Origin of the sequence: Mycolicibacterium agri (genome assembly GCF_002553505.1) — a bacterium.
In the GTDB taxonomy this organism is placed as follows: Bacteria; Actinomycetota; Actinomycetes; order Mycobacteriales; family Mycobacteriaceae; genus Mycobacterium; species Mycobacterium agri.
Map to the genome: position 1 here is coordinate 1 of NZ_PDCP01000013.1, position 57456 is coordinate 57456.

Genomic DNA, 57456 nt, shown 5'->3' on the forward strand with positions numbered 1-57456 from the left:
ATAATCCAGGGATAAGCCTTCAGATACACAACAACCTCCAACAAGGTGGCTGTTGCAATCACCCCCAGAAATCGCCCCAGGCGATGGCGGACCTTTGTGTCTGCTCGCGCCACTAGGCGCGGCCTCATTCCCCTAAGGTGGTCCGGGATGACTCCTTTGGATCAGATCGCGCCCGCGTTCATCAAGATGGCGCATTCGATCGTGTGGGCGTCGGCGGCCACCGTCGACGCCGACGGGCGCCCGCGCAGCCGCATCCTGCACCCGATCTGGGAGTGGGACGGCACCGACCTGCTCGGCTGGATCGCGACCGTGCCCAGCCCGGTCAAGCGCGCGCACCTCTCGGTCCATCCGGAGATGTCGTTGAGCTATTGGGCGCCCAGCCACGACACCTGCAGCGCCGAGTGCCTCGTCGAGTGGTACAGCGACGACGAGACCCGAAAAGCGGTGTGGGACAAGTTCGCCAACGGCCCCGAGCCCGTCGGCTACGACCCGTCCATCATCCCGCAGTGGGCCGACGGCCCGACGTCGGACCAGTTCGCCGTGCTTCGGCTGAGCCCGTACCGGCTGCGCGTGATGCCCGGCACCGTGATGACCAAAGGCGAAGGCGAGGTGCTGCTCTGGCACTCATGACCGACGTCACCGCGTTGCCGCTGGCCCCGAAGAACCCGCTGTCGCTTGGCCAGTTGGTCAAGGCGGTGCGCAACCTCGACGCAGGCCAGGAAGTGCTGCGCGACGCGGGCGGACACGTCACCCGCATCCAGTTCGGACCGAAGTGGGCGGTGCCGCCCATCGTTGCGGTGTTCTCGCCGAACGGGATTCGCGACGTGCTGGGCCGTAACGACCCCGCCGCCGAACGCTGCACCGTGCACGAGGAAGTGCGCCACCTCGCCGGCGACAGTCTGTTCGTGCTGCCGAACGAACCGTGGCTGCCGCGCAAGCGTGCACTGCAACCGGTCTTCACCAAGCCGAACGTCCGCACTTTCGGCGGTCAGATGTCGCGTGCCGCGCAGGCGCTGTGCGAAAGTTGGCCGGAGCGCGGCGAAGTCGACCTCGACCGCGACAGCCGCCGGGTCACCATGCGATCGCTGGGCCGTTCGGTGCTCGGGCTGGATCTCAACGAGCACGACGACGTGATCGCCGAACACATGCACGTCGCGTCCTCCTACACCGCCGACCGTGCGTTGCGTCCGGTGCGCGCGCCGCGGTGGTTGCCGACGCCGGCCCGGGCCAGGGCGCGCGCCGCGGTGGCGGCCATGCGCAAGGTGACCAACGAGATGCTGCAGGCGTGCCGCGCGGACCCCAGCCTGGACGCACCGCTGGTGCACGCGTTGCTCGGGGCCACCGATCCCGCGACGGGCCAACCCATTTCCGACGACGACATCGTCAATGACCTGTTGATCTTCATGCTCGCCGGGCACGACACGACGGCGACGGCGTTGACGTACGCGCTGTGGGTGCTCGGTCACCATCCCGACGCGCAGCACCGCGTCGCCGAGGAGGCAGGCCGCATCAACCGGGAACTGACGCCGGAGGACGTGCCGCAACTGGGCTACACGGTGCAGGTGCTGCACGAGGCGCTGCGGCTGTGCCCGCCCGCCGCGGGTGTGGGCCGGACGGCGGTCCGCGACATCGCTGTGGACGGCTATCGCGTGGAGGCGGGCAGCCTCGTCCTGGTGGGAATCTATGCGGTGCACCGGGATCCGGAGTACTGGCCGCAACCGCTGACGTTCAACCCCGATCGGTTCAGCCCGGAGGCCGCCAAGACCCGCGACCGCTGGCAGTTCATTCCGTTCGCGGGCGGTGCGCGGTCGTGCATCGGCGAACACTTCGCGCGCCTTGAGACGACGCTGGCGCTGGCCACCATCGTCCGGTCGCATGAGATCCGTTCCATTGACGCCGAATTCGCAACCGACGTGCCGTTCACCACCGTCGCCAAGGGCCCGATCCGCGCACACGTCACGGCGCGACGATGACGGACCCGGTGATTCACGTCGCGGCGGCGGTGATCCTCGACGCCGACGGCCGCATGCTCGTCGTGCGCAAGCGGGGGACGTCGGCGTTCATGCAGCCGGGCGGCAAGATCATGCCCGGCGAGTCGGCCGTCGACGCCGTCCGCCGCGAGGTCGCCGAAGAACTCGGCGTCCGCGCCGACCCGTTGAGCGTCCGCGCGCTCGGCCGCCACGTCGCCGAGGCCGCCAACGAACCCGGGCACACGGTGGCGGCCGACGTGTTCGAAGTGGAGTTGACCGGCGAGCCCCGCGCGACGGCGGAGATCGACGAGCTCGCGTGGGTCGACCCCGACAAGCCCGGCGACATCGAACTCGCGCCGCTGACCCGGCACGCGGTGCTGGCCCTGCTGCGCTGATGCTTAGCGGCGAGTCAGCAGCACCGCCGACTCGAACGGCAGCCGCCGGAAGATCGCCCGCGAGATGCCCGTCACGCGCGCTGCCGCGTCGGCCTTGGGCACCACCCGCGGGTCGGTCAGCTCGATGTACCTGCCCCCGCGTTTCATCCGGGCCTGGCCCGCCTTGGTGATGTTCTTCAGCCAGTCCCGGTCCGGCCCGTAGGTCAGCAGAATCGCCACGCCGTCGTCGGTGGGAAACACGTTCAGCGGCGTCCGGTACGCCTTGCCGGATTTGCGGCCGACGTGCTCGAGGATGCCCATCCACGGTGCGAACCCCGCCCACAGCCGCTGGATCGGGTTGGTGACATGCCGGTTGAATCGGGCCAGCGATTGCGGCAGCTTCATACCGCCATCAAACTCAACACCATGGCCTACCTCAAGCCGCCGTGGTTCGTGCGCAAGATCATCAACAAGGTGGCGATGACCACCGGCGTCGGCAACAGCCAGACGCTGACCGTGATCAGGCGCGTCAGCAAACAACCGCAGCAGATCCCGGTCGTGGTGCCCGAGGTCGACGGCGTCAAGTACCTGGTGTCCACCCGCGGCGAGGCGGAATGGGTGAAGAACGTCCGCGCCGACCCGCACGTCAAGCTCAACGGCACCGCCTACGTGGCCAGCGAGGTCCCCGTCGAACAGCGAGCGCCGATCATCGCCGCCTACCGGCCGCTGGCAGGCAAGGTCGTCGAGGACTACTTCAAGAAACTGCCCGACGACGCCGATCACCCGACGTTTGCGCTGTCGCCGGGCTGAAAGCGCCTGGTTTCTGCGGCCAGGGCCGCGAGCGGACCGCCAGCACGACCCTCAGCGCAAAAACGAGGCGAGACCCATACCACTACACCCTGTAGTTGACGCCGCGAGGCCTGCTGGAACACTGGTAGCCATGTCCACCGACGTCTCCGCCAAGCTCTTCGCCGACGCGTGCGCCGTCATCCCCGGCGGGGTGAACTCGCCGGTGCGGGCGTTCACCGCCGTGGGCGGCACCCCGCGGTTCATCACCTCGGCCACGGGCTACTGGCTGACCGACGCCGACGACAACCGCTACATCGACCTGGTGTCCTCGTGGGGCCCGATGATCCTGGGCCACGCCCACCCGGCTGTCGTCGAGGCCGTCCAGAAGGCCGCCGCGGGCGGGCTGTCGTTCGGCGCGCCCACCCCGGCCGAGAGCGAACTGGCCGGCGAGATCATCGCGCGGGTCGGGCCCGTCGAGAAGCTGAGGATGGTCAACTCCGGCACCGAGTCGACCATGAGTGCCATCCGGCTGGCCCGCGGCTACACCGGCCGCACCAAGATCATCAAGTTCGCCGGCTGCTATCACGGCCACAGTGACGCACTGCTGGCCGACGCGGGCTCCGGTGTCGCGACGCTCGGGCTGCCGTCGTCGCCCGGTGTCACCGGCGCCGCGACCGCCGACACGATTGTGCTGCCCTACAACGACATTGCCGCCGTCGAGGAGGCATTCACCCAGTTCGGCAACGAGATCGCCGCGATCATCACCGAGGCCGCAGCGGGCAATATGGGCACCGTCGCGCCGCAGCCCGGCTTCAACGCCGAGCTACGCCGCATCACCGCCGAACACGGCGCGCTGCTCATCGTCGACGAGGTGATGACGGGTTTCCGCGTCAGCCGATCCGGTTGGTACGGCCTTGATCCCGTCGACGCCGACCTGTTCACCTTCGGCAAGGTGATGAGCGGGGGGCTGCCCGCGGCGGCGTTCGGCGGCCGCACCGAGGTGATGGACAAGCTGGCCCCGCTCGGACCCGTCTATCAGGCGGGCACGCTGTCGGGTAATCCGGTCGCGATGGCTGCGGGATTGGCGACGCTGCGGGCGGCCGACGACGCCGTCTACGCCACGCTGGACGCCAACGCCGGCCGGCTCACCGAGCTGATCGCCGGCGCGTTGTCGGCGGAAGGCGTCAAGCATCGAATCTCGCGGGCGGGCAACATGTTCAGCGTGTTCTTCACCGACGCGCCGGTGACCGACTTCGCCTCGGCGAAGGCAAGCGAGACCTGGCGGTATCCCGCATTCTTCCACGCGCTGCTCGATGCGGGCGTCTACCCGCCGTGCAGCGCGTTCGAGACGTGGTTCGTCTCAGCTGCGCTCGACGACGAGGCGTTCGACCGCATCGCCGCCGCGCTGCCCGCCGCCGCCCGCGCCGCCGCGGAAGCCAAACAGACATGAGCGACAAGACGATCGTGCACGTGATGCGGCACGGCGAGGTGCACAACCCGGACAAGATCCTCTACGGCCGCTTACCCAACTACCACCTGTCGGAGCGGGGCCGCGCGCAGGCGGAGGCCGTCGCCGACTGGTTGGCGGCCCGCGACATCGTCTACGTGGTCGCGTCGCCGCTGGAACGCGCGCAGGAGACCGCGACACCGATCGCCGAGCGGCACAACCTGTCCATCGACGTCGACGAAGACCTGATCGAGTCGACGAACATCTTCCAGGGCCAGCGGGTCTCGCCCGGCGACGGCGCGCTGCGCGACCCGCGCAACTGGTGGCATCTGCGCAATCCGCGCACACCGTCGTGGGGTGAGCCCTACCGTGACATCGCCGCGCGGATGACGGCTGCGCTGCACCGGGCGCGGACCAAGGCCGCAGGCCATGAGGCCCTCTGCGTCAGCCACCAACTGCCGGTGGAGACACTGCGCCGGGCCGTCACGGGAAAGCCGTTGCATCACTTCCCGACTCGGCGCCTCTGCAACCTGGCGTCGCTGACGTCGTTCTACTTCCACGGGGACACCTTCGTCGGCTGGGGCTATTCGGAGCTGGCCGGGCAGTGAAGCGGTGGATCGTCATCGCGGGCGCGGCGCTGGTCGCGCTCGTCGGATGCTCCACCGGTGACGACGCCGTCGCCCAGGGCGGCACCTTCGAGTTCGTCGCCCCCGGCGGCAAGACCGACATCTTCTACGACCCGCCCGAAACCCGCGGCACCCCAGGCCGATTGACGGGCCCCAGCCTGATGGACCCCGCCAAGACCGTGTCGGTGGACGACTTCAAGGGCAAGGTCGTGGTGATCAACGTGTGGGGGCAGTGGTGCGGGCCCTGCCGGTCGGAGATCACCCAGCTGCAGAAGGTGTACGACGCCACCAAGGCCGACGGCGTCGCGTTCCTCGGCATCGACGTGCGCGACAACAACCGTGACGCCGCACGCGATTTCGTTGTCGACCGCAAGATCACCTACCCGTCGATCTACGACCCGTCGATGCGCACGATGATCGCGTTCGGCGGCAAGTACCCGACGACGGTGATTCCGTCGACGATCGTGCTCGACCGCGAACACCGGGTGGCGGCGGTATTCCTGCGGGAACTGCTCGCCGAGGACCTGCAGCCGGTCGTGCAACGCCTGACCGCCGAACCGGATTCGCAGACATGACCGGGTTCGGCGAAATCGCCGCCGCGGGGCCGGTTCTTGCGGCCCTGGGCGTCAGCGTGCTCGCCGGGCTGGTGTCGTTCGCGTCGCCGTGCGTGGTGCCGCTGGTGCCGGGCTATCTGTCGTACCTGGCCGCCATCGTCGGCGCCGACCCCGAAACCCCCTTACGCCCAAACCGACATTTGGGCGAGAAAGTGCGAGAAGAACCCGCCAAAACGTCCGTTTCGACGAAGGCTCAGCGGCTCCGCGTCGCCGGCGCGGCCCTGCTGTTCGTGGCCGGCTTCACCGCGGTGTTCGTGCTCGGCACCGTCGCGGTGCTCGGCATGACCGGCGCGTTGATCACCAATCAGGTGCTGCTGCAGCGCATCGGCGGGGTGATCACGATCCTGATGGGCCTGGTGTTCGTCGGCTTCATCCCGGCCCTGCAGCGCGACACCCGCTTCGCGCCGCGGCAACTGTCGACAATCGGCGGCGCCCCGCTGCTGGGCGCGGTGTTCGCGCTGGGCTGGACGCCATGCTTGGGCCCGACGCTGACCGGCGTGATCGCGGTCGCCTCGGCCACCGACGGCGCCAACGTGGCCCGCGGTGTGCTGTTGGTCATCGCCTACTGCCTGGGCTTGGGAATTCCGTTCGTGCTGTTGGCCTTTGGCTCAGCGTGGGCCGTGCGCGGGCTGGGCTGGCTGCGGCGCCACACTCGTCAGATCCAGATCTTCGGCGGCGTGCTGCTCATCCTCGTCGGCGCCGCGCTGGTGACCGGTGTATGGAACGAGTTCGTGTCGTGGGTGCGCGACGCGTTCGTCAGCGACGTGAGGCTGCCGATATGACCTCCGCCTCCCCGCGAGCAGACGCAAAGGTCCGCAAAGTGCCAGGTGCGGCGGGACCTAAGCGTCTGCTCGCGCTGATGCGCAACACGTGGCGCACGCTGACGTCGATGGGCACGGCGCTCGTGCTGCTGTTCCTGCTCGCGCTCGCCGCGATCCCGGGCGCCCTGCTGCCGCAACGCAGCCTCAACGAAGCCAAGGTCGAGGAGTACATCGCCGAGCACCCGACGATCGGCCCGTGGCTGGACCGGTTGGAGGCCTTCGATGTGTTCTCCAGCTTCTGGTTCACCGCGATCTATGTGCTGCTGTTCATCTCGCTGGTCGGCTGCCTGGCTCCGCGACTCGTCGAACACATCAAAAGCCTGCGCGCCACACCCGTTGCGGCGCCGCGCAATCTGAGCAGGCTGCCCAAGCACCACACCGCCGAGATCCACGCCGACAAAGACGCCGTCGCCACCGCTGCGGAGCAGCGGCTCAACGGCTGGCGTCGCGTCACCCGCGCAGACGGCGACGGCGTCGAAATCTCCGCGGAGAAAGGCTATCTGCGCGAGTTCGGCAACATCGTCTTTCACTTCTCGCTGCTCGGCTTGCTCGTCGCGGTGGCCGTGGGCAAGCTGTTCGGCTACGAGGGCAACGTCATCGTGATCGCCGACGGCGGACCCGGGTTCTGCTCGGCGTCGCCTGCCGCATTCGACTCGTTCCGCGCAGGCAACACCGTCGACGGCACCTCGCTGACCCCGATCTGCCTGCGCGTCAACGACTTCGACGCGCAGTACCTGCCGTCGGGCCAGGCGCTGTCGTTCGCCGCCAACATCGACTACCAGGCCGGCGCCGACCTCGACACCGACACCTGGCGGCCGTACCACCTCAAGGTCAACGAGCCGCTGCGGGTCGGCGGCGACCGGATTTACCTGCAGGGGCACGGCTACGCGCCGACCTTCACCGTCACCTTCCCCGACGGGCAGACCCGCACGCAGACCGTGCAGTGGCGCCCCGACGACCCGGTCACCCTGCTGTCGTCGGGCGTGATGCGGTTCGACCCGCCCGGCGGCACCTACCCCGACCCCGAGGAGCGCCGCAAACACCAGCTGGCCATCCAGGGCCTGTTCGCGCCGACGGAGCAGTTGCACGGCACGCTGCTGTCGTCGAGCTTCCCGGCGCTGAACAACCCCGCGGTCGCCATCGACATCTATCGCGGCGACGCCGGACTCGACACCGGACGCCCGCAGTCGCTGTTCTCCCTCGACCCGCGACTCATCGAGCAGAACCGGCTGACGAAGGCGGCGCGGGTCAACCTGCGGGCCGGGCAGGAGACCACCCTCGACGACGGCACCCGGGTCCGCTTCGACGGCGCGCTGCCGTTCATCAACGTGCAGGTCTCCCACGACCCCGCGCAGGTCTGGGTGCTGGTCTTCGCGATGACGATGATGGCCGGGCTGCTGGTGTCGCTGATCGTGCGACGACGCCGGGTCTGGGTTCGGATCACCCCTGGTGGTGCGGGTACGGTAAGCGTCGAGCTGGGCGGGCTTGCTCGCACCGACAACTCCGGTTGGGGTGAGGAGTTCGAGCGGTCGACGCAGCGGCTACTCGACGGGCTCGACAGCGAGCCGGCCCAGCTGTCAAAGGAGAAGGTCTAGGAAGTATGAATACCGAGCGAGAAGCGAAGGCGGATCGCGCATGAATACCGAGCGAGAAGCGAAGGCGGATCGCGCATGAATACCGAGCACATCGACATCGGGCTGGCCCGTTATTCGGACTGGGCCTTCACGTCGTCGGTCGTCGTGCTCGTGGTCGCCCTGCTGTTCCTGGCCGTCGAACTCGCCTACACCCGCAGCCGTAAGGTCGCCGACCGCGAACTCATCGCGGCGGGCGCGCCCTCGGGCTCGGACGCCGCCGCGGTGAGTGCCGACAGCGACAGGCCCGGTGTCGTCGTCGACGCACCCAACCGCCCGTTCGACGAGCGCATCGGCCGGTCGGGGCTGCTGCTGGTGTACGCCGGAATCGCGCTGCTGTTCGCGTGCATCGTGCTGCGCGGCCTGGCCACCTCGCGGGTGCCGTGGGGCAACATGTACGAGTTCATCAACCTGACCTGCTTCTCGGGTCTGGTCGCGGCGGCCGTCGTGCTGCGCCGCCCGCAGTACCGCACGCTGTGGGTGTTCGTGCTGGTGCCGGTGCTGATCCTGCTGACGGTGTCGGGCCGGTGGCTCTACACCAACGCCGCGCCGGTGATGCCTGCGCTGCAGTCTTACTGGCTGCCCATCCACGTGTCGGTGGTCAGCCTCGGCTCCGGCGTCTTCCTGGTCGCCGGTGTGGCCAGCATCCTGTTCCTGGTCAAGATGTCCAAGCTCGGCGCGCCGGACGCCGAAGGCGGGCTCGCCCGCGTCGTCGCACGCCTGCCCGACGCCCAGACTTTGGACCGCATCGCCTACCGCACAACGATTTTCGCGTTTCCTGTGTTCGGCTTCGGCGTCATCTTCGGCGCCATCTGGGCCGAGGAGGCCTGGGGCCGCTACTGGGGGTGGGACCCCAAGGAGACGGTGTCGTTCATCGCCTGGGTGGTCTACGCGGCCTATCTGCACGCCCGCTCGACGGCGGGATGGCGGGACAAGAAAGCCGCGTGGATCAACGTCGCCGGCTTCGTCGCGATGGTGTTCAACCTGTTCTTCATCAACCTTGTCACCGTGGGCCTGCACTCGTACGCCGGCGTCGGCTGAGCCGGCATGTCAATGAGAGGGGACTAGCCGTTGTCTGACCATCCGTCGCCTGACTTCCGGTCGCAACAGCGGTTCACCAATCCGGCGACCCAGGAGGTGTCGCCACCGCCGGAGTGGACCGACCCCACGCCGCCGACCGGGTTTCCCGTCAGCACGCCTGATCCGCAGCCGGCCCCGGCGCCGCAGGCACCGTTGGACCAGCCGGTGAACCAGGCGCCGCTGCACCAAACCCCCCAAACATCCGAAGCGCCGCACCAGGGCCACAATCAAGTCCCGGCCTACCCCGAGCTGTCAACGGCGTCGCTGCTGCGCAACATCAAGCGGCCGCCGTCGTCGGGCTGGCGGCGCTGGGTGTATCTGCTGTCGGGCAAGCAGATCAACCTGGGCGAGAGCCCGAAGGTGGTGCACTACAACAACTTGCTCGCGCAGGTGAACCGGCCGCTGCAGGGCTGCTACCGGATCGCGCTGCTGTCGCTGAAGGGCGGCGTCGGCAAGACGACGATCACCGCCACGCTGGGCGCAACGTTCGCCTCGATCCGCGGCGACCGCGTGGTGGCCGTCGACGCCAACCCCGACCGCGGCACGTTGAGCCAGAAGGTGCCGCTGGAAACGCCGGCGACCGTGCGGCATCTGCTGCGCGACGCCGAGGGAATCGAGCGCTACAGCGACGTCCGCAGCTACACCTCGCAAGGCCCGAGCAGGCTGGAGGTGCTGGCCTCCGAAAGCGACCCCGCGGTGTCCGAGGCGTTCAGCGCCGAGGACTACACCAGGACGCTCGACGTGCTGGAACGGTTCTATAGCCTGGTCCTCACCGACTGCGGCACCGGGCTGATGCACTCGGCAATGTCGGCGGTGTTGGCCAAGGCCGACGTGCTGATCGTGATCAGCTCCGGGTCGGTGGACGGGGCGCGCAGCGCGTCGGCGACACTGGACTGGCTCGACGCGCACGGCCACGAGGATATGGTGAAGAACTCGATCGCGGTGATCAACGCGGTGCGGCCGAGGTCAGGCAAGGTCGACATGCAGAAGGTCGTCGACCACTTCTCCCGCCGCTGCCGCGCGGTGCGACTGGTGCCGTTCGACCCGCATTTGGAAGAAGGCGCGGAGATCAGCTTGGAACGGCTGCGGCGCGAAACCCGCGACGCGCTGATCGAACTCGCGGCGGTGGTTGCCGACGGTTTTCCGGGCACACGGGTACCCGACGACCTGTTCTAGGCCGCGCGGCTAGTTCGAACGAGGATTGTCCTTGTTCCCGAGCGAGCGCAAGAACTCTGGGTCGTCGTCGGGGCCGATCGTGCGCGTCGTCGGGCGGCTGGCCGTGGCATTAGTCAGCCGCCAGCCGAGGTAGATCAGCCCGGCCAGGACGAGTACGAGGAGCAAATAAGCCACGCAAAAAACCTCCTGCAAGTCAATATACGCGCCGTCGGTAGGCTCGGGCCGTGTCTGAAGCACGATCTGGATCACGCCTCGTCATCGACGTACTGGCGTATATGGGGGCCCGTCTGCTGCTCGTCGTCGCACTCACGGCAGTGATCTTCGGCGGAGGACGACTGCTCGGCATCCGCGACTTTCCGCTCGTGGTCGCGCTGCTGTTCGCCATCGTGATCGCGCTGCCGCTGGGCATCTGGCTGTTCGCCCCGCTGCGCCGGCGCGCCACCGCGAGCATCGCCGCGTTCGACGAGCGCAGGCGCCGCGAGCGCGAACAGCTGCGCTCCCGGCTGCGCGGCGAAGAGCCGCCTGCGGAGTAGCGGCGGTGGGAACGCGCGAGGCGTTCGGCGCCGAATTCGTTGGCGCCGAAGGGTTCCTCAATACGCCGACGTACGGTTTGCCGCCGAGCTTCGAGTTCGACGCGCTGCAGGAATGCCTGAGCGCCTGGCGGGCCGGCGCTGGTGGGTGCGCCGGTCGAGTCGGTGGCGATGGCGGCGAGCGCCTCGGCGGCGCTGAGCCTGGTGGCCGCCGCGGTGCCCGACGGCGCCCGGGTCGCGACGTTGACGGGTGAATTCACCAGCACCAGTTTTCCGTTCGCCGCACAAGAGGTGCGTGGCGTCAGCATCACCGAGCTCGGTCCCGACGAATTGGTCGCGACCGCCGCCGACTACGACGTGATCACCGCCAGCCTGGTGCAGTCGGCCACCGGCGCGGTGTTGGACGTCGACGCGCTGCGGGCCAACGTTGCGGGCACCGACACGCTGATCGTCCTCGACATCACACAGGCGCTCGGCTGGAAGAACATCGCGCTGCCGTGGGCCGACATCACCGTCGCCGCCGCGTACAAGTGGCTGCTGGCGCCGCGCGGCACCGCGTGGATGTCGTTGAGCGACCGCGTCGCCAGCCGAATGATCCCGCACGCCGCCAACTGGTATGCCGGCGAGGAGCCGTGGGAGTCGATCTACGGGCTGCCGCTGCGACTGGCCGCCGACGCGCGCCGGTTCGACGTGTCGCCGACGTGGTTCAGCGCGCTCGGGTGCGGGCTGACGCTGCCGTGGCTGGCGTCGCTGGACCGCGCGGCCGTCGAGGCGCACACGCTGGGACTCGCGAACCGGTTGCGCACTGAACTCGATCTGCCGCAAGGGAATTCGGCGATCGTGTCGATCCCGACGGCGGCCGCCGACCAACTTGCCGAGGCGGGGATCCGCGCCTCGATCCGCGCAGGCGCCGTCCGCGTGGGCTTCCACCTGTACAACACCGACGACGACCTGGACCGCCTGCTTGACGTGCTGCGCTAGCTCTCACCCCGCGGCGTCCTGCGCTCAAGGGTGAAGTGTGATTGTGCGGGCGCCGATATTGCCTGCGCTGTCGCGGATCTTGAGCCTCCAGGTGATCGGCGCAACCGGCGGCGGCGCAGGTCCGCCTGGGGGGACAGGCGGCGGCGGTGCGATGGTCACCGTCGCGGTGGTTCCGGCGATCGTGACTGTTGCGCGCGAGGTGCTCGGCGGTTGGTCGACGACGGTGAACGGTCCTGTTCCGCCGGTGACGGTCAGTGCCAGTGGGGCGGCTTGTGTCACATCGAAGGTGGCCGCATCGAGGGTGAAGTTCGGATTGACGGTGATGTCGAAGGCGCGTTCCACACCGGGCGCGAAGCGCACGACGACATGGACGACTTGCGACGCCTCGACGAACCGGTCCCCGGTAGCGGTGAATTTCCACCGCTCCCCGCGGGGCGGGCGGTCGCTGTCACGACTGGCGCGCAGCACAGTGCCGGCGACGACGATGCTCGGCGGGCCCGCGACCTTGATCGGCAGATCCAGATCAAATGAGCCGTTGGCGGTCATTGTGGCGGGTCCGCCGCCGACCGGCAGTGCGGGCAGGTCGGTGACGGTGACGAGAAAGTCGCGCACCGGGATCCAGAACTCTTTGTCGAGATAGCTGCGCCTGCCGGCCAGGGTCGAGACGTCGGGATGGTCGAGGTCGAACAGCGTGGGGTCGGTCGGCCGGACCGGAGCCCAGATCCGAACCCGTACATCGGTGGGCAGCGTCACCCCGGCAGACGGCTTGTCGACGGTGAGCTGCCATCCGCCGCCCGCGGGCCGGGGCGTCACCGTGACACCCTTGTCGCCGACGGCTTGCCATCCGATGGTGCTGTGCCCTGCGACGGTCAGGTCGTGCTTTTCGGTGATGAATCGGGCGATCTTCGGGCCCGTGGGAGCGACGCCCGTTGCGGGGGGCATCTGCCAGGGCACGTCGTCCGGCCCCAGCATGACCTTGCTTTCGACGGTGATGGTCGCCTCCGCGGTGTGCGCGTCCGAGTCGGCAGGGTGCGCGAGTGCGTCGGGAGCGGTCGCCGACCACACCGCTGGACTTGCAGGCACCAGGTAGCAGCCCAGGGCCTGCCATACTCGCGGGGGGATCGGGACAATCGCACGCAGCCGTGGCCGCATCAATGTGTTTTTGGGGACCTGAAGGAGCTGTGTGAGCGTGGCGGCGCCGCCCACGGGTGGGCCGTCGACCGTCAGCGGGGTCGGTGCCGGCGCCGTGGCGCTCACCGGCTCGTAGAGGTCTTCGGGCAGCAACGCGTCGGCGGCGGGTGCGAATTGCACAATGTCGGCCTTTGCACCGAAATCGAAGTAATCGTTGAAGGTCAGTAGGTGGGAGCCGGGCTCGTCGCATGCTGCCAGTGCGGTGTTACGGCTCTGGTAGCCGTCGGCGTAGGACATCAGCCGCACCGCGCCGCCGAGTTGTTCTGTGACGTTGGCGTTCGACATGTTCGCCGCGACCGACAGTTGGGCGTTGAACTTGTCGTCGACCGACAGCAGAGTGGAATAGAGGTTGCCGCTCTTGCGACTTGCCTGTTGTTCAAGGAAGTTTCGCGGCCCGTCGGGCAGTAACAGCTTGATGAAACCCATGAACGGCGTCCAGGCTTTCATGTCCAGCGCCCGAGTCAGCGCCCGTCCGAGCACGACTTTCCAGTCTTTCGACTGGGGCACATCGTCTTGCACTTTGGGGATGGCGTCGATGATGGCCTGGTTCACCGGGTTGAAGACGCTCGACCAGTCGTCGAAGTTCGTCGACAGAATCGCACGGCGGGCGTCGGCATCGGGCAGCGCGGGCCCGAGGATCACGAAGCTCCAGATGATTTGCATCAATCCACCGATGCTTGCGATCTCGAACCAGTTGCTGTCTTCGAATCCGGCCGCGCCCAGGTCCGCGAGCGGGTGGTAGTCCATCCATTTGACATCGTTGCGATCTCTACCGTTGGCTACCAGCACATCTCGAACGGTCCGAAACGCGCCTTGCAACGGTAATGCGCCCAGAATTGGTCCCCACCAAGTGTTTTGGAGCGTATGGGTGAGTTCGTGATCGGCCAGTGAATCCGCAAGGGTCAACCTGGTACGGGGCCCTTCGGGTACCTGCGCTTCGGCAGGGTATGCGAAGACCGGCCCCCCTCCTGGCTCGGGGCGAGTCACTCCGGTCTTGACGAATCCGCGTACGTCCAGCTTGAAGGCGCCGCTTGCGTCGGGCGCGATCTCCTGTCGGTACCGCCGTGGATGGTCGTCGGCATCCGGCTCCCAGAAGTGAGAGGTGCCGTTCTTGGTGATCTTCAGTTCGGTCGCCAGCAGCCAGTAATCGGCGCCGGCGACCGTGACCGGCTCCCAGTAGTCGCCGAAATCCGGATGCATGTCAGCGGGCCGCGGGTTCGCCTGCAGGAAGAATCGCCAACCACTCGGTTGTCGGTCGGCCGTGAAGCCCGGCCCGCTCGTCGGGATTGCCGGCACCAGCCCCATGATCGCGTTCGGCCACGTCCCATAGGTACTCGGCTTGTCGCCCCCGGTGTGTTTGACAAATCGAGCCGACGACAGCCTGGTGTTGATCGTGGGGCCCGCGGCGGTGCATTTGGTCAATGTGAACGGCCCGGCTCCGATGAGCTCGTCGACCGTGTCGACGCCGACCGTTCCGACCGCCGCGATTTCGCGTACCAGCCGCGGTGAGTCGTCTATCAGCACCGCCTGTTTGGCCGCGAACAGCGCCGTCGAAGCAACGGTTGCGGTGAGCACGTCACCGGTCTGAGTTATGTTGGTGCCCTTGTCGGTTCCCCGGTTGGTCTCCTTGAGCCGTGCGACTTTGACGCGTCCGGCTGCCAACCCGCTCGGCGCTTCGTCGAGCGTGATCGATGCGTCTACCGCGGGTGTCCCTGGGGTCCCTCCGGGTCCGGGCGGTCCGGCCCCTACGGCCTCGGCGACGGCGGTGACACGGCCGTACCGACTGTCCGTCCCCGATGTCACCTGCACCAGGTCGTCCACGGCGAAAGGTTGATTGCCGGAGAAGGTGATCCGCGTAGGGCTACCCGTCGGGTCGGTGTAGGCGCCGTTGGCAGCGGTGCCGTCGGGGGCCAGCCGGTAGAGCGTGGATCCCGCGACCGCGGTTCCACCCAAAGTGGGTGTTACGGTCACGGCCAGCGACACCGAGTCCACAGCGGTGTAGGCGTGCGGGCGTTCGGCCGGCGCACCACCACCGGTTGGCGCACAACGGTATACGTCTCCCACTGACACCGGGTGAGCGGGCGCGGCGAGCTCGATCTGGTTCGGTTTGGCGGCAGCCGCTCGTAACGTCCAGCCGCTGCTGGTAAGTGTCGAGACGGTGAGCTTCTGCACGGTGACAGAGCCGCGCAGGTCGGGTCGGCTCTTGAACCGGGCAGGCAGCTCGTGGTCGAGGATCGCGACCGGCTCCGCCGCTGCCACGACGGTGAGTGCCGTCCCGTATGCCGCCGCGAGCGGTCCGGCCGAGATGCCCAGCACCGTGCCTTTGGCGATGCCCGAATCAGTTGGCACATCCACGGCGAACCACGCTTCGGGGACAAGATCAGCGGTGCTGATCTGCCCGCTGGTGACGCCGTATTCGTCCACGGTCAGCGTGGCGCGATCGCCGCCGGAGGTCGGTGCGGGCATCGACTCGGGCAGCGGATGGGCGAGAAACACGGTGCCGCGCGCGTGCTTCTCGCCGGCTTTGGCATGGTCCTCGAAGGTCTGCCCGGTGGGGCGAACGCCGACCGCGTTGCCGGGTCCGCGTGTCCACCAGCAGGCGTACACCCTCTTACGCCCGTCGCTTGTGCCGGTGATGACAAGGATTGAGGAACGGGCAACGAATGCGAACCGGCGGGTGTCGAGGCTGGGCGTCCCGTCGGCCTTGGGTGTCCCCCCGATGTCATCGAGTTCGAGCACCCGGGGTCGGTCCAGCTGGCGGAAGTAATGTCTGCTCTCCCACGCCACGTGGCCGATGGTGATGCATCGATCACCCCCGATCCCCGCAAAACCCCTTGGTACGAAGCCGTTCAGCGCCAGCCCCATGGTGCCGAGCCGAGCGCTTCCCGTCGCCCCGCGCAGACCGAAGATCGAGTGCTGCGGCCAGGCGTGCCGACCGCCGAAGTAGCCGAAGAGCCCGATGACTTCGCCGTAGAAGTTGAGTGGGGCGAACAGGAACAGTGACAGGGAGGTCAGGGTCGCACCCCATGTCGGGCCCAGCAGCAGTGTCAGGAAGAAGTTCCACCCGGCGAAGTGCCCGTCATGGTCGGGACGGGTCAGGGGGTCGTAATGACTCAGCGCGTATGCGTGAATCATGTTGGACGGGGCCTCCTGCGGCAGACCAGCGGCGGGCTGGCCGGACAGGCGACGGGGATCGTCAGCTTCGCCGTGCCACGGGTCCGGGGTGAGGAAGCCGCCGGTTTCCGGGTCGAGTTCGCGGGCGCCGAAGCAGATCAGCGGTGTGTTGCCGTCGGCGATGTGTCCGAACAACGTTGGGCGCCAACCGACGCCGACTTCGACGTGGCCGAACGGTGGTTGCAGCGCGTCGCGGAATCGCCACCCCGTTTCGGCGTTGGCCACGCCGAGCAGGCTGCCCAACGGGTCGGTGAGGTAGATCTCGTCGATGGCGTCATCGGCGTCGCATCGGGCAATCGCCCGTCCGTTCCACCACAGGAAACGGCAGACGGGGTCGCCCGCTGTCGTGGTGACCGACCACAGCCGGCCGGTCGTGTCGCGATGTTCGTGATAGCCGATGCCGTTCACCGTCAATGAAATCCGTCGACCGATTCCGTCCCAACCGTATTCGACGGTGCTGTCGGGTGTGGTCACCGAGGTGAGTTGACCCAGGGGGTCGTATCGGTAACTTGTGACGTGTTCGCGACAGGTCCGGGTCACGCGTCTGCCGTTTCTGTCGTACTCATAGCGCACGGTATGCATCGGCCCGATCAGTTTGCGGATCCGGGCACCGGCATCGGTGCGCACGACAGTGCGTATGCCGTCGGTAACCATTGCGCTCAATTCGTTGCCCGTGTATTGGCGAGCGTGTTGGGTCGACTGCGAAGTACTCGCGTCGTGCTCGGTCCAACCGGTAAGCCGTCCGCGCTTGTCGCGGGTGTACTCGACGACCCGTCCACCGTGCCACGTCCGACGACTGACTCTGCCTGCCACATCCAAATCGGTGTCGACGACCGGTGTTTCATCTTGGTCGATCCACCGCTGACGACAGTCGAGGGCGATTTCGCTCCAGCAGCGTGATGGAACGGCGGCGCGGTCGACGGCGAACTGGGTTTGATCTGGCGATTCGGTGACGGTGAGCAGCGTGGGGCCGTTCAGCCGGCTCAGCTGCCAGCGTCCGTCTGCCCAGGCACAGACCAAGTCGTCGAAGCCGGGAGCGCTCACTCGTCGTGGTCGGCCGTCGTCGTCGGCATCGATCCGAAGAACCGCGCTCTCGCGCTCGATGCGAATGCTGCGCTCGCACAGCTCGGTTCGGGTGGCGATGCCGGTCGCATCGGTCACCTCCAACCGATGAGTCCTGTCGACCTGCGCGGCTTGTGAGGGTGAGAGGCCGAAGGCGCGCAGGGCCGCCGGAATGGTGACTGGAGTCGTCAGCTCGATGAGCGGCGTTCCTTCGCCGGTGACCACACCGAGGTAGCCTGCATCCTCGTCACGGTGCACGATGAGCTCGGTGCCGTCGGCCATTTCGATACCGACGGTGTGTCCGGCCGCGTCGCGCCATAGTCGTCGCCGCCCGCGGGCCGGGTCATCGAGTGTGACTTGGGTCGCTCGCTGCGTAGCCCGTTGATCCGTGGTCGTCATCTCTGTCTCATCCCACGTTGATGTTCACCGAAGCACCCGCCGAAATTCGGGACAGCTCGTCTAGCAGGGCGTTCCACTCTCGTTCGACGCCGTCGCGCACGGCCGCGAAGGCTTGCTTGAGCTCCTCGACGGCGGTGATCGCGAAGTTCAGGTCGATGTTGGCGATGGTGTCCAGTGCGACGCTGAAATTCGCCGTCTTGGTGGCCAACGGCGCGAGGACAACGCTCGGCTTCATCGTCTCGAGCTGTGCCTTGATCGGTGTGAAGGGGTCGGCGTCTGCGAAGAGGGCGGCCGGCGACTGCGCTCGGATCCGGTCAATGCAGCTGTCGAAGACAGCAGCGAGTTCTGCGGCGAGCGCCGCAGGCGAGTGAACCGCAAGCAATGAGACTGCGGCGTTGATGAGGGCGCGCACCTCCTCTTCCAGTGGACCGGGGTCGAACGCGGTGAAATGTTCCAGCACGCGGTCGATCCCGTCCTGCAACCGGGCGATGATGCTGTCCGGCATGAGCGGCTGGATGCTGGTGAAGACCGCATCGACCAACAGGAACAAACCGTTGGCGAACTCCTCTGCGAGGGCGACGAACCGCGTTTCGATTCTGGCGCCGATGGCGTCCAACTCATTCGCCAGGTCACTGGGATCGATCCGGGCGAAGACGGCGTCGAGGAAGGCGTCGGTGGCGGTGGTGGGGTCGAGCCCGGTCGTGAGCAGCTCGGCAGGCAGTGCTGCATCGAGCGCGCGTGTGAGCATCCTCAGGCTGCGTCCGAGTGCGTTCGAATCCGCCGTGCTGCGCAGTATCTCCGCCGGCCCCGCAACATCGGCGTCCACTTGGGCATGGATCCTGGCGTCGAATTGCACGTTGGCCGCCGCGGTGTTCAGCTGCGCCCGTGCGCCCGCGTCGACATCGATTGTCTGCACGGCCATTTGAAACGACTCGAGATCCGTCCGCAGCTGCGCGAGTGGCCCGCGGCCGGCGTTCGGGTCGAGCCAGCCCAGCCTCTTCTCCAGGGCGTCGCCCAGCCGGACCGCAAAACCGTGGTCGGGATCGGTCAGTGCGCGCAATCCGCGGCTTGCTGCGGCCAGCTCGGCCAGCGCAGGGCCGGTGACCGTTGCGCCGAAGTCCGACAGCCGACCACGGACCTCGTCGAGGAACAACGCGAGGGGCCGTAGAACGTCGCCGAGCAGGAAGCCGTCGGCAGGCGCCGGGGCGGGCGTCGTACCCGAGAGACCTGTCTGCAGTCGGTCGGCCAGCCGCGTGGTCATCTGGTGGGGCATGTCGGCGAGACCCGTCAGGATGCTGTGGAGCGTTTGGGTGACGTCGATTTCGTCGAGCAGGGAATGAAGGCTTTGATAAGCCGCGCGCAGTGGCGCAAAGAGCGGCGCGGGATCAAGCGCTTCGGTCAACTCGGAGATGAGTTTTTGGAACCGGATTTCGAGAGGTGCGAGGAGCGCGCGGGGATCGAGCTGTCTGAGTTCGGCCACCAGATCGTCGAACATCCGCTGTGCCGCGTCGAGGATCTGTTGCAGGCCCACCCGGTCAAGCGCCTCGAGCAGCTCCTCGAATGGCGGGTCCAGTTCGGCGATGAGGGCGGCGGGCGTCGTCTTGGCCAACGCGTCACCGGCGACGCGCCAGGTGCCTTCGATCGGCTCCAGCAAGGCCGAGACATCGATCAGGGCGATCGAATTATCAAATGGGACTGTTATTTTCGCTGCGAGGTCCATTTGCCGTAGTACCGCCGCGGCTGCCGCGACGGCGGCTTTGACCGGCTCGGGTACGTCGCTACCACCGACCGCCTCGGCGACTTGGGCGCGGATCCCGCTGAGCAAGTCGAGGGTGGCCGCTCCTGCGGCGTCGAAGTCGATGCTGGTCAACTCGTCGATGAGCTGGCCGAGCTCGGCAGCCACCCCTTGAACGAAGGGCACCAAGCGGTCGACGATTTCGCCGAGCGGCTCGACGACCGCATCGACGGCCTCACGCACAGGACTCACGTCGACCGCCGCGAGCAGCCCCTCGAGTTGCTGTTTCACGGCGTCGACCGCACCGGTCACGGCGGTCGTATCGAGATCGCGAATCGTGTTGTCCAAGAGCCGGATAGGGGTGACCGCATCGTCGAGGAAGTTGAGTCCGTCGAAAGACAGCACCTTCTGCTGGGCGGTGACCAGCGCCGCGACGGCGTCGTCGCGCAACTGCCGCACCGGTAATTGATCGAGTAGTTCGTCGGCCTCGTCGAATACTCGATCCAAGATGGAGAGCAGGTCGGCCAGTTGATCCAGCCCGGCCGTCGCAAGCAGTTCGTCTTTCATGGCGGCGATGGTCGTGGTCACTGCGTTGCCTGTGACCTGCTCAAGAAAGTCGGCCATTCCTTCCAATGACTCGACCAGTTGGCGCGGGATGTCCTCACCGGGTAGGGGCAGCTCACCGAGCATCTCGTCAAGCGATGCGGCCAGGTCGAGATCGGCCAGTGTCGTTGCAGCAGTGCGTAGGTCGGCCTTGAGGCCGGAGACGAATCGTGGCAGCTCTGAGCCGACAAGGTCGACGGCTTCGCCGATGTCGTCGATCGCCTTCTGAAGCGCGGTCACATCCACGTTCGGCGCGTCCATCAACTGATATCCGGCAGCCAGGCGGAGCGCTACGGCGTCGACAGCGGTCTGAAGGGGGTCGGCGTCCCCGGCGCCGCTCACCATGCCGAGCACTGCCTCCGCAGCGCTGACCAGTTCGCCGGCTGCGGCGATGTCGAGACCGGTGAATACCGAGCCGAGAATTTCGAGCAGTTGGCCGGGTTGCGGATTGGTGGCAAGCGCGGTCAGCGACCGCAGTAATCCTGAGTATTCGTCACCGATGGTGATCTCGAAGGCTCTCGCGGCGCGGTCGGTGATCTCGGAGAGCAGACTGTCCAAGTCGAGCGATCCGCTCAGCGCGGCGAATACCCGGTCGAGGACCTGTTTGCCGTCACCGCCGCCGCTGAACACGGTCGCCAGCACGGAAAGCCGTTCGGTGAGTCTGTCCAACCCACCGACGATCTGTTCGATCTCGGCAAGGGCCGGCGGCTCGATCAACGTGCCGAGTGCCTCGACCGCTCGGCCGCCCAACTGGTTGACCGTCGCCGCGTCCAGTTTGACGTCGCCGACGGCGCTCATCGCGGCGCCCAGATCACCGAGCAGTGCCGCCGGGTTCAGACCCGTCAATGACAGCTCTTGAGCCTGCCTGATCGCGGCGCGGGCGCGGGACAGTGCGGCGTCTATCTCGGCGAAGTCCAAGGCGTTGATCTCTGCTTCGAAGCTGACCACTATGCCCCCCGCGGGTAACGCAGTTGGCCGTCGGAGATTTCGACGGTGCAGAACAGTGCGCTCGCCAGCAGCGGCGTGGTGTCGGCGAAGGGTGCCGTGGGAAGCGAGGCGCGTGCGACGCTGATGGCCGGCTCGTCGACGGTCAGCAGCGTGACGGCGCCGAGGACGATCGGCCTGCGGCCGGGATCGGGATCCAACACCACGACGCGGATCAAGGGATCCGGATCGGCGACCCAGAACAGAGTGCCGGTGCCTGCACTCACCTCGATCGCGACCGGCTGATCGACGTGTATCGGTTCGGGTAAGTCCACCCAGATCACTCCCGTGGCGGCCGCGGCGTCGACCATGGCTGTGCCCGGTGTGCCGATCGGTGCCAGGTCGGCCGCGGACTTCGCCGTTGCAGCCGCTGGCACCACGCGCACCAAGAGAGCCGTCGGCTGCGGGCAGTAGCCGACGAGTCCGATCCGGCTGACATGCTCGCCGCGCAGAGCCTGCGGCGGCAATGCCCGCAGAACCCGATCCGAACGCACGACCACTCCGCGGTGCGGGCCAGGTGGGGGGAGTGGATCGGATATGTCCGCCAACCGTTTTCCGCGATAGGTCACCTTGACATCAGCGATCGCCGCGCCGGGTCTCCCTGGCGGCAGGGGCCTGACAAGCGGCAGTGCAACCGGCTCACCCGCCAGTTCGACCGTTGTGGTGCCTGCGAGTTCGCGGATCAGATCACCTTGAACGGACGTGACCGCGAACCGAACCTTGCACGGGAACTTGCTGTGCAGCGCCAGGCTGCCGGTGATGGGTTTGCCCGCGGTGCGGAGCGCCTCCACGGCGGCGGACACCGCGACCGTGACGTCAGGTGCCTGCCTGGTCCCGTCGGGAAGCGCGCCAGGGAAGTTCCACAACGTGGCGCCGTCGGGACCGGTCAGCGTGAGATCCACGGGAGTTGGTGCGGCCCAGCCGATCACCGTGCCCACAGTGAGGGCTTTCGGACTGAATTCTTCAGGGGTGTCACCTCCGACGATCGCGATGCGAATCGGTCCGGTCAGATCCGGCAGCCGCAGCACTCCGTCGGCGAGGCTTGCCCCGGTGAGCGTCGGCGGTATCGCGCCTCGTCGCGCCACGGCGGGAACCGACATTGTCGGCGCGGCCCAACCTCCGCGCGGATCGCGCACGCTGACGGTCAGCCGACGGCCCGCGGCCTCCAACTGCTGCTTGTTGCGGAAGACGATATTTTCCGACGTCAGGTCGGTGAGGGTCAGTGCGCGGACGTGGCGTCCGCCCGGAATGCTGACGCTCAAGCCGCCGTCGGTGGGTTGCGCGGCAAGCTCACCCATCAGATAGCCGCCGAAGTTCGACGCCGAGTCCGCCTGCATGTCAATGACCACCGGCGCCAACTCGACTCGATCGGTTCCCGGTGTGTCCGCCCCCCAGTCGAAGGGGAACTCCACGCCATCGGCGGGCACATCGACCAGTGGGGGAGCAATGCGGATGGCAACGGCCTGCAGTCCGGCAACGAAGGCGGGCGCGGCCACCGTCGCGGTGTCGAGCCGCACCGACTGGTTCGTCGCGGCGAGCAACGTGAGGACGTCTGGCGCCGCCCCGGGTGCGGACTTCATGCGGTCACCGCCAACGGAAATCGGGCGAGCTCGAGGCCAACCGCCGGACCGGCGCCGGTGTCGGCGCGGGCGACGTACACCACCAGTTGATCGGCTGCGGGCGCGGCGGGGGGTTGGTACGTGACGGCGGCGGAATCGTCGCTGACGGTGACCAATCGGGCACCGTCCGGTCCCGCCGAGCCCCCCGACAGCGTGCCCGCTCCCGGCCGGCCGCCCGCGTCGACGATGCGCAGGGCGAGTTCGCCGAACGGGCTCACGGTCGGTGTGTCACCGGTCAGCCTGCCGGTGCCCGCAGCGCCGACCAAGACGGTCAGCGGAAGGGCCGGGTCGCCGGCACGGATCAACAGTGGCCACGGTTGCAGTCCGATCGGTAGCGTCGCAGTGCGCACCAGCGCGGCCACGATCGGCACGCCAGTGATGCCGGGCGTGTTGCGCGGCCAGAACCAGCCTTCCGCGCGGAGCTCGACGGCGGGAAGACCGTTGTCGCCATTGATTTCTGGTTCGATAAACGCCGCATCGAGAAGCGCTGTGTCCAGCAGGAAACCGGGATCGCCCGGTGCGCTGAGAGCACTCGCGGTTCGCAGCTCCGGCGCGTCGAGCTCGTAGAGCAGCGTGTCCACCGCCGCCATGATCTGTGCCCGCGTGTCGTCGTCGCCGGGGCGGACCTCGATGCGGACGACGCATCGCAGCCGGACCACCCTGCGGGGATCGGAAGCACCGGGCACCTGCTCCGGTCTGCGCGCAGCGCCGAAGGTCTGCTCGATCGCCTCGACTTTGTGCACGCCGACCAGCAGCGCGGTCCGGTCGGTGGCTGTCGGCCCTGGAGTCACGAACACGCGGCCGGCCAGCGCGCCCGTCAACCGGCTGCCGAGCACGTCGGCGAGGCGGGATTCGAAATCAGCGAGCATGGACGTGGCGCTGTCAGGACGGTCCGCCAGGGTTCACCCGCCGCAGCACGAAGCGTTGGCCGGGCTCAAGATGTAACACCGGACCTTCCTCTCTCGGGACGACCAACTCGAGGTGGCCGGCCAAGCTCTCCTCCAGCTGCGTTCGAACACTCGAGGTGACCCTGGTCTGGATTTCTGACCGAAGTGTGTCGTTGTTGCGCGCCAGCTCGGTGAGAAGCTCTTCGCGGGTGATGCCCTGGCGTGGCGGCGGGATCTCTCGGCGCACGTCGGCCAAGGCGTTGTTCACGCGGTCGCGCTCGGTGGCGATTTCCGTGCGTAACGTGGTGATCCCCGTTTCGATTGCGTTTGCGGTGCTCTGCCGTATGGCCGCAAGATCCGTTGTCGCAGAGGCGAGTCCGGTGCGCATCTCATTGATGCCGTTGCTCAGCGCGGTGAATCGATCGTCGATCCCGCGCAATCGGTCCTCGAGAGCCGTGTTCAATTCGGCGAGGATGTCGGGCCCGGCGTTTCTGATCGCGGCCCTCACCCTGTTGTCGACGGAGCCCTCGAAGCGGGTGATGCGCTCGTCGACTGCTGTCTGCAGTACGGTCTTGGCCTCGTCGATGTTGGCCTTCAGCCGGTCTTCGGTCGCTCGCTGGCCCTGCTCGATCACCTGCGTCAACTGTTCGGTTATCGCGGTTTTGAGTTCGTCACGGAAGTCCGCGGTGGCTTCCCTGGCGGCTTGCACCGCGGACTGCGCGACCTCGTTGATCCGCGCCGTCAACTGATTGCGCAGCGTCTCGTTGAGGGCCGCCGCGCTGGCTTCCGCCTGCCGTTGCGCGGCGACTTTCGTCTCGTCGAGCAGCGCCGCCTTCGCGGCGTTGGTCAGTCGTGCGGGCCTGCTCCTGATGGCCTCTGTCAGTTCATCTTCGGTGACCAGCGTGGTGCGAAGCTCGGTCAACCGGCGTTCGAACTCGGCGGCATCGAGCAGGGCGCCGGTGGGAGTGGTGAGCCGTTCCTGCAGCTGATCGATCTTCCTCAAACCGTCAAGCATCGCGGCCGGGGTCACATCACCTAGGCCCGCGGCGAACGCGCTCACCGCGGACACGTTGGCGCCGACCGCGTCCAGGGATGCGCGCAGATCGGCGATCTCGTTGCGGGGATCCTTGAGGCCAGACACCGTGCGCGACAGCAGGGTCATCGCCGAGGAGCGGTCAAGGTCGTTGGTCTCGTGTCGGTTGGTCGCGACGCGAAGATCGCGAACGCGATTCGACACCTCGTCCAATTGCCGGCCCAACAATGCGGTTTGGCGTTCGATCGTGGTCACCCGCGCCGTCGACGCGGGATCGGCAAGCGGCCCTCGTTCGATCAGTTGGCGCAGCCGTGGGTCCAGCCAGCCGAGCGCAACCTGGTCGGGGTGATCGTGTGCGGGCACCGCGGTGCCGGCGCCGCTGTCGGTCACGACGGCGCGGGCCACCTCCAGCAGCGCACCGACGACCGTGTTCCAGTCGTCGGCGGCGATCACCTCGCCACGCGCACGCGACGACAGCGGCACCAGGCGGTCGACCAGTGCCTTCAGCCTGTCGATGTTGGCGACGGTGGCCATGACTCAGATCCCCCCGAATTTGGAGGTGCGCTGCACCAGGCTGGTCCGCCGGTATGTGTCGAGCTCCTGATCGGCGCTCAGCGTGCCGGCGCTCGCGGCGAACGCCTGGGTGATGCCCACCATGGTCTTGACGTCCGGATTGTCCAGGAACACGGGGGCGTTCGCTCCTTGGGCCTGCGCGATGTTCTGCACCTCGGCGGCCAGCACGGTGCCTGCGTCGGCGAGCTTCGTGGAGTACTCGACAGTGCTGACCTGTCGCGCGACTTCGAGGTCGTCGACCCGCTGGAGAATGCGGTCGCGGTCGGCACCGACGACTCCACCGGCGTCGAGCACTTTGACGGCCAATCGACGCAGGTTCTGGCTTTCGATGTCGCGGCGCAGTTCCAAAACGCTGTTGCCGAAGGACTCGATGAACCGCCGTAGGTTTCCCTGCACCTCGTCGATCTTGGTGGCGATCTCGGGGTGGTCGTGGCCGCGCGGGCTCACCAATGACGTCAGTTCCAGCACCGCGGTCGCGACGTCGGACACCGCGCTGACCAATTGGTTCCAGTCGGTGGCCCTGATCGCCTCGCCGGGCGCCTTTCCACCGACCGCGGAAGCTGTTGTGCGTGCGGCCGATACGGTCTGTTGCACCGGGCCGAGATCGGCGTCGGGCACATCCTGGATCGGTGTGTCGAGGAAATCTTCCGGTCGGATGGGCACGGGGACGTAAGTGGGCAGCGGTACCGGCAGCGTGGTGACCACCCCGGTGTACAGGGGGCCGACGACGTTCGGGTGTTTGACCGCGATCTGCCACTGGCCGGGATCGAGGTCACGAACCAGAAGGGTTCCGTCGAGAAATGGTTTGCGCTCCAGGGTTTGTCCTGTCAGCGGGTTGGTCAGCGTGACGACCGCGTCGCGGTTGGCGGGTGGAAAGTTCTGCAGTTTGATGCTCAAGCTGCTCTTGGCGAATGGCATCAGCTTCTCCTAACGGGGGTTCGCGCCGGTTCTCAGCGCGCCAGCCATTGCAGGTCACCGAACGGGAACTCGATCTCCCAGAACAGCGTCAGATCGTGGTCGTTGCCTTTGGTGATCGGCGGGAACACGACGCGGTTGTAGAGCACGTCATTACCGTTCTGCCGCGACATCAGCGCGGCCTCGCGCAGCGTGCCGACTCCGGCTGCATCGGCGAGCGTGGCGCGCACCTTGACCAGCACGCGGTTGTGCGGTTCGTCGACATCGACTTCGAATGCCTCCGAGGGGATCTCGGTGGCCGTGTCGCCGGTGATCCCCGGCTGGCCGGTGCCGTCATCGTTGCCGAGCGCTGTCACCGCCACCGATGTCGGGTCGGCGTCGCTGGTGCCGACGGCCATATGGGTGATCGGTGCGCCGCCGCCGCTGAAGAGGTCGGCGATGAGTCGGCCTCCGGTGCGCAGCACCGTGTTGTGTGCTGCTCGTGTCGCAAGCAGTGCGCCGTCGCGGTCGCGCAGCTCCACCTTCAACTGGGCGCGCATGGTCATCCTCCTCGGTCGCTCACTGGTAGGTGCTGTCGTCATAGGCGGTGACGCCGAACCTGCCGCCGGAATTCGTCAGCTGGTCGATCCCGACGCTGCCGACCTCGCGGTGGGCCATGCCACTCATGAATGTCAGGTGGTCGAGCTGGCGCTGACTGTCGTGTAAGGGCCGCATCCGCACTTCGGCTCGCACGCCGGCGGCGGTGAGCCGGCGGATTCCGTCCTGGACGGAACCGGCGAACTGCTCGCGGGCCTGCATCGCGTCGTCTCGCCGGCCGCTGGAGTTCGTCAGCGCGCTGGCATCCAAGTCGACAAGCACCGTGGCCGGCGGCGTCTCCCGCCAGCTGAGATCGAGATAGGCCGCGGGGTCGGCATAGAAGAGCGCGTGATCGAAAAATGTTTCGTCCCAACGACCCTCGGTCATATCGAGACCGGCGAGGGCAAGCAGCGCGCGGTCCAATCCCGGCGCGTCGAAGTGCGCGACCGGCACGAACCACAGATCGTTGGCTCCTGGCAGAAGCGACAGAGCGCGCGGCGGTGAACTGACGTCGGCCTGACGCCACGGTGTACCAGGGGTCACCTGCTCGATGCCGCGCAGTCTTTCGGTCGCATCGGCGCGGTTGAGTTGCGCCGTGATGGACCCGTCTGCGGCGGCTTGCAACCACAGTCGATCACCCGGTCGAAGCTCGTCCAAATAGGCCAGCGCCGCACCGGTGGTGCGATTCACCAGCACGGGCACGTACTCGCTGTGCCCGCCGCCGGTGAACAGGACGGAAAGCAGCGCGGTGTCCAGTCCCTGGTTGCAGACTTGCCGGTGCAGCGGCTCGATGCCGTCGGGTCCGCCGAGCCGCAGGGTGGCGTGCTGTGGCGGATTCTCGACCAGGGCATGCCCGGCCTCGGTGAGCTGAGTGGACCAGGTGTCGAAATCGGCAAGTGCCCGAATGTTATTCGTTTTTTGAAACTCGTCGGCGTAGCTCTGGGTGAAGACCGTCAACGCTTCTGTGCAGACGGCTCCGTATCGCAGCCGGGCGGTGCGCAGGGCGTGGAACCAGGCGCGGTACTCGTCGAGCTCCTGCCACGTCTCGGGCGCGATGTCGAGTAGGGCTCCAAGGGCTGCGGCCTCAACCAACTCGACGGTGGTGTCGAACCAATGCGCGCGCTGAACGATTCGCGCCTCCTCGTCGAGGATCTCCAGTTGCAGCCCGAAGACGGCGGCGAGCCCGCGGACCAGGTCGCCGTCGGAATAAAGCGTTGGCAGCCGCTCGACCATGGCTTCGGCATGTGTGGTCATGGCGAGTCTCCGGCGTTCATGACACGACCTCGTGCACGTCGAGGGTGCGACGTCGCAGCCGCTCGCCCGCGGCGGGGGTGAAACTGCCCTGTTCGTCCAGCAATTGGACGAACTGACCACCGGACTCGACCACGATGCTGGCCTGCTCGCGGACCAATCCGAACAGCGGATTGGTTTGCAAGGCAGACGCCAGGCCGGCCAATGTCAATGGGTTCGTCGGTCCCCTCGCCGCAAGATGGGTGTCGACCGCGAGCTGGATGGCCGTTATCGCGTCGGCTAACAGGACACCGGTTTGCAGCGCAACCGGCAGCACCATGTCGATATCGGCGACAGTGGCCACGGCTCCGGATTCGGTACGCTCCGCCTGCGGTGGAGGGAACATGAACGGCCGCTGCACATCTAATACCTCGCCCGGCTGCAAGATGATCGGCGCGCCCGGCGGCGCAGCGGGGTCGAGCAGGGAGATCTCGGCGTCGACGATAAGGGGGTCGGCGAGCGCAGCCGCGGTCAGCGCGGCCATCCGAATCGGTGCGCCCGGCGCGAGGTCGACCAGCTTCTCGGTCACCCGAGCCTCGACGCCGCTCGTCAACCGATTCAATTCCGCGCCGCTGACACCGGTGCCTGCCAGCACCAACTTCACCTCAGCGCGCACAGTGCGGCGTGTCGCCGGACCGGTTTCGACGCGGATCCCGGCCGGTCGCAATTCGTCGATGCGTTTGCGCACAACCTCTTCCAAGGCGGGATCGGCTCGCTCGTAGGCCACGTCGGCGCGCACCACACCCGGTTGGCCGTTCGGCCACTCCGTGAGTTCGACCGCCTTGACGCCGGGTATCGACATGAGTCCGAACCGCAGCGCGTCGAGAGTGCCTCGGACAGTGCCGTGCAGTGCGCCGCGGGCCCGCAGGCGCAGTGATTCGTCGGACTCGACCGCCGCTTCGCGAAAAGCCGCGTCCGGGTTGCTCACATCCGACACCCCGCCGATGCTCGTCTCCAGCCGGTCCAGCGCGCCCGCGTCGACGACGGGGGTGTCCGTCGACACGCCTGCAGTCAGCACGCTTCGGGACTGTTCGCCTGCCTCCAGCGTGAGGTCCATGACGGTGCTGTACCGAGCCGGCGGGGTCGACGCGTCGGTGACGACGGTGCCCGCGGGGATTGTGATTCTGCCTCCGGTCGCGGCGCTGCGACTGAATCGAACACCTGCCAGCGGGTGGCGCGCCGGCAGGCGCCTGACACCGATCAGCGCGACGACCTTGTCCAAGGCCGTGCCCTCGGCCGTTTCCAGGAACGCCGACCGGTAGACCGTGTCGAGGTACTGCTCGCTCTGGGCCAGCTCGCGGCCGACGGTTTCCAGAATGGTACGGACCACCGAGCCGACATTGAGATCGGTCAGCGGAACAGGGCGGCTGATGTGCGCCGGATAGTAGTTCACCGTGAGCGGGCTGCCAGGAATGGGTTTGCGGCCGTTCTTGCGGAACACGATGGAGTCCGGTTGACCGTCGTTGTCCGTGTCTTCGAGATCGAAATCGGCGCTGGTGAATTGAACCGGCACCGCGGTTCCACCCACATCGGTGACGCCTTCGAGGTAGGACACCCGACGGATCGGGCGTGATGCCAGCGTGCCCAGTGTCAGCGGGCCGTTCGCCGGGGCCGTGGTCGATTCGCGTACCGTACCGCCTGTCAACGTGGTCATCAGGTCGCGCACGACGTCGGCGTACGTCCTTGACGTGTACTCCAGCTCGCTCACAACCCGACCTCCAGTCCAAGCGCGACCGGGTCACCGCCGGACACGGGTTGGACGGTGATCTCGACGACGAAGTCCCACGGTTGTTCGCGCGCCGGATCGAAATTGATTGCCAGTGGCTTGTTTTCGACGCGGGGTTCCTCGCGGACAGCTTCAAGGATGTAGGCGCGGCAGAGCCCGCGAAGTGCCGGTGTCTTGTTCTGTCCGATCAGCTCGCCGAGCCGCGACCCGTAGCTGGCGTGCCCGAGCGCCGCCAGGCTGCCCTTGGGCGTCAACAGCCGCAAGATCAGTGCTTGAACCACATTCTCCCGGCCGGAAATGGTGTCGAGATCCGACAATTCGGCCGCGTGTGGTGGTTCGGGTTGCCACCCCTGACCGCTTGCGGTCACCGAGTCTCGCGGGGTGGACGGGCGGCCGAAGCCTACGCGCGGTGGTGTGCGCTGCACCGGTGTCGGACGACTGTGCAAATCCAGTGCGGCGCCGTCGTAGCCGGCCATTCCGGGCGGGCCGAGCACGACACGGAGATCGGTACCGAGAAGCGAAGATTCGGTCATGGCTGCCTCATCGGTTCACACCCCTCAGCCGATCGTCACGGTGGGGGCGGCGGCGACGATCTGGCTGACCGGCGCTTCGGCGGGGTCGTTGCACGTGCGCACGGGATCGGCGTTGCGCGCCGCCGGTTGCCCCGCGATCAGCACGCTGGTGCTTCCCATGTGGACCGTGCCCGAGTTCGCCGGCGGCGCTTGGAAGGAGGCGCCTGGCGGGGTGGGCAAGTGGGCGGGCTGGTTTGTCGCCACCGACCCGGCCACCGCGGCCGGTTGGCCGGCGATCTGGACGTTGTTCACGAGTCCACCGGTGAGTGGGCCGGTGAACGGGTGCGGCAGCGGGGTCGGGATGGGCCCGCCCGGCGAGGGCACCATCACGATGTGGGTGTCGATCCCCACAACGGTGGCGGCGGCGTTCGCGGCTGGTTGACCCATCAGTTGACCTTCACTTGTGCACCGGAGATGGTGACCGAGCTCTGTCCGGAGATTTCGATCTGGTCGGCGCGCAAGCTGAGTTTTCCGCTTGTCTTCAGCGCGATCTCGCCACTGCCCGTGATCGCGATGTTGGCGTCGCCGACCGCGAGCTCGATGCGACCGTTGCCCGCGGCTTCAACGCTGGCTTCGGCTCGCCCAGTCGAAACGTGTATGCGTTTGTCGTCGGCGACCAGTTCGACGTCGCCCATCGTCACCGTCAGCGTCGGCTCACTGCCGCGTACGACGGCGCGAAATCGCGGTTGCCGCGCGTCGGCAGGCAGTGCGAATACGACGTCGTCGTCGCCGTGCGTCGGAGGAGCGAGATCCGCGTGATAGAGCGCGCCGATCACGACGGGCGCGTTGACGTCGCCGTCGGCGAACAACACGACGACGAGATCACCTGCCCGCGGCGTTGCCGCCTGCCCTAGAACGGAGACCGCGATCGGAACTCTGGGCAACAGCGTCCCCGTCTCCCGCAGTTGGACGGACACGGCGTGGTCGGGTGGCGCGCTATTGGTGTCGAACACGTCGACGACCACGCCGATGGCCGCGATGGCGCGTGCCGCTGCCTCGTGGCGGGCGATCCGGCTCATCGAGTCGAATAACGTTGTCACAGTAGGCCTCCCACCGCGCCGACGACCCGGCCCAGCAGGCTGGAGCCACCCGTGGTCGCCATGTTGATCGCTTCGAACGTGGTGCGGGCGGCCGGTCCGGGGCCGACCGTGTGCACCACACGGGTCAACAGCCATGGTCCGGCGGATTCCGGCGCAGGCGCCTCGGCGATTTCGACCGTCGTTCCCGCCCGCAGCCGCGGCACCAACCAGCACGCGGCCGAGAGCCGCGCTGCGCCGTTGCGGTCGGCGTAGGCCTGGTTGGCCGATGCCACGGCCGATGGTGTGCGCAGCGCCGGAGCCGCCACGCGGATGGTGTGCGCGGCTGGGCCCGGGGCGGCGTCGGGCAAGGTGCCGGTGCTCTGCTGTGGGGCGCGCGGATCCGACGCATTTCCGGCCGGACCATTGCCGGTCAGCAGCACGTCGGCCGCGGGAGCGACTGCGGTGACGGTCAGTTCGGCGATTTCGCGCCCGTAGCGAAGAGCGGTGTCGGCGGGTGGTGACGGAAACCTGCGGACTTCGACGGTGCCGTCTGCGGCGCAGGTCGTGAATGCGCCGCCCCAGCCGGCCAGGATGGTCAAGTGCTCCCACGCGGTGCGTCCTTGATCGGCGACATAGCACGGCAGATCGAGATCGACGTCTATCACGCCGACATCGACGCGTGCTTCCCGAGCAAGGGCCTTGGCGATGGCGCTCGCACCCTGCCGTTCGAAGGTGCTGCCGGTTCGGATCGCGGCGAGGGTGCTGGAGCCGTCCCCGCACAAAACGGTCGTCGTGTCCACGCCGCGGTGCACGACCGACACAGATCCGGTGAATGCGAGGACCTCATCAGGCGACTCGCCGGTCAACGAAATCACGACGGTGTCACCAGGTTTGGCTTCTACCCGAAGGTCACGCGGGAAAGTTATCCGGGCCGACCCGACCCCGGGACCGATTGACAGGCTCACCTGGATCGCGGCGATCCCGCCGGTGTAACGCAGTGAGCCGACCGTGGCGATCGCGCCGAAGCTGAGCACAGTCATCAGTCACCGCCCAGCAATTCGGACATCGCGGCGGAGATCCTCTTGAACGAGTCGGCGGCGCCGCCGACGCTGCCGACGGCATCGGAAAGCGGTTGCAGCGGCCCACCGACGTCGATGTCGCTCAACGCGGCGAGTGCGGACAGTTGGTCGGCCACCTCCATCACAGCGTCGACTGCGCCGGCGACGTCGTTTGCGATCGCCGCGATGTCGCCCATGATGTCTGCGTCGAATCCGAGGTCGCCGAGACCGAAGTCGTCGAGCCCGCCGAAGCCGCTGACTTCGGCCGGGGGAGGCAGAGGCGGGCTCTCGACCAGGCAGATGTCGTAACCGACGAGTTTGGCGGTGCCTGCGACGGCATGCGCCTGTAAATCGGTTACGACGACCTGTTCCAGCTCCAGGGCTACGGTGATGTCTGTCGAAAAGGACACTTCAGTACCCGCCGCGGCGAGCTTCTGCAGCTTTGCGAGATCGTCCATTGCCGTGTCACCGCTGAGCACTCCGCGGATCCAGATGCCATGTGAGCCGCGACCGGCTCGTTGTAGAACGTCACCGTCGAGGCCGGGCACGGCGATGCGCTGGAATCCAGCGCTCATCACGTGATCGATCTGCTGAACCGAACTCAATGCGATGTCGCCGACGAGCGGCATCGGTGGCGAGGGCGAGGCGGGTGACGTCATCGGCGCAGTCCCCGTAAGTCGGCTTCGTCATCCAGCATCGCGGCGAGTTGGTCGGCCAGCTCGCGCGCATCGGTGCCCGCCGGGCTGGGCTGGGCGGCCTGGGCCGTGCGTGGCGCCACGGGGTCGTCGTGCACGACGGTCGACCCGGCGGCGGCGTGGCCCGCGCGGTATATGTGTCGATGAATCGGCACGGCGGCGGGTTCTACGGTGCGCGAGACGACGGGCCCGAGAACGTGTGACGCGATCGTCGGCCCGAAATCCGGCGCGGCGGGTGGCGGCGCGTCCGCTTGGTCTTGTGCGATCCAAGCCTTGGTTGATTGGTGTTCTGCCATGCCTGCGCGGACGCGCCGCTGGTCGCCTCGGTCCGCGGTCGCCGGCGTTGGACGTTCTGTGGCGGTGTGAATTTCGGCCAACGGTGTGGTCTCGTAGGCGTGACCACGAGTACGTGCGCTTGTCGGCCCCGTTACGTTGGTGTTCGCAGCGGCGGGGGCATGCGGGCCGCCGTGAGCAATGTCCGGTGACGAAGCGACCGCATCTGCGCCGACACGTTGCGATTCTTCGGCGGTAGTCCGGCTCGGTGGAGCGGGTGGGGGTGCGGTAAGCCCTCGGTCTCCCCATGCCGCAACAGGGGGATGATCCGTGAGCGAGCGTGATCCATCGCCATCGGCGGACGCCATGCGGTCGAGCAGATTTTGTTCCAGAGCGCGCAACACCGCGGCAGGCGCAGCGGTGGTTAATTGCTCCGAGACGATCTCGATCGTCGTCCAGTCGTCGCCGTCGGGGGTGTCGGGCGCATCCGCGGTGAGCCGGTCGACAAGATCGGCTTCGGCATCCAAGACATCGCAGGGTTTCCATCCCGCCGCCATCAACCGACTCAACTGTGCGGCGAAGCCCTGTGCCGCCCGCTCCGGTCGGGCCCCGGCCAGATACAGCGCAAGAACTTGGGCGATCTCGTCCTCTGCCGACGACGCTGACGCGGCCGTTGATCCCGGGTCGCGGGCATGCGCCAGAACCGTGGCGCCAACGGAGCTTTGGCCGGCGGCGATCCGGTCGAGCAACCGCCATCGCTCGCCGAAAAGCAGCGGCCGGATCACGCAGCCACCAAGGCTGACGGCACCTCCCTGGCGGGCCTGTACCGCTACCGTGGCACTGCCGATCTGCGCTACACCAGCCGCCAGATCAAGCGTGACGAGCGTTTTCGCCATAATCGCGCTACCGCACCCTGGTGGCGCTGAAGGTGTATACCGCTGCGCCCTGGCCGTTCACCGACAGGTCGAACGACTTCTCGGTCAGACAGCAGTCATCGAAGGTGACGGTCGCCTCGGTGTCTCCGTGGCGGAGTTTGGCGATGATCTGAAACGGCTTGTCTCCCACCAGCCCGTCGAGCTTCGGGCTCGCCGATGTCACCCGGAGGCGACCCTCGACCTCTGATGCGCCGGAGATGATGCCGACCCGCTCGGTGCTACCCAGCGCGTAGATGTTGGTGCGATCACGTCGCGTCCGGTAGTCGATGCCTTGCACTCCGTCGACAGCTTCGCCGTCGACCAGGACGGTGCTCTCGGAGGCGGCAAAAATCGTGGGCATGGTGAGTCCTCCTCGGGCACCTAGTTCTTGACGCGGATGGTGGCGTAGACGTAGTCGATCGCGCGGACGGGACGCACGGCGATGTCGACACGGACGATGCCTTGCGCGAAGTCCTGTTGCGTCGAATAGACGTCGACGATGAACGCAGGGTCGCTGCCGTCGGTGCTGGGCACCAGCGCACCGGATCGCTCGAGCCGGGTGAACGTCGCGATCAGTTGCTGCTTGAGCGCTTCGCGGGCATCGGCGGAATTCAGTTGGCCGATGAAGTTCTCGCTGATCGCTTTCGTCTCGCGGATGCACCGGTCGGCGACTCGGGTCACCGAGATCTGGTCGCCGATGGTGTTGATGCCCTTCAAGACGATGACGCCTCGGCCGGGGCGTTGTTGCACGACAAGCAGATTGACCGCAGGCCCGAGCAGAACGTTCAGCTCGCTTTCTCGATAGTGCGACGGTTGGATGTCGAGCAACTGGGCGGTCTGGAAAGTCGGTGAAATCTCCGGGTTGATCCGGCTGATGAGACCGACGACCGCGCCGGTGGCTCCCGGAGGAGCCACGAGGACGAACCGCCTGTTGCGAACGGCGGCGGCATGATCGCGCATCGCATCGAGGCTGTCCGCGTCGGCAGCGCGGACCGAACCGAACGCGATCCGCGGCGCGGCCGCGTCGCTGGCGACCAGAGCATGTGCGAGCAGCGCTTGGTGGATTTGGATGACACTCGCCGAGGCGAGCGCCGGGTCGAAACTGGCCATCACCAAGTCGATGCGCGGTTCGTCAGCCAGCAAATCGATCGCGGCACGGTAGGCGGCGACATTCGGTGACGTGCCGCCGGCCAAAGCCACCGGGGTAGGCGTCGCCCGTGGCAACCGCGACGCGGCCGGTAGTGAGCTGCGTGGCACCGCGCGCACGAAGCGGCTCTGCGCCGCGAGCACCGCAGGCAGGTGTCGCGCCGAATCGGGGTCCATCGACAGGCGCTCGAACATTTCCTGCCTGGCGCCGTTGCGGAGCACCTCGACGGTGATGGCATCATCTTCGCCTGCTATGCGCACTATCACGCCTGCGTCGGTCACGCCCGGCTTCAGTTTGATGTCCATCAACACCGTGCCTGCCGCGTCCTTCTGCTCGACCGCAGCAGATCCTTGTTCACCGAGCGGATATTCGCCTTCCTTCGGATTCTCGCCATCGAAGTTCGGCTCCACCGCGACGACGAATTTCGATTGCTCGTTGACCGTCGAGAACAAGTCCATCGGCTGACCCGGCTGGACCACGAGGTCATCGAAACGCTCGACTTCCTGGTCGTTCTGCAAGATCCGCAGGGACACCCGGACGGCCTTTCCTGCGGCGTTGGTGACGGTTCCGACGTCGACCTTGAGCTGGTTCGCCCATGCGCCGCGGGACCTTGCGCGGAGCCTGACGGCAGGCGCCTCATCGGCGTTCATCAGTGTCGCGGTGGCGGCGTTACCACCGTCGACGGCCGAGATGACGAGCTCACGCGCACCGGTCGAGAGCGCAGCGACCGCTTCCGGCATCGAGGCGAGGGTTCCTGGGCCGCATATGTCCTGCAGTTCCGCGACACGGGTGACGCTGACCAGCCTGGTGGACGGTGGCCGGTCGACGATGCCGACAATGCCGACGATGCCTGCGGCTGCGGGAAGCGGTGGCAGAACATCGAATGTCGTCTCGACAGATACTCCTGGCACGACTAGGACAGGCATGAAATCCTCCATAAGGGTTGGGGATTCGCATGAACGGTCTGATTCACGCGATCCACTGCATCGGGCGCGCAGCGCGTCGCCACGCCGCTCGACGCGTATGCGGTTTGATCACTCTTCATCTCGGCGTACCTTCTTGACCGCGTCGTCCATCCAGCTCTGGACTCCCTCGACGAGGTCGCGGGCGCCGGTGAAGCGGTGCCGTCGTTCCGAGACCGGGTCTACTAATTCACCCGTCACCTTTCCCCCACCCTCGACAACAAGGCGTAGCACGAGTACGAATTCGCTCTTGGCAGAGAGCTTGTCCGCCGAATCGCCCTCCCTCATGTGAACCTCATCAGCTTGGCCAGAGCCCAGTTGTACCGGTGCGGTCTGAGTCGGATGTGAGCCTGCGCGGCCCGGCTACTGAGTTGTCGCTCAGGTTTCGATGAGGTTTGGTTGAGGCGGTGATCGCCGCGGCACGGAGTCAGATCTGACCAGGATTGGTCCGCACCAGCTGGAAGAGCTGTTCTGTGGCCGGTTCCGGGGTGGCGTCGAACTCCTCGACGAGGATGAGCCTGCAGGTGTTGTACTGCCGCAGCGCTTGGGCACGCGCTCCCAGTCGCACGTATGCCCGCATCGTCATGCGGTGCGCGTCTTCACGGCATGGATCAATGCTCAATAGGCGTAGAGCACACGCCAGCGCCTGCTCGTAGTTGGCGAGTTCGAAGTAGGCATCGGCCAACCGCGCCAGAGTGTTCAGGCAGATGGCGCGCAGCCGCTCGCGCTCCAGCAGATCCGAGATGTCCAGGTGCGACGCGAGGTCACCGCGATAGAGGAAAAGGGCTCGTTCGTAGGCGTCGATGGCCGCTGCGACCGAACCCGCCGAACGCAAGCGGTCCCCGATACCGACGGCTGACTCGAACTCGAGCACGTCAACTCTCAGCCCGCCGTCGAGATTCAACAAATAATGGGTCTGCATGTGCACGATCGGCGGCTGCCCGCCGATGGCATCCGCCAGCTGTGTCTTGAGCCCGTGCACAAGGGTGTTCAGGCACTGCTTCGACAAGGCGGGCTCGGTGCCCGGCCAGATCTTCTCGAACAACGTCTCGCGGTGCACTCCGGAGCGGGCGCGCACTGCAAGCAGGCTGAGCAGTTGTTCGGCTTTACCGCCAGGCCGCAGCGATGCCGGCTGGCCCAACTTGAGTAATTGAAAGGGACCCAGCAATCGAATGAAGACGCCGGCGCGTTCCGCGGCGTTGTCCCGGCATGGACTCGGTTGCTGTTCAACGGATGTTCGCGACGGAGTTGCCGGAGCCGCTGTCATTTCAACCGCCTCGCTGGGTGAACAGATGTGTCAATTATTTCGCCGCGTTGATGAGCGGCGTAGCGTAATCGACTACTCTCTTCGTTTCGTTGATGAGCGACCGAGCAAATAGTCGCATCCGAACAACTCCGGCTAATGCCGCGCATATTGCTGACGCGGCTGGGCGCCGTCTCGGCTCAGCGCTGAAGGATTCGCGATGCAGCGCAAAACGCGCACTCAGGTGCCGCGCCCAGAAAAACGGCGTTATTCGCTGAAGCCCGTTCCGGCATAGGGCGCGGCGTGACGCTCGATTCTGAATTGGCTGTCAGACAATGAATTCAAGAGCTGGTCATATTGCCCGACGCTCGATGCACTCCACTGTGCGGAGACCCTATTGATAGAACTGCCGAAGACCCTGCGGTCCCTTGTAGAAATCGGGCAGATGCTCGAACGCCTCCAGTACATCGAATATCGCCGGATCGTCGATGACCGTGGCAGCGTCGAGCGCCACACTCGACAACGGTGGCAGCCCCGCAAACGGTGTCGGTCCACCGTCGACTCCGATCGGTTGCATGTCGAGTTCGATGTCGATTGGAGGCTCGCTGCCGAGTGGCTCGAAGATTCCCGGATTGTTTCGGGGCGTATCAAGATCGGCCAGCACGGCATCGAGCCTGTCGCGGGCGGCCTTGAACGTCAGTGTTCCGAGGAGCGAATCCGGATGCTGCAGATGCAGACGTTTCTTTCGGCCGCCGACGGTCAGCGGTTCGGTCACGGTGTCAGAAAGGCCGGCCATCCTCATCAGCTTGGCGTCACCGCAACGCGGTATGCCGCCGACCGTCACCAGCTTGACTTCACGCTCGGTGGCACGAATCAAGTTCTCGTACGGGTCGTCGTGCCGGGCGTCCAGGACGAGGAGGTCGGCCAGTTTCCCGGCTTCGATTGTTCCGAGATGCTCTTGCCACGCTGCGGCGCGTGCAGCGTGCGTGGTCACCGCCTTGGCGAGGTCTTCGAAGTCCAGGCGCTCGGCAGCCGAGTCGACCTGTTGGGCGCAGAGCCATGCCACCTTCAGTTCCATCAAGAGGTTGCGGCTGCCGCTCGGCGTCCAGTCACATCCCAGCGCGAACAACGACTTCTGCTTCTTCAACACGGCTGGATCGATCGTCTGCCCGTACAGAAGTGAATTCGACAGCGGCGACCAGACGATCCAGGATTTGGCTGACTTCATGGCCCGGTGCTGTGCAGGCTGCAGACCGAGGCTGTGGATGCCGATCAGATTCTCGCGTAGCAGCGCATTGTCTTTCAGCAGGACGAACTGCTGGCGGGCTTTGGTGTCGATCCCCTCGGCCAGGTGGAAGAACAACCGGCGACCGGTGTCGAGGCTCGCGCGCATATCCGCCGTCGCCTGTTGATCGATGTCGATGACACGGGAGCCGGCGGTTTTCAGATCCGGATCGTCGGGTGCCTCGAAATTCCGTATCAAGCCGCGGTAGAAGCCTTGTCCACCGAATCGCGACCGCAATCCCTGTGTCGAGGTCACCCCGCCCAGGAGCAGTTTGACTTCGACATAGCGGATGACCGCCTTGATCGCGTTGCGGCCGCTGGCCACCAAGACATCCATCGGTTCGCCGATATGCCGGGAGTATTCGGGGTGGCGTAACCACTGTGCGCGATTGTCGAAGCGGCGAGGCGGTTTCCACAGCGGCAACACGTTGTAGGGGAGGTGGTTGTGGAGGTCCAGAAGTCCGGGATAGATCATGCCGCCTGTGTCGATTGTCCGTGCTTCCGAGAAGCCGTCGGGCACACCGTCATCGACATCAGCGACCGCAGCGATCCGACCATCGGCGATGTACACGACACCGTTGGGCCTCGGATCTGCGGCCATGGAGACCACGGTTCCGCGCAAGGCCAGTCGCTCGTGCGGCGCAGTCGCATCGAATGCGCCGACCCTCGGCGACTCGGCTGCGCGCACGCGTACCAGATCCGTTAGCAGACGCATCTGTTCGGCCTTGTCCACCAACGGATCGCGGACGTCAGGCGCAGGGGCCAGCGGCCCAACCTGCCCCGGCGCGATCGGCCGCAACTCCTGCTCGTAATCGCACGGCCCGATGCGGTACAGCGCGTTGGAACAGAACACACACATCCCGCGGCCCCGTTGAAGGTGACCGGACTGTGGCCGAAACACCAGGTTGCCGCCCTCCACTTCCTCGTCGAGGACGTCGATGGCGCGCGTCAGCATCGCATCGAATTCTTGCGGCCGTGCTGACGCGTGGGGCATGAAGATCACGCGCGCGTCGAGGTTCGTGCCATCCGACAATTGTCCGTAGCGGATGCGGATCGTGCGCTCGAACAGGTCCGCAAGCCGCTCGCCGGGTTCCGGGGCACCTTCGACGAAGCGGCCGGACAGCGCGGCGATGAACTCGCGGGCGGTCGTCTGACTGAACACGATGATGACCGCAGGCAGGCTTTGAACGAGTTGGCGCAGAAAGTATCTCCGTTCGTAAAAGCATTCCCGGACAATGCCTTTGCTGCGTGCGGTCCCCATGACGGGCATGTCGGGATCCTCTGGGCTGGGTCGGACGACCCAGCGCGCCGACGGGCAGGCCACCATGTTCGCGTAGGCGATGTCTTCTCCCACCGCGAGCTTGTGCGGATGCCATTGCCGCCGCTGCGCGAGGCCGTCGAGCAGCCGCTGGTACTGCGCGTACATCAGCACCCGGGCGGGTTCGACGGGTATGTCGCCGCCGGGGACGGTCAAGGGCCGCGGTGAGGCCGGTCCGTCGCTGTCGGTGCCGAGCAGCTCCTCGTAGTCGGTGAGGGGAATGTTGAGTTTGTCGCGGGTCCGGTATCGGAAGTAGTGGGCGTATTGAAGGACGTCATCAAAATAGGGATGAATCGCGTTGCGGGTGGAGTCGGTCCAGCCGGGCAGATTCGGGTTGATGCCGACGCACAGGATGGGTGCCTTGCGGCAACCCGACAACAGCTCGGGCACTACCTGCCGCTTGCCGGCGTACACCACCGGCAGATCTATTCGCGGCTGCTCGGGTGGGCCCGCACTGGCGTAGTCATAACTGTGATAGAAACCCCACTCGCCGAAATAGGAGCAGGGGTGCGGCTCGGTCGCCGAATCGTAGGTCTGTCGCATGGACAGACACGGCATGACTTCGAGGACGAGCTCGACTTCGATCGGCAGTCTGGATACAAGCGGGTCGGCCATGACGCCTCCTGGTCTAGGCGGTCATCGCCCATGTGGCGATGGCGCTGTTCACACTCGTCCAGTAGCCATAGGCCTCGTAGTACCACACTGCCCAGTGCGCCTGCATATTGAGCGCGCGGCGCATCTGCGGCGGAACCGCTGGGTTGTCGCCGGCAGGGAGTTCGCCGTTGATCTGTGGATCGGACGCGTTGCGGATCACCAACCAGTCCGGCGTATCGAGGCCTTCGTCGCGCATCTCTTCGACAACCATGCCGAGGACGGCATCGCCCATCTCCACACCGCAGCCCAGCTTGTGCATGCCATTGGTTGACGTACCGAACTCGAACGAGTCCGTCGTCAGCATCGGATGGAATTCCGGAAAATCGCGACCGTCGATGCGGAAGTCGGGGTCGTTGGTGAACCCATTCACGAGCTTGGGCGGTTTGTACTTTCGGGTAGGCACGCCGAAGGTCGGTTCGACGAGTTTGGCGGCGTGCACCGCGAGAAGATCTGCAGCCGTGGCCAGGCGGGCTGTCGGGATATCGAACGTCGTGCACCTGTACTCGGTGTGGGCAAATGGCTCGTTGCGAAATTCCTGCGACAGCCGGAACTTCGCGGCCCGAGTGATCATGACATCGCCCAATTCGTGCGCCGGACAGGTCATGCCTGAGATCTTCACCGTGCCGGTTGGCGGAAACGTCGCCCCGGCCGTGCCAACCGTAATGACCAGCGACGGCTTGACTTCGTCGATCATCTGCCGGAAGAAACGCTTGACCGGCAGGGTTGCCGTCCCGTCCCCCGTACGAACTCCGTCCTGGTTCAAGTGAAGTTCCGATTTGACGCAGAGCAGATCGCGTCCGGCGATTTGTGTCGGAAAGTAACTGCCGAGACGTTGCGCGTTCCGCGCGGGGGCACCCTTACGGATGCCGGGAAGATAGGTCGGGAAATCTTTGGCGTAGCGGTACCAAGAATTGCGCCCGAACCCGGGCGTGAGAACGTCGGCAAGGGCATCGTGCTCGGCGACGGTCCACGTCACTACCAACACGTCGGCTCGCGGCAGCGGGTCGGTGGTTGTGGGCTCGTCCTGCAGCGGTTGGGGTTGCGGCGCTTCGCCGGCCGGAAACGGCAGGCCTAGCGCGATCATCGGGGCGGGTGCTGGGGGCTGGCGAGGGCCGCGGTCTGCCTCCGTTGCGCCGAACTCGATGATCCGTCGCCGAGGATCCTCGAACTGAGGTGCGGGCATAATCGCCTCTCTTTCTGGATGGCTCGGATCATGTTGCTCAACAGTGACGGTCGGCTTTCGGCGGTTGTGCACTTATCCTGCCGCTTCGGCCGCCGTTGATGTGCGTAGTTGACTACTCGATATAAAGAGGAAAGCGATCGATAAAGAATTCAAATCAACGCTTAAGGTGAGCGCTTCGGGTTGGGCCGGTGCAATGTTTCGTCGCCCACGCACCAAGGGTCAGCGGGCAAAAAATCGGTGGCATTGTTTCCGTGTCGAATTCAGTCTTTTCGACCAGCGGTTCGCCGTATTCTCAGCGCATCGGTTCCCGCCTACTGTCATAGATCTGGGGTAATCATGACCGCACCGCATGGGTATCAGGCGCTCGGCCAATGGCACGAAATCACCTTGCTCCCACTAAATGCCGCAGACACCAGCGCAGCGCCCCGCGCCATGCGCGGAAGGAGGGCGATACCAGCTGCCGCTGGATTGTCGGCGGAGAGCTCCAGCGCTGACGCCGAGGCCATCACCCAGGTGGTGAGCGAATCGCCGGTCCTGCAATCGCGCGTCGGCGACCCGAGTCAACTCGCAGTGGTGCAAGGCAGCGTACCGGCGCGCCGAGCGGCGGGCGCGGGACCCAGCCGGCGGTCGCCGATCTCGACCTACGGCGCGATGACGTTGGCCACCGAAACGGTGATCGCCGAGGGATTGCGGCAAGGCGATCTGAAGGCGGCCAAGAAATTCGGGGCCCACGTCGTCGAGGAGGGTCTCGACGGGAAGATGCTGCTGCGCGTCGACGGGGTCGATCGGGTGTTCGGCCTCATCGATCTCCTGTTGCAGCGCGAAGTGGGATCGGTGACGCCCAACTTCTTGCGCCGTATTGCTCACACCCGAAACTCGGCGCCGGCCTCGGCGTGGTCGCACCGCAAGGTCGGCGTGGCCAAGGCGTGGGAAATCACAAAGGGCCACAAGGACATCAAGGTGGCTGTACTCGATGAAGGCGTCGACACCAGCCATCCGGCGTTGAAGTCCGCAGTCGTCGCCGAGCGGGACTTCATCGGCGGCAACGGCGACTCCGCGATGCCCGCCGGCGACGATGCCCACGGAACCGCATGCGCCGGTGTCGTCGTGTCGCGTGACAGGCAGTTCCCCGGCATCGCGCCGCGGTGCTCGCTTATTGCGGCCAGGATCGCGATGGACGACGGCACCGGACATTGGGTGTTCGACGATTTCGCCACCGCCGATGCAATCGACTGGTGTTGGCGGCAGGGCGCTGCTGTGTTGTCGAACTCGTGGGGCGGTGGCGCGCCCAGCGACGCCATCAGCCGTGCCTTCGCCCGTGCCCGCACTCAGGGCCGGGGTGGCCTCGGGTCTGTCGTCGCGATTGCCGCTGGGAACGACGAAGCACCCATCGACTTTCCGGGCGATCTGCCCGGCTACGTCACCGTCGGCGCTTCGAATCCGGCCGATAAGCGCAAGACGCACACGTCGTCCGATGGCGAGACCTGGTGGGGGTCCAACTTCGGCGCGACCATCACGATGCTGGCGCCTGGAGTGTTCATCTGGACGACCGACATCAGCGGTAACGCCGGGTATAGCGCCGGGAACTTCACAAAGACCTTCAACGGGACGTCGTCGGCAACTCCGGCGGTGGCTGCGGCGGCGGCGCTGATGTTGAGCGCCAATCCTGCGTTGAGCGCCAGCGCGGTTCGCGAACTTCTCGGCAACACCGCGAAGAAGCTCACCGGCCAGACAGGCTGGACCCAGGAACTCGGATGGGGCCGTCTCGACGTCGCCAAGGCCGTGAAAGCGGCTAAATCGGCGGGCACTGGCACGTCATCAGCCGGTGTCAAGAAGACCGCCGTTAAGAAGTCCGGTGCGAGGAGGGCATCGGGAAAGACAGCGCCGGCGAAGAAGACCGCCGCGAAGAGGGCGCCCGCGAAAAAGGCCGCGGCAGAGAAGACCGCGGTCATGAAAGCCACTGCCAGAACCCGATAATGCGCGTGCCTGTGGTTCCAGATCGGAGCGATTTCGTCGGGCAGGTGTGGGGCCAGGTCAGCGCTAGGCTTCAAGCATGAGCGAGTTCTACTACGCCGGGGGGCGCAAGGTGGAACTCGACCGCGCGACAGACTACGTCGCCGTCGTCGAACAGACGGCGCGAGAGGCAGGGCTGGACGCCCGGGTGCAGAAATCCAGTGAAGAGGGCTCGCGCCGCGGCGGCGGGGTCGTCTTGGTAGAGCGCTCCGCGCTTGACGAGAAGACGCTCGCCACCCTTCGAGATGTTGGCGCGCTGCAACCGGTCTATCGGAAAGACCGGGCTGTCATGGTGCCGTTGCCAGAGGTGCGCGTCGAGTTCGACACCCCGGCGCAGCACCAAGCCGTCTTGGACACCCTGACGCACCGGGACACACCGCCCCACAAGATCGTGCAGGAAACCGATTACGCGATGGTCGTCCAACCCACCTCAGGCAGCGGCGATGACGCCGTGACGCTGGCCAATGAGATTTATGAGCGCGCTCATCCCGCCGCGGCTTCCGCTCGCTTCGTCCAATTCGTCCCGAAGCGGGAAACCGGATCGTAGGCCTGTCACGGCGCTACCTTCGTCGGCATCAGGCTCGATGCAATGCGTCATTGCGGAATCCGTTGCCGTATCGCCGCTACCACGCCCGTCGCCAACAATGGTTCTTCGACGCCGCAGACATCGACCTCGATGACGACGTTCGACTTCGCGCCGACGGCCTGCGCACAATCGGCGACCGCGCTGTCGATCGCCGAGTCCGACGCCGCCAGAATGTCATCCTGGGTGCCCGGCCGCGACAGGATGCGGGGTCCGGCGGCGCCCCTTCGCTGGATCGAGGTTGCCCTGCCTGCGCAGAAGGCCCAACGCCGTTGTGTCGCTTGCACCATCGCATCGGCGGCCGCAGGGGTGGGCAGACTGGCGACGCTTTCGGTGACCCACACCGGCCCAGATGTGTCCTGGCCGGTCATTTCGAGCCGGCGGGTCGCTGCGCCATCGCTCGGGGGTAGCGCCGACGAGGTTTCGGCTGGATGTGCCTGCGCTGCACAGTCATTTACTGCCGTCGCCGCGGGATCCCAGCCGGGTCCTGCCCACATCGAGTCTTCGATCTGGCCGGCTGTCAGCGTCGCTGCGCCTAAGATTTCTCCGACGAAGTCAGGGCCGATGAGCAGCTGGTCAAGGTCGGTTTCCCCGAAAAAGCGCACCACCTCGGGACACTGCCAGAAGGCTTGAACGTTTCGTCCGCCGCCGGTCCTGTCGGCCAGACCCTCATGGACGATGGCGTTGACGCGGTGAGCTGTATCGGGCGTCACGGTCACGGCCCATCCCCCGTCGCGGCTCCATTTGGCGGGCAACAGGATGTAGTGGCCGTTGCGGGCCTCGATGACGCGCAGGCACTCATATCGGTACGTCGGCGGGGCGGACCCGCCGACCGAGGGCAGCGCCGATGTCTTGACGAGTCGCGACGGAGGGCTCAGCACTTCGGGCGTATCCAGCTGAACGCTCGAGGGTTTCGTCCACAGTCCTCGAGCGTCGAAGTCAGCATCGCGCTTACCGAGTTCATCGGCGTACATGTCGGTTATCCAGAACAATGCCACGACTATCGTGACCGCAGCGAGGACGGCCAGGGCGCGCTCGGCGGCGCGGGGGAGACGCCTCCGGTCCCCGTCAAGGGCGCCGCTGATGGTCAACATCCAGTACCCGGCGCCCAGTAAGACCGTGCCGAGGACTATCGACCACGCCGTGTAGGTCGCGTCGGCGGTCGGTATCAGCCACCGGATCGGCAACACCTCGAAGGCGAGCCAGTAAGCGCCGTTTCCGAAACTGAGCGCTCCCAAGAACAGCACAAGCCAGGCTGTCACTCGCAGTAGCTTGGTCCGCCGGCCCGTCGCCGCCCATCTGCGTACGGCTACTGCCAGCAGGACCACCAGGGCCAGCACCGCGAGCACGCGCAGCGAGGAGAAGAAATAGGTCTTGATAACGGTGACGACGTAGTCGGCGGTCGTCAGCTGAAGTGTCGACACATCGATACCGAAATATTCGAAGCGGCTTCGCAGATACACCCTGCCGAAGAAGAAACAGAGGCCGGTGATGAGCGACGTCGGTGCAACGAACAGCGCCGCGAAGCCCAGCCAGCGCTGCGCCGATTGCATCAGCGACTCGACGTCGTGGCTCATCATGGCTCCGAGACGGGTGCGGGAATGACGGGCAAGGGAATGTCTTGTCCGACCGGCGGTTCGATGTCCAGGCTCGTCGGAGCCGGCGATGTCGGCGATGTCGGCGCGGGCAGCGTCGTGGTGGTCAACGTCGTGGTCGTGGTGGGCGTCGCTACGGTTGTGCTTCCCGAGGTAAAGGGAGTGGTCGGCTCGCTGTAGGTGGGGATGGACGTTGTGGACGTTGTGCTCGCCGTTGTCGTCGGGATGGGCAGTTTCATGGTGGTCGGCGGCGGCGGGGTCGGCTCGTTCCGGTCGCTTTCGCCACACGCGCCCGCCGCTATCGCGGCGGCCAGCGCCGCGACGAGTGACAGTGCACACGCGCCCCGCTTCATCTTCAATGCCTTCCGAAACGGCAGTCTCATCACGCCTCCGCCCCGTCGTTGTGATCGTCGCAAGCAGCCCATGGTGATCGCGTGAGTAGTGCACTACTCCAAAGTGCAGAAGCGCCGAACTTTTCGTTGATGGCCGTGATAATTCGAAATGCGATGGCTGTCGAACGCGGCAGCCGCAGAGTCAGCGGGAGGGGAAATGGGTATCGACGCCGCGTTGTACTCGAATTCGAAGTGTTATTTCTTTGCCGGGGATCAGTACATCCGTGTGTCGCGGGGTGATCTGGGTCCGGGGACGGTGGATGCGGGGTATCCGAAGAATATCTCCGGGTGGGGTTGGGGTGCGTTCGGGCAGAACGTGCCGACCGTCCGCACCCGGCGGAACATCTTCAGCCTGGAGTCCGAGAATCCCGGCGATCCTTGGCATCCCGTCATCCTGGCGTACGCCAGGGCCGTCGCCGTGCTGCGGCAGCGGTCCGTGGCCGACGTCAACGACCCGACAGGATGGATCTATCAGGCTCAAGTACACGGAGTTTCCCCGGATCCCGGCGACGGCTTCCGCAACAAGTGCCAGCACTTCGGCTGGTTCTTCCTGCCGTGGCACCGCATGTACATCTATCAATTCGAGTCGATCGTCAAGTCGGTCGTCGCAGGGCTCCCTGACGTCGACGACGTGACGAAGGCCAATTGGGCGCTGCCGTACTGGGACTACACCAAGGGGGAGGACTCGCGTCGTCTGCCGGTGACATTCCGCTCCACCACCCTGCCGAACGGCGACCCCAATCCCTTGTTCGACGCGTCACGATCGGTTCTGGTGAACAACGGTGCCGCAGTAACCGAGTTGATCGACACCGATTACCGGACGGCGCTGCGCCCGCTCACCTTCACGGGAGCCACCGCGTTCGGTGGCGCGCAGACCGGTGAGAACCATCGCTTTGAAGACCCGAATGCCGCAGGCGGTCCACTGGAGATGAGCCCACACGGCACTGTGCACACCCAGGTCGGCGGCAACATGGCCGCGTTCGAAACGGCGGCGCTCGACCCGATCTTCTGGCTGCATCACGCCAACATCGACCGCATCTGGGACGTGTGGCGCAGGTTGGGCAACGGCCGGGGCAACCCGACATTGAACTTGTGGCTCAACGCAATCCGATTTGGATTCCACGACGCGTCCGGCGCGGAAGTCCGCATGACGGTCGACGCTACGCTGGACAGCGCGACACAGCTCGGTTATGTATACGAAGACCTCACGGGACCTGTGGGGCCGCTAGGAGCAGAGCAGATGCGGCCGGAACCGGAGAACCCGCCCCAGCTGGTCGGTGCAACGGAGGAACCCGTTCAGCTCACCGGCGAGACTGCAGACGTCAGCTTCGAGCTCACCCCGCCGGCAGGGCCGCTCGAGGCTAGGCCGCCGGCGCGGGTATATCTGCGGCTGGAAGACATCACCTACGATGTGCGGCCGGGTGTCACCTACGCCGTTTACCTGAACACTCCCGATGACAGCGACGAGACGCCGGATGATCACTACGTCGGCACGGCGTCGATGTTCGGCGTTCCCCGTCGTGCCGACGCCAGCGCTGACCATCCCGGGATGCGGCTGGTGTTCGACATCACCGATTTGTACGAGCGCTTGAGGGAAGCGGGTCGGTGGTCGGACACGGCCACGGTGCGGTTGGTACCCATTTACCTCGAAGAGAGGGAAGGCGCCGGACCGCACGGCGCCGAAGTTCCTGGCACCGAGCAGGAGGCCGGGACGGTGAACATCGGCCAGGTGGGTGTCTACTTCCAATAGCGGTGTCGCTGTGAGCGCGTCCACCGCCGGGGCGGCCGAGTCGGGCCGCGATCTCCGTGCTGCGTGGCGGCGCCTGCGCTGGCAGCATCCGGAGTGGACGCTGGCCATCGCTGCGGTTGTCGCCTGGGTCGCGCTCTTGGCCACCGCAGGCGGCCCCGGCGGGTCGATGGCGGTCCCGAAGTCTCCTACACACCATGGCATCTCGGTCGTTTCAAGCGAACCGCAACACGTCATGTCCGCGGCGCACTGGTGCTTGATGGTGGTCGCGATGATGCTTCCGACGGCGCTACCCGCCGCCCGGCTCGTTGCACTGCGCGGTAAGTGGAAGCGCCGTCAACGTGGTCCCGCCTTGTTCGTTTCCGGATATATCGCGGTATGGATGGCAGCGGGTCTACTTGCACTCGCAGTTCTGCGGTACGTCGCTCCGGGCGCGCACGGGCGATGGGCGGTGGTCGCCGCGCTGGTGACGGCATCCGTCTGGGAGTTGACCGTGTGGAAGCCGCGCTTTCTGCGTGCTTGTCATCGCCACCCGCCGGTGCCCCCCGATGGTTGGAAAGCCGACGTGGCGTGCTTGCAGCGAGGAGCTCGCAACGCGGTGTCGTGCGGAGGCGCCTGCTGGGCGATCATGACGCCGATGCTGGTGGCCGATCATGTGCACGCGCTGTGGCTGATGGTCCCGTTAGGGGCGTTGATCACCTACCAGAAGGCGGGTACGCCTAGCCGCGTGGTGCGACCCGCTGCGGCAGGGCTCGCTGCAGGGGCCATCGCTGTTGCGATCTGGTGACAGCTACGCGTCGCATCACTCACCCCGCCGCGTCCTGCAGGATCTGCCGAAGCTTGTCGGCGGGGTCGCCCGCGTCGGGCTCGAGCAGCAGTGTCGGCAGCGGTGCGTCGGGATCGGCCGCGTCAGGTGCTGCGGGCGGCGGAGGCGGTGGCGGTGCGGCGGCGGCAGGCGGAGGCGGCGGCGGAGGTGCGGCGGGCGGCACGTCGAGTCCGGCGATCTTCGCGGCCAGACGGGCGGCGGCGTCGTTTCGAACAGCGCGGCGGTCTTCGTCGGGATCGTCGTTGCCTGCAAAGCACCCCGCGGGCGCCTCGTTCACCACCGTGAGCGCACTGCTGTAGCGGTCGCGCGCCTCGTCGGGTCGGCCCTCCCACGCGTCGATGTCGCCTTGCCGCTCGCGGGTCAGCTGCAGATTGATCCGCACCGGACACGACTGCTGCCGCGGCGTGAGCGACAGCGACTCGAGAAACTTGGCGTCGGCTTCGTCGAGCCGGCCGTCCAACACCGCCGCGGCACCGGCCGCGAAAGGCGCCTTGGCGGGTTCGATCACGTTGGCGAAGGCCAAGGTGGATGCGTTGTCGTGTAGACCGTCGGCGTCCTTGCTCTCGAAGTTCGACACCGCGGAGTGGCCCGCGATCACCACCGACAGCATCTTCAGGCTCACCAGCAGCGCCACCGCGACGACGGGCGCCGACAGCCACAGCAGCCGACGTCGCAGCCGCAACCGGCGGGGGCGGGCGGTCATAGCGTCACGTCCCGTCGTGTCATGCGGGTGCGCCGGTACTCGCGCAGCGTGGTGAAGGTCTCGAAGAGCAACAGCACCGCGGCCACCAGCGCGAAGAACCAGTACAACTCGGTGCGCTGCGGCACACTGGCTTTCGCGTCGTGGGCCGAGGCGACCTCCTGCGCGAAGTCGGCCACCGGCTCGCCGGCCTGCCTGTGCACGTACGGCAGGTCGAGTTGGTCGGCGATGCGCTGCAACCCGGGCTCGTTCCGCGCCGCGCCGTAGCCGAACACCGCGCCGCCGTCGACCGATCCCGGTATCGGGTCGAATTCGCCTTGCGGAGCACGGGATCCGCTGGCCCCCGAGCCGAAGTAGTACACCAGATTGTCCGACCCCGGATACTGCTGTCCGGCCGCGATGAGTTGATAACGAAGCACATTGGCCGCCGCCGCGGCGTTGACACGGTCCGCCGTCTCGGTGCCGGACCCGTCGTAGGCAGACAGCCGGTCGACCGTCGGCTCGAGGCTCCATGCGTCATCCGACAGCGGCCAGTCCAGCGAGGACCGCGACGAAAACGAGATGACGGCGAAGCGCGCCTGCCGATGACGCTCGATGAGCGCGTCGATGTCGGCGCGGATGCCGGCGATCCTGGCCTCGCCGTCGCCGTAGTCGGTGACGCGGGTGTCGGGGGAGCGGTCGACGATGAAGAAGACGTTGGTGTTCACGCCGGATGCGGCTTGCGGTTGTGTCACATCGCGATTGCCGTGCTCGATGCCCGGCCGGGCGGCGGCGATCAGCACCAGCAGCACCGCCAGCGTCAGGCCGCACCATCGCCACACCGTCGCCCATTGCGAGCCGGCGGTCATGTGCAGGCGACGCATACTCAATAGCCGCAGCGCGACGATGACGACCCCGAACGCGATCAGCACGGGCAGCGGAAGCACGGGTTGAAACGTCATCGCCGCAACACCACCAGCGCCAGACACAACAGCACGGCCGCGACGACCGCCGCGACCAGCGGAATGTTCGGCGAGTCACCCAGCCAACCGGCAGCGGTCCGGTTCGCGTCGGCGCGCGGCGGATCGGCCCGGATGTCGTCGAGCGTGGAGTTCATAGTCGCGCCGGCTTGGACCGGGAACGCCTGTCCGCCGGTTGTTTCCGCCAGCGACCGCAGCGCGGCAGAGCCTTGTCCCGGCGGCGTGAGCGCGTTGATCTGAACGCCGGCCTCGATCGCCTCGGCCTCGACGTCTTGCGCGCTGAACAGCGACGGGCGAGTCTCGTCGTCACCGCGCGCCTCACCTGGACCGAGGTAGATCACCGAACGCCTGCGGCTGTCGGCGGGCTCGAAGGACGGGAATCCGGCCAGGCACATCGCCAGCACATCGGGGGTGCTGGTCGCGTAGTCGGCGTAGGTCACCCGTGGGGAGAACCGGGCGGCGTCGCGCCGCATCGCCGCCGCTTCCGGCGCAGGCACGTCCGCCGGCGGCTTGGCCAGTTGGGCGAGATCGCCGAATCGTTCTGCGGCGTACTGATAGTCGCGGGTCAGCGGAACCACCCGGCGATTGGGTGAGGTGAGCCCGATGCGCTCGCTGCCGTAGGTTCTGGCCTGGTCCGCGAAGAACGTCAGGAAGTCCGCCGTGGACTGGTCGGCGACCGGCTGGTTGACGCACAGCATGATGTCTTCGGGCCGCTCGGTCGAATTCACCGTCCACGACCATCCGGTCGGCCGCGCGGCCGCGAGCATCACCGCACCGAACAGCAGCACGAGCAACACGAGCGTGGCGACGGTCGACATCAGCCGGGCCCGCGCCAAGCGCGCGTATTCAGGCAGCCGAGTCAGCCGCGACGTGTTCGCCATCGGCCGCAACTGCCGGCGCTCCCGCTCCATGGGCAGCAGCAGCGCCATCGCGACAGCCACTGCAAGGCAGGCGAATCCGGCAATGGCCAGCGGCCACCAGGTCAGGCCCACGTGCGGATCATCTCCTCGGTGGATGCGCCGACGGTGCTCAGCGCCACTTCGGAGTCGGTGTTGAACTGAACGTCGTTGAACGCCGCGAGCAGCGGGGCCGTATCGGCCAGTTCGGTGGAGGCGATCTCGTCGACATGCATGTACTGCGCCGGTATCCCCGTCGCTTGATGCAGGAAGCTGCGCAGTGTGCGGCTCATCTGCGCGCCTGCCTGCGCTGCGGACAGCTCGCCTGCGCGATGACGCTCGCCGATGGCATGCACGCTTCGGGCGAAGCGGCGACGCAACAGCTTTGCGTGCACCACGCGCAGCCCCGGCATGGTTCGCAGCCGGTGCGCGGGCTGAGTCCACAGCAACACCGCTGCATACCAGGCGATTACGGCTGCGATGGTGAGCAGGCCGAGCCACAGCCACAGCGTCGAGTACGGCGTAGGCCCGACGACGAAGCGCAGCAGGTCATCCGGCACGGGCGAACACCTCGTTCATCTTCGTGATGCGAGTGCGTATCTGGCTGCTGGCCTCGATTGTGGTGTGCGGAATCGCCCGGCTGGTCAGGAACTCGTCGAGCTGGCGCCTGCGCCGCTCCTCGGCCCGTCGGTAGGCGGTCACGATTCGCGGTTCCATGGCGGCCTGACCGAACACGAAACGCCCTGTCGCCACGTCGAAACCGTCTCGGCCGCCCGGAGCTGCGCCGACGGCGGGCATGTCCGAGACCATCGCCCACATGACCTCGTGGCGGGCCGCCAGCCGGGTGACCGCCTCGTCGAGATGGTCATCGACCTCCGGTTCATCGGACACCACGACGATCAGCATGGGGTGGCGGTAATGCGTTGCCACATAACCCAACTGGCACGCGATGTCGCTGGGGCCCGGCTTGGCGAGCGCATGGCCGTAGAACCGGTGCAGCATGCTCTCGATGTGTGTCTCGCCGCGGCGCAGACGGATGTTGACGCAGCCGCGGGCGTCGCCGTACACCATGCCGACCTGGTCGGCGCGGCCGAGCGTGATCAGCCCGAACGCGCCCAGAATATGGGCCGCCACATCGATTTTCGCCTCACCGCTCGGGCTGAGCGCGGTCATGTTGCGGCCGGCGTCGGCGACCAGCAGCATCTTGTGGTGCTTCTCGTCGACGAAGCGCTTGATCAGCACGTTGCCCGACCGGGCCGATGCCTTCCAGTCGATGTCGCGGACGTCGTCGCCCGGCACATAGGGCCGCAGATCGTCGAACTCCAGGCTGCGGTTGTGCAGCAGCGCGTAGCGCCCGCCTTCCAGTAGGCCGCGGGTGTCGGTGCCGAAATGCGCCTTCGCCCGGTCCAGATGCTTACCCACGACGGTCCTCAGGGCACCCGCACCGATTGCAGCACGGCGTCGATGATGACCTCCGGTGTGACGTTGTGGCTGGCCGCCTCGAAGCCGAGGATCAGCCGGTGTCGCAGCACCCGGTGTGCGAGCTTGGCGATGTCGTCGGGGATCACGTGCCCGCGGCCGGACAGCACCGCCAGCGCGCGGGCCGACTTGATGAACGCGATCGTGGCGCGAGGGCTGGCGCCGTATTCGATGAGCCGCGCCAGTTCTCTGGGCAGGAAGTCGTCAGGGTTGCGGGTGACGCCGACGAGCTCGCTGGCGTAGTGCATCAAGGCGCGGTCCATGTAGACGTGCCGGACGATGCCCTGCAGCCGCCGAATGTCGTCGAGCCCCACCACCGGCCTGCTGCGGTGATCCTTGTCATACAGCCCGGCGTCCATGCGGAACATCACCTCCACCTCTTCCTCGGAGGTGGGGTAGGACAGGACGTCTTTGAGCATGAAGCGGTCGGTCTGTGCCTCCGACAGCGGATAGGTGCCCTCCTGATCGACCGGGTTCTGGGTGGCGATGACGAGGAACGGTTCGGGGATCGGATAGACCGTGCCCGCGATGGTGGTCTGACGCTCCTCCATGGCCTCCAACATCGCGCTCTGTGTCTTGGCGCTGGACCGGTTGATCTCGTCGAGCAGCACGATGTTGGTGTGCACCGGGCCGAGCTGGGTGACGAACGAGTTCGTCGCCGCCTCGTACACCTGGGTGCCGATGATGTCGCTGGGCAGCAGGTCCGGTGTGCACTGGATGCGCTGGAAGCCGCCGTGGATGGATTCGGCGATGACGCGCGCGGCCGTCGTCTTGGCCAGACCGGGCACGCTCTCGATCAGGATGTGGCCGCCGGCCAGCAGACCGATCAGCAGCGACTCGCGCAGGTTGTCCTGGCCGACCACCTTCGTCGAGAACGCCTCGCCGACCGCTCCGACGATGCGCTGGGCCTCGGCGATGTCACGGGGGGCGAGCCGTACGGGTGCTGCTGTCATCGTGGCCTTTCAGGGTGGCTTTCAGGGGGGCGGTGCGACGCGGTTGAGTACCCGGGGCCGCGGGTTCGCACACCCGACCGCATTATGCTGTCAACTTATATTGACAACCGCGGTACATTGGCGGTGTGACCGAGAGCACTGATCTGGCCGAGGGCGCCGCCAGCGCCGATCCCGCCCTCGGTCTGCGCACGGTGCGGGCGCTGCGGCGGCTCCAGGAGCGGTTGGAGGCGCTGCACGTCGCCAATGCCCGCGAGCAGGGCTGGAGCTGGCAGGCCATCGCCGACGCGCTGGAGGTCAGCCGTCAGGCCGTGCACCAGAAGTACAACCGGAGGAAATGACCATGTTCGAGCGGTTCAGCCGCAACGCACGGGTCGCCGTTGTGCTGGCCCAGGAGGAAGCCCGCGAAACCAACTCCGACGAGATCCGGCCCGAGCACCTACTGGTCGGCGTGCTGCAGAGCGCGGGGCGCGACCTGTCGCGGCTGCTCGGCGGATTCGGGCTGACCGCCGACGCGGTGCGCGATCGGTTGGTCGCCGCGACGTACGGCCCCGACGAGTCCTTCGACGACGACGCCGACGCGCTGCGGTCGATCGGCATCGACCTGCGGGCCGTGCGCGAGAACGTCGACCTCACGTTCGGCGCGGGGGCGTTCGACAACGCGCTGCGCAAGTCCGGGCGCCGGCGCCGCCGTCGCGGGCACATCCCGTTCGTCAAGCCGACGAAGAAGGCGCTGGAGTTGTCGTTACGAGAAGCGCTGGCGCACAAGGACAACGGCATCGGCTGCGAACACCTGTTGCTCGGCATCCTGCGCGGCGGCGACAAGTTCACCCTGGGCCTGATCGCCGAGCGGGTCGATCCGTCGGTGTTGCGCAGCGCCATCGACGACCTGCTGGCCAAGGCGGCCTGAGGGCGGGCTCGCCCCTCACCCCTTTTCGCGTCTGCTCGCCGGGTCAGGTGAGCGGAAGAATCAGGTGAGGAAGCGCTGCACGTACGCGGTGAACGGCGTACGAAGGTCCTCGCCTGACAGGCCGAACATCTCCGGCGACGTCGCGACCGAGCCGTGCCGGCCGCGCTGATGACCCGCGAGATACGCCGCGACCGCCGCGCGGGCCGCGTCGTCGAAATCCTCACCGGCCGTGGCGTATACCTGCTCAGCGACGGCGGTCTCGTCGACCATGAAGTCGTCGAACCGCACATCCATCGAGCGCGATGGCGCAATGGTGTCGCGGTCGCGCACCAGCGCGTCGAGCATCGCCCCGAGCCGCTGCACCCACGTCGTCGCGATCTCGTGCACCGGAACCGGCGAACTGTACATGCGTGCGCTGTAGGTCAGCATCGCCAACATCGACAGCACGACCGGTGCGGGGTCGCGGTGCGTGAAAATCACGAACACACCCGGGAATACGCGGTCAAGCACCGGCAGCTGCTCGAGGTGCTGCGGCGACTTCAACAGCCAGCGCCGGCCACCGCGCAGAAACTGCATCGCCTTGAGCTGCATCTTGAGGTACTCGTAATGCGGCGTCTGATCGTGAGTCATGTAGTAGTCACGCCACCGCGGCACATGCGCCAGTGTCTCGAACAACATCGTCGAGAAGTCGTTGGCCAGCAACTGAATTTCTTCGTGCACGTGGTCGGTCGTCATCTCGTGCATGAGCCGGAAATGCGGCATCACCACGTCGATGACCTGTACCGACACGTCCATCCTCGCTCTGCGCGGATCCGGTTCGACACCGGCCTCCGCGGGCAGCGGGAACGGCTCGTTGCTCTCCCAGTACGGCATCGTGCGAAACGTCGTCGGCGCCGCCAACATGTTGTGCAGGTGGGTGGTTCCGGTGCGCGGCAGGCCCGCGATGACGATCGGCGGCCGCAGTTCGATGTCATGGATTTCGGGATGGCGCGCCAACAGGTCGGTGAGCAACAGCCGGTTCTTCAACCACTGCACGATCTGCACGTGATGGTTGACGATACCCGCCGGTTGCATGGTCGGGATCTCCTGTAGCGCAGCAAGATACACGTCAAGCCGCTCGCGGTAGTCGTCGTCGCCGAAGTCGGAGAGGCCGGTTTCGGCCGTGGCCTTGGCGTGCATCACGTCGGCGTCGAGCGGGCACTCCGGGGCCATTGCCGCCATCATGTCGCGGATCTGTTGCGCCTCGGGGGCTGAACCGCGGCTCGGCGAGGTCGTCGAGGTGGGCGACGGCTGCCTTGACGTCGGACCCTGACATTGGCGCTCCTCACGTGCGGCGCTACTTATGTTACTCTAAGTATCGTAATGACAACAGACCTCGGTCGTCCTCGTAATCCGCGCATCGATGTCGCGGTTTTGCGGTCGACCGTCGAGCTGTTGAGCAAGTCGGGATACGCCGACCTCTCGGTCGACGCCATCGCCAAGCGGGCGGGCACCAGCAAGCCGGCCATCTACCGGCGCTGGCGCAGTAAGGCCCACCTCGTGCACGAAGCCGTCTTCCCGATATCGGAGGCCACCGACCTGCCCGACACCGGCTCGCTCGCCGGCGACGTTCGCGAAATGATCCGTCGCACAGCGGGGGTGCTGACCACACCGGCCGCACGCGCGGCGATGCCGGGACTCCTGGCCGAGATGGCCACCGACTCGGCGCTGCACGCCGACCTGCTGGACCGGTTCGGCGACATCATCTTTCGCGGCATGACCGAGCGCCTCGACGACGCCGCCCGGCGCGGTGAAGTTCGCCGCGGCGTCACCACCGTCGACCTGGTGGAAGCGATCGCAGGCATCACCCTGATGGCTCTCATCACGCGCAACCAGGCGCTCGACGACGACTGGGTGGAGCGCACCGCCGCCCTCATCACGAAAGGAATCAGCGCATGAGCACGACGCACGAGTCGACCGCCGCCTGGCGGGAGCTGCTGGAAACCCTCGGCAGCCTTGATTCCTCATTCCTCGACGGTGAGCGGGCGGTCACCGACGACCGGCACGTCGCCGACGGATACCGCATGCTGGCAACCACTCTCGGCGTCGCGTTCGACACCTACCTTTTCGCCGACCCGTCCCGTCCGCGCTGGATCGAAGTGAATTCGCCGACGCGGCAGGACCGGCGCTGGGGCGGCGACAACACCGACGCCTACTACTTCATGTGTCCGGTCGACCCGGCGCGGCGCTACCGCATCAGCGGCAACAAGGGCGACAGCGTCTACTTCTCGGTGACCGC

52 protein-coding genes and 2 pseudogenes (1 of these 54 only partly in view) are annotated in these 57456 nt (G+C 66.6%); 23 read left to right on the plus strand and 31 right to left on the minus strand.

Features of this window, described 5'->3' with window-relative positions:
- The first annotated feature begins 147 nt into the window (after window positions 1–147).
- From CQY20_RS09085 to CQY20_RS09095, 3 genes are read left to right on the plus strand one after another with little or no spacing between them, the layout of a single operon-like run.
- Window positions 148–630 (plus strand): pyridoxamine 5'-phosphate oxidase family protein, encoded by a 483-nt coding sequence (locus CQY20_RS09085; protein WP_097939755.1) that lies wholly within the window; start codon window positions 148–150, stop codon window positions 628–630.
- A complete protein-coding gene (locus CQY20_RS09090; protein ID WP_097939756.1) occupies window positions 627–1973 on the plus strand; it encodes a cytochrome P450 in 1347 nt (448 codons plus the stop codon). The genes CQY20_RS09085 and CQY20_RS09090 overlap by 4 nt, the downstream gene beginning before the upstream one ends.
- Window positions 1970–2365 carry an NUDIX hydrolase gene (locus CQY20_RS09095; RefSeq protein ID WP_097939757.1) on the plus strand — a complete coding sequence of 132 codons (396 nt, stop codon included), beginning with the start codon at window positions 1970–1972 and terminating at the stop codon, window positions 2363–2365. Before CQY20_RS09090 ends, CQY20_RS09095 begins: the two co-directional genes overlap by 4 nt.
- A 3-nt stretch (window positions 2366–2368) precedes the next feature.
- On the opposite strand, the gene CQY20_RS09100 is transcribed toward CQY20_RS09095, so the two are convergent.
- On the minus strand, window positions 2369–2749 hold the full coding sequence (locus CQY20_RS09100) for a nitroreductase family deazaflavin-dependent oxidoreductase (RefSeq protein ID WP_097939758.1): 381 nt from the start codon (window positions 2747–2749) through the stop codon (window positions 2369–2371).
- 21 nt (window positions 2750–2770) lie between these two features.
- Here CQY20_RS09100 and CQY20_RS09105 point away from each other — a divergent pair, with 21 nt between their 5' ends.
- From CQY20_RS09105 to CQY20_RS09140, 8 genes are all read left to right on the plus strand, one after another.
- Window positions 2771–3154 carry a nitroreductase/quinone reductase family protein gene (locus CQY20_RS09105; protein ID WP_097939759.1) on the plus strand — a complete coding sequence of 128 codons (384 nt, stop codon included), beginning with the start codon at window positions 2771–2773 and terminating at the stop codon, window positions 3152–3154.
- A 130-nt stretch (window positions 3155–3284) separates the two neighbouring features.
- Entirely contained in the window at window positions 3285–4583 is a 1299-nt protein-coding gene (hemL, locus tag CQY20_RS09110; protein WP_097939760.1) for a glutamate-1-semialdehyde 2,1-aminomutase, read from the plus strand.
- The gene (locus CQY20_RS09115; protein ID WP_097939761.1) at window positions 4580–5188 is read left to right on the plus strand and encodes a histidine phosphatase family protein; all 609 of its coding nucleotides are present in this window, start codon (window positions 4580–4582) and stop codon (window positions 5186–5188) included. Before hemL ends, CQY20_RS09115 begins: the two co-directional genes overlap by 4 nt.
- On the plus strand, window positions 5185–5781 hold the full coding sequence (locus CQY20_RS09120) for a TlpA disulfide reductase family protein (protein ID WP_097939762.1): 597 nt from the start codon (window positions 5185–5187) through the stop codon (window positions 5779–5781). The genes CQY20_RS09115 and CQY20_RS09120 overlap by 4 nt, the downstream gene beginning before the upstream one ends.
- Entirely contained in the window at window positions 5778–6602 is an 825-nt protein-coding gene (locus CQY20_RS09125; protein WP_097939763.1) for a cytochrome c biogenesis CcdA family protein, read from the plus strand. The genes CQY20_RS09120 and CQY20_RS09125 overlap by 4 nt, the downstream gene beginning before the upstream one ends.
- Complete coding sequence (resB, locus tag CQY20_RS09130; RefSeq protein ID WP_097939764.1) at window positions 6599–8236, plus strand: cytochrome c biogenesis protein ResB; 1638 nt, start codon at window positions 6599–6601, stop codon at window positions 8234–8236. Before CQY20_RS09125 ends, resB begins: the two co-directional genes overlap by 4 nt.
- A 75-nt stretch (window positions 8237–8311) precedes the next feature.
- Window positions 8312–9313, plus strand: a complete 1002-nt coding sequence (gene ccsB, locus CQY20_RS09135; protein WP_097939765.1) for a c-type cytochrome biogenesis protein CcsB — start codon at window positions 8312–8314, stop codon at window positions 9311–9313.
- A 30-nt stretch (window positions 9314–9343) separates the two neighbouring features.
- Window positions 9344–10528, plus strand: coding sequence for a MinD/ParA family ATP-binding protein (locus CQY20_RS09140; RefSeq protein ID WP_097939766.1), 1185 nt, complete (start codon window positions 9344–9346; stop codon window positions 10526–10528).
- A 9-nt stretch (window positions 10529–10537) separates the two neighbouring features.
- Here CQY20_RS09140 and CQY20_RS34780 read toward each other — a convergent pair whose 3' ends face one another.
- Window positions 10538–10702 carry a hypothetical protein gene (locus CQY20_RS34780; RefSeq protein WP_097939865.1) on the minus strand — a complete coding sequence of 55 codons (165 nt, stop codon included), beginning with the start codon at window positions 10700–10702 and terminating at the stop codon, window positions 10538–10540.
- Between the two features lie 50 nt (window positions 10703–10752).
- Between CQY20_RS34780 and CQY20_RS09150 the strand changes: the two genes are divergently transcribed.
- Both CQY20_RS09150 and CQY20_RS09155 read left to right on the plus strand, forming a co-directional pair.
- A complete protein-coding gene (locus tag CQY20_RS09150) occupies window positions 10753–11061 on the plus strand; it encodes a DUF4229 domain-containing protein (protein ID WP_097939767.1) in 309 nt (102 codons plus the stop codon).
- A gap of 5 nt (window positions 11062–11066) precedes the next feature.
- A pseudogene (locus tag CQY20_RS09155) lies at window positions 11067–12039 on the plus strand (aminotransferase class V-fold PLP-dependent enzyme).
- 24 nt (window positions 12040–12063) lie between these two features.
- Here the strand turns inward: CQY20_RS09155 and CQY20_RS09160 are convergent.
- The 21 genes from CQY20_RS09160 to CQY20_RS09260 form a co-directional block, all read right to left on the minus strand.
- Window positions 12064–17865, minus strand: a complete 5802-nt coding sequence (locus CQY20_RS09160) for an RHS repeat protein (protein ID WP_097939768.1) — start codon at window positions 17863–17865, stop codon at window positions 12064–12066.
- A gap of 7 nt (window positions 17866–17872) precedes the next feature.
- Window positions 17873–21151, minus strand: coding sequence for a hypothetical protein (locus CQY20_RS09165; protein ID WP_097939769.1), 3279 nt, complete (start codon window positions 21149–21151; stop codon window positions 17873–17875).
- On the minus strand, window positions 21151–22767 hold the full coding sequence (locus CQY20_RS09170; RefSeq protein WP_097939770.1) for a hypothetical protein: 1617 nt from the start codon (window positions 22765–22767) through the stop codon (window positions 21151–21153). The genes CQY20_RS09165 and CQY20_RS09170 overlap by 1 nt, the downstream gene beginning before the upstream one ends.
- Entirely contained in the window at window positions 22764–23675 is a 912-nt protein-coding gene (locus tag CQY20_RS09175; RefSeq protein ID WP_097939771.1) for a hypothetical protein, read from the minus strand. Before CQY20_RS09175 ends, CQY20_RS09170 begins: the two co-directional genes overlap by 4 nt.
- Window positions 23676–23688: 13 nt before the next feature.
- Complete coding sequence (locus CQY20_RS09180) at window positions 23689–25260, minus strand: coiled-coil domain-containing protein (RefSeq protein WP_097939772.1); 1572 nt, start codon at window positions 25258–25260, stop codon at window positions 23689–23691.
- Window positions 25261–25263: 3 nt separating this feature from the next.
- Window positions 25264–26217, minus strand: a complete 954-nt coding sequence (locus CQY20_RS09185) for a hypothetical protein (RefSeq protein ID WP_097939773.1) — start codon at window positions 26215–26217, stop codon at window positions 25264–25266.
- 32 nt (window positions 26218–26249) lie between these two features.
- Complete coding sequence (locus CQY20_RS09190) at window positions 26250–26753, minus strand: hypothetical protein (RefSeq protein ID WP_133119051.1); 504 nt, start codon at window positions 26751–26753, stop codon at window positions 26250–26252.
- 19 nt (window positions 26754–26772) lie between these two features.
- Window positions 26773–28044, minus strand: coding sequence for a hypothetical protein (locus tag CQY20_RS09195; RefSeq protein ID WP_097939775.1), 1272 nt, complete (start codon window positions 28042–28044; stop codon window positions 26773–26775).
- Window positions 28045–28060: 16 nt separating this feature from the next.
- On the minus strand, window positions 28061–29788 hold the full coding sequence (locus tag CQY20_RS09200; RefSeq protein WP_097939776.1) for a baseplate J/gp47 family protein: 1728 nt from the start codon (window positions 29786–29788) through the stop codon (window positions 28061–28063).
- Window positions 29785–30339: a GPW/gp25 family protein gene (locus CQY20_RS09205; protein ID WP_097939777.1), complete on the minus strand. Its 555-nt coding sequence runs from the start codon at window positions 30337–30339 to the stop codon at window positions 29785–29787. Before CQY20_RS09205 ends, CQY20_RS09200 begins: the two co-directional genes overlap by 4 nt.
- A gap of 24 nt (window positions 30340–30363) precedes the next feature.
- Complete coding sequence (locus tag CQY20_RS09210; protein WP_097939778.1) at window positions 30364–30765, minus strand: PAAR domain-containing protein; 402 nt, start codon at window positions 30763–30765, stop codon at window positions 30364–30366.
- On the minus strand, window positions 30765–31418 hold the full coding sequence (locus tag CQY20_RS09215; protein WP_133119052.1) for a phage baseplate assembly protein V: 654 nt from the start codon (window positions 31416–31418) through the stop codon (window positions 30765–30767). The genes CQY20_RS09210 and CQY20_RS09215 overlap by 1 nt, the downstream gene beginning before the upstream one ends.
- Window positions 31415–32437, minus strand: coding sequence for a contractile injection system protein, VgrG/Pvc8 family (locus tag CQY20_RS09220; protein ID WP_097939780.1), 1023 nt, complete (start codon window positions 32435–32437; stop codon window positions 31415–31417). Before CQY20_RS09220 ends, CQY20_RS09215 begins: the two co-directional genes overlap by 4 nt.
- Complete coding sequence (locus CQY20_RS09225) at window positions 32437–33114, minus strand: hypothetical protein (RefSeq protein WP_133119053.1); 678 nt, start codon at window positions 33112–33114, stop codon at window positions 32437–32439. The genes CQY20_RS09220 and CQY20_RS09225 overlap by 1 nt, the downstream gene beginning before the upstream one ends.
- Window positions 33111–34319 carry a hypothetical protein gene (locus CQY20_RS09230; RefSeq protein WP_097939782.1) on the minus strand — a complete coding sequence of 403 codons (1209 nt, stop codon included), beginning with the start codon at window positions 34317–34319 and terminating at the stop codon, window positions 33111–33113. Before CQY20_RS09230 ends, CQY20_RS09225 begins: the two co-directional genes overlap by 4 nt.
- Window positions 34320–34326: 7 nt before the next feature.
- Complete coding sequence (locus CQY20_RS09235) at window positions 34327–34698, minus strand: hypothetical protein (RefSeq protein WP_097939783.1); 372 nt, start codon at window positions 34696–34698, stop codon at window positions 34327–34329.
- Between the two features lie 20 nt (window positions 34699–34718).
- Window positions 34719–36410: a phage tail sheath C-terminal domain-containing protein gene (locus CQY20_RS09240; RefSeq protein WP_163700906.1), complete on the minus strand. Its 1692-nt coding sequence runs from the start codon at window positions 36408–36410 to the stop codon at window positions 34719–34721.
- A 108-nt stretch (window positions 36411–36518) separates the two neighbouring features.
- Window positions 36519–36734: a hypothetical protein gene (locus CQY20_RS09245; RefSeq protein ID WP_097939785.1), complete on the minus strand. Its 216-nt coding sequence runs from the start codon at window positions 36732–36734 to the stop codon at window positions 36519–36521.
- Between the two features lie 139 nt (window positions 36735–36873).
- Entirely contained in the window at window positions 36874–37587 is a 714-nt protein-coding gene (locus tag CQY20_RS09250) for an AfsR/SARP family transcriptional regulator (RefSeq protein ID WP_163700903.1), read from the minus strand.
- A 496-nt stretch (window positions 37588–38083) separates the two neighbouring features.
- Window positions 38084–40906: an amidohydrolase family protein gene (locus CQY20_RS09255; RefSeq protein ID WP_097939787.1), complete on the minus strand. Its 2823-nt coding sequence runs from the start codon at window positions 40904–40906 to the stop codon at window positions 38084–38086.
- 13 nt (window positions 40907–40919) lie between these two features.
- Window positions 40920–42128, minus strand: coding sequence for a hypothetical protein (locus CQY20_RS09260; protein WP_165789247.1), 1209 nt, complete (start codon window positions 42126–42128; stop codon window positions 40920–40922).
- A gap of 336 nt (window positions 42129–42464) precedes the next feature.
- Between CQY20_RS09260 and CQY20_RS09265 the strand changes: the two genes are divergently transcribed.
- Both CQY20_RS09265 and CQY20_RS09270 read left to right on the plus strand, forming a co-directional pair.
- Complete coding sequence (locus tag CQY20_RS09265; protein ID WP_097939789.1) at window positions 42465–44105, plus strand: S8 family serine peptidase; 1641 nt, start codon at window positions 42465–42467, stop codon at window positions 44103–44105.
- A gap of 76 nt (window positions 44106–44181) precedes the next feature.
- Window positions 44182–44688: a hypothetical protein gene (locus tag CQY20_RS09270; RefSeq protein WP_097939790.1), complete on the plus strand. Its 507-nt coding sequence runs from the start codon at window positions 44182–44184 to the stop codon at window positions 44686–44688.
- A gap of 47 nt (window positions 44689–44735) precedes the next feature.
- Here CQY20_RS09270 and CQY20_RS09275 read toward each other — a convergent pair whose 3' ends face one another.
- Window positions 44736–46301 carry a sensor domain-containing protein gene (locus CQY20_RS09275; RefSeq protein ID WP_163700900.1) on the minus strand — a complete coding sequence of 522 codons (1566 nt, stop codon included), beginning with the start codon at window positions 46299–46301 and terminating at the stop codon, window positions 44736–44738.
- Between the two features lie 24 nt (window positions 46302–46325).
- Between CQY20_RS09275 and CQY20_RS34785 the strand changes: the two genes are divergently transcribed.
- The 4 genes from CQY20_RS34785 (at window position 46326) to CQY20_RS09290 (ending at window position 49245) form a co-directional block, all read left to right on the plus strand.
- Window positions 46326–46499: a hypothetical protein gene (locus CQY20_RS34785; RefSeq protein ID WP_163700897.1), complete on the plus strand. Its 174-nt coding sequence runs from the start codon at window positions 46326–46328 to the stop codon at window positions 46497–46499.
- 6 nt (window positions 46500–46505) lie between these two features.
- Complete coding sequence (locus tag CQY20_RS09280) at window positions 46506–46757, plus strand: hypothetical protein (protein ID WP_097939792.1); 252 nt, start codon at window positions 46506–46508, stop codon at window positions 46755–46757.
- A 111-nt stretch (window positions 46758–46868) separates the two neighbouring features.
- Entirely contained in the window at window positions 46869–48461 is a 1593-nt protein-coding gene (locus CQY20_RS09285; protein ID WP_165789248.1) for a tyrosinase family protein, read from the plus strand.
- 10 nt (window positions 48462–48471) lie between these two features.
- Window positions 48472–49245: a copper chaperone gene (locus CQY20_RS09290; RefSeq protein ID WP_097939794.1), complete on the plus strand. Its 774-nt coding sequence runs from the start codon at window positions 48472–48474 to the stop codon at window positions 49243–49245.
- Between the two features lie 19 nt (window positions 49246–49264).
- On the opposite strand, the gene CQY20_RS09295 is transcribed toward CQY20_RS09290, so the two are convergent.
- Genes CQY20_RS09295 through CQY20_RS09320 form a run of 6 tightly spaced genes read right to left on the minus strand, consistent with a single transcriptional unit; the run spans window position 49265 to window position 54271 of the window.
- Window positions 49265–49987 (minus strand): hypothetical protein, encoded by a 723-nt coding sequence (locus CQY20_RS09295; RefSeq protein ID WP_097939795.1) that lies wholly within the window; start codon window positions 49985–49987, stop codon window positions 49265–49267.
- On the minus strand, window positions 49984–50925 hold the full coding sequence (locus CQY20_RS09300) for a vWA domain-containing protein (protein ID WP_097939796.1): 942 nt from the start codon (window positions 50923–50925) through the stop codon (window positions 49984–49986). Before CQY20_RS09300 ends, CQY20_RS09295 begins: the two co-directional genes overlap by 4 nt.
- On the minus strand, window positions 50922–51935 hold the full coding sequence (locus CQY20_RS09305; protein ID WP_097939797.1) for a vWA domain-containing protein: 1014 nt from the start codon (window positions 51933–51935) through the stop codon (window positions 50922–50924). Before CQY20_RS09305 ends, CQY20_RS09300 begins: the two co-directional genes overlap by 4 nt.
- Window positions 51926–52399, minus strand: a complete 474-nt coding sequence (locus CQY20_RS09310) for a hypothetical protein (protein ID WP_097939798.1) — start codon at window positions 52397–52399, stop codon at window positions 51926–51928. The genes CQY20_RS09305 and CQY20_RS09310 overlap by 10 nt, the downstream gene beginning before the upstream one ends.
- A complete protein-coding gene (locus tag CQY20_RS09315) occupies window positions 52389–53261 on the minus strand; it encodes a DUF58 domain-containing protein (RefSeq protein ID WP_097939799.1) in 873 nt (290 codons plus the stop codon). Before CQY20_RS09315 ends, CQY20_RS09310 begins: the two co-directional genes overlap by 11 nt.
- A gap of 8 nt (window positions 53262–53269) precedes the next feature.
- Window positions 53270–54271, minus strand: coding sequence for an AAA family ATPase (locus CQY20_RS09320; protein ID WP_097939800.1), 1002 nt, complete (start codon window positions 54269–54271; stop codon window positions 53270–53272).
- A gap of 125 nt (window positions 54272–54396) precedes the next feature.
- On the opposite strand from CQY20_RS09320, the gene CQY20_RS09325 reads away from it, so the two are divergent.
- Window positions 54397–54609, plus strand: coding sequence for a helix-turn-helix domain-containing protein (locus tag CQY20_RS09325; protein ID WP_097939801.1), 213 nt, complete (start codon window positions 54397–54399; stop codon window positions 54607–54609).
- Window positions 54610–54611: 2 nt separating this feature from the next.
- Window positions 54612–55178 (plus strand): Clp protease N-terminal domain-containing protein, encoded by a 567-nt coding sequence (locus CQY20_RS09330; protein WP_097939866.1) that lies wholly within the window; start codon window positions 54612–54614, stop codon window positions 55176–55178.
- Between the two features lie 60 nt (window positions 55179–55238).
- Here the strand turns inward: CQY20_RS09330 and CQY20_RS09335 are convergent.
- Window positions 55239–56493, minus strand: a pseudogene (locus CQY20_RS09335) (sulfotransferase family protein).
- Window positions 56494–56540: 47 nt separating this feature from the next.
- Between CQY20_RS09335 and CQY20_RS09340 the strand changes: the two are divergent.
- Entirely contained in the window at window positions 56541–57116 is a 576-nt protein-coding gene (locus CQY20_RS09340; RefSeq protein ID WP_097939803.1) for a TetR/AcrR family transcriptional regulator, read from the plus strand.
- Window positions 57113–57456: the beginning of a DUF1214 domain-containing protein gene (locus CQY20_RS09345; protein ID WP_097939804.1), read on the plus strand. Its footprint extends 766 nt past the window's final position; 344 of the gene's 1110 nt are visible here — the first part of the coding sequence; it begins with the start codon at window positions 57113–57115; its stop codon lies beyond the right edge, outside the window. The genes CQY20_RS09340 and CQY20_RS09345 overlap by 4 nt, the downstream gene beginning before the upstream one ends.

Bases quoted from the DNA above. Each gene is read 5' to 3' on its own strand.
- CQY20_RS09280 (WP_097939792.1), top strand. From the start codon at position 46,506: ATGGACGTTGTGGACGTTGTGCTCGCCGTTGTCGTCGGGATGGGCAGT.
- CQY20_RS09175 (WP_097939771.1), bottom strand. From the start codon at position 23,675: ATGCTCGCTGATTTCGAATCCCGCCTCGCCGACGTGCTCGGCAGCCGG.
- CQY20_RS09240 (WP_163700906.1), bottom strand. From the start codon at position 36,410: ATGCCTGTCCTAGTCGTGCCAGGAGTATCTGTCGAGACGACATTCGAT.
- CQY20_RS09255 (WP_097939787.1), bottom strand. From the start codon at position 40,906: ATGGCCGACCCGCTTGTATCCAGACTGCCGATCGAAGTCGAGCTCGTC.
- CQY20_RS09190 (WP_133119051.1), bottom strand. From the start codon at position 26,753: ATGCGCGCCCAGTTGAAGGTGGAGCTGCGCGACCGCGACGGCGCACTG.
- CQY20_RS09115 (WP_097939761.1), top strand. From the start codon at position 4,580: ATGAGCGACAAGACGATCGTGCACGTGATGCGGCACGGCGAGGTGCAC.
- CQY20_RS09100 (WP_097939758.1), bottom strand. From the start codon at position 2,749: ATGAAGCTGCCGCAATCGCTGGCCCGATTCAACCGGCATGTCACCAAC.
- CQY20_RS09085 (WP_097939755.1), top strand. From the start codon at position 148: ATGACTCCTTTGGATCAGATCGCGCCCGCGTTCATCAAGATGGCGCAT.
- CQY20_RS09245 (WP_097939785.1), bottom strand. From the start codon at position 36,734: ATGAGGGAGGGCGATTCGGCGGACAAGCTCTCTGCCAAGAGCGAATTC.
- CQY20_RS09330 (WP_097939866.1), top strand. From the start codon at position 54,612: ATGTTCGAGCGGTTCAGCCGCAACGCACGGGTCGCCGTTGTGCTGGCC.
- CQY20_RS09095 (WP_097939757.1), top strand. From the start codon at position 1,970: ATGACGGACCCGGTGATTCACGTCGCGGCGGCGGTGATCCTCGACGCC.
- CQY20_RS09105 (WP_097939759.1), top strand. From the start codon at position 2,771: ATGGCCTACCTCAAGCCGCCGTGGTTCGTGCGCAAGATCATCAACAAG.
- CQY20_RS09205 (WP_097939777.1), bottom strand. From the start codon at position 30,339: ATGACCGAATCTTCGCTTCTCGGTACCGATCTCCGTGTCGTGCTCGGC.
- CQY20_RS09235 (WP_097939783.1), bottom strand. From the start codon at position 34,698: ATGCCCACGATTTTTGCCGCCTCCGAGAGCACCGTCCTGGTCGACGGC.
- CQY20_RS09320 (WP_097939800.1), bottom strand. From the start codon at position 54,271: ATGACAGCAGCACCCGTACGGCTCGCCCCCCGTGACATCGCCGAGGCC.
- CQY20_RS09225 (WP_133119053.1), bottom strand. From the start codon at position 33,114: ATGACGTCACCCGCCTCGCCCTCGCCACCGATGCCGCTCGTCGGCGAC.
- resB (WP_097939764.1), top strand. From the start codon at position 6,599: ATGACCTCCGCCTCCCCGCGAGCAGACGCAAAGGTCCGCAAAGTGCCA.
- CQY20_RS09260 (WP_165789247.1), bottom strand. From the start codon at position 42,128: ATGCCCGCACCTCAGTTCGAGGATCCTCGGCGACGGATCATCGAGTTC.
- CQY20_RS09265 (WP_097939789.1), top strand. From the start codon at position 42,465: ATGACCGCACCGCATGGGTATCAGGCGCTCGGCCAATGGCACGAAATC.
- CQY20_RS09125 (WP_097939763.1), top strand. From the start codon at position 5,778: ATGACCGGGTTCGGCGAAATCGCCGCCGCGGGGCCGGTTCTTGCGGCC.
- CQY20_RS09160 (WP_097939768.1), bottom strand. From the start codon at position 17,865: ATGACGACCACGGATCAACGGGCTACGCAGCGAGCGACCCAAGTCACA.
- CQY20_RS09275 (WP_163700900.1), bottom strand. From the start codon at position 46,301: ATGAGCCACGACGTCGAGTCGCTGATGCAATCGGCGCAGCGCTGGCTG.
- CQY20_RS09285 (WP_165789248.1), top strand. From the start codon at position 46,869: ATGGGTATCGACGCCGCGTTGTACTCGAATTCGAAGTGTTATTTCTTT.
- CQY20_RS09270 (WP_097939790.1), top strand. From the start codon at position 44,182: ATGAGCGAGTTCTACTACGCCGGGGGGCGCAAGGTGGAACTCGACCGC.
- CQY20_RS09170 (WP_097939770.1), bottom strand. From the start codon at position 22,767: ATGAAGTCCGCACCCGGGGCGGCGCCAGACGTCCTCACGTTGCTCGCC.
- CQY20_RS09230 (WP_097939782.1), bottom strand. From the start codon at position 34,319: ATGGCGAAAACGCTCGTCACGCTTGATCTGGCGGCTGGTGTAGCGCAG.
- CQY20_RS09220 (WP_097939780.1), bottom strand. From the start codon at position 32,437: ATGACTGTGCTCAGCTTCGGCGCGATCGCCACGGTCGGCTCACTGCGT.
- CQY20_RS09185 (WP_097939773.1), bottom strand. From the start codon at position 26,217: ATGCCATTCGCCAAGAGCAGCTTGAGCATCAAACTGCAGAACTTTCCA.
- CQY20_RS09300 (WP_097939796.1), bottom strand. From the start codon at position 50,925: ATGACGTTTCAACCCGTGCTTCCGCTGCCCGTGCTGATCGCGTTCGGG.
- hemL (WP_097939760.1), top strand. From the start codon at position 3,285: ATGTCCACCGACGTCTCCGCCAAGCTCTTCGCCGACGCGTGCGCCGTC.
- CQY20_RS09090 (WP_097939756.1), top strand. From the start codon at position 627: ATGACCGACGTCACCGCGTTGCCGCTGGCCCCGAAGAACCCGCTGTCG.
- ccsB (WP_097939765.1), top strand. From the start codon at position 8,312: ATGAATACCGAGCACATCGACATCGGGCTGGCCCGTTATTCGGACTGG.
- CQY20_RS34785 (WP_163700897.1), top strand. From the start codon at position 46,326: ATGACGGGCAAGGGAATGTCTTGTCCGACCGGCGGTTCGATGTCCAGG.
- CQY20_RS09295 (WP_097939795.1), bottom strand. From the start codon at position 49,987: ATGACCGCCCGCCCCCGCCGGTTGCGGCTGCGACGTCGGCTGCTGTGG.
- CQY20_RS09210 (WP_097939778.1), bottom strand. From the start codon at position 30,765: ATGGGTCAACCAGCCGCGAACGCCGCCGCCACCGTTGTGGGGATCGAC.
- CQY20_RS09180 (WP_097939772.1), bottom strand. From the start codon at position 25,260: ATGGCCACCGTCGCCAACATCGACAGGCTGAAGGCACTGGTCGACCGC.
- CQY20_RS09340 (WP_097939803.1), top strand. From the start codon at position 56,541: ATGACAACAGACCTCGGTCGTCCTCGTAATCCGCGCATCGATGTCGCG.
- CQY20_RS09195 (WP_097939775.1), bottom strand. From the start codon at position 28,044: ATGACCACACATGCCGAAGCCATGGTCGAGCGGCTGCCAACGCTTTAT.